We start from the raw sequence: 57,671 nt of genomic DNA, 5'->3' as shown, positions 1-57,671 counted from the left end.
CCACATCATTCCATTGTTCATGAGAAGATCAAGCGACGGTGCAACTACCTTTGAACCAAAGCGCGACAATAAGGTATTGGTGAGTGACACCATTGTGCCTTCGCGATCAACAACGCTGATATGCGTGGTGCAGCTTTCGCCACTGCTGCCATGACCAAGTGTTCTCAAACGCTCTTCAGATGCGCGGCGGATTGATCGCGCGAAGGCGAGCGCCGTTTTGCCATAAAGCGGATCATCTTTGGGTAGCGTCCGGTTCAGCTCATCAAGAACATGTTTAAGCGTTGGCCCACCAGAAAGCCCCGGCATCACATGTATTGTTGAGCGATGATAATCAACAGATAGCGGCTTTTTCCATTCAGGTTCAAACTGAGAGAGATCGGTTTTGTCGATGAGGCAACCGCCATCGCGCAAGTCTTCGATCAGCTTTTCAGCGATTTCACCTTCATAGAAATCCCGCGCGCCAGCTTTTGCCAGTCGCTCAAGCATGGCTGCTTTCTTAGGCATGGGAATAGTGCGCGGCGACCCCGTTTCAGGAACACGTGGCGCACGCCCTTGATCAAGAAACAACGCGCTTGAAGCTGGAAAGCGGTTCAAGCCTTCGCTATCAATGGCAAGACAGAGCGTGGTGAACCAGTCAATTTGTAGTCCACGTTGCGCATGTTCAATGGCGGGTTGCAGCGCATCAGCGAAGCTGATCGAACCAAAACGTTCCAACGCAGATGCGAGGCCTGCTATCGCGCCGGGCACGCAGATGGAACTATAACCGATCAGGTTTTTATCTTCGACAACTTTGGGCCAGTTGAACCAGTCGCCATCGCTGCCCGGAGCAAGTGGATAATCTTGTGGGTCGATATTGCGTGGCGACACAACATTAAAATCAAGCGCATCTACAGTACCGCTTTTGCCATCAGCGTGGAGCAAAAAGCCGCCGCCGCCTATGCCCGAAAGCCATGGTTCGACGACACTTAAGGCCAATGCGGTCGTGACGGCGGCGTCCATTGCATTGCCACCGCGGCGCAAAACAGCAGCGCCTGCTTCCGCTGCAAGCCAGTTCTGGCAAGCAACCATGCCGCCTTCACTCACGCTCTGCTTTTTCTGGATTGACCAGCTCTCAGCCATTCGTCTGTCCAAATCTGCGGTTTCCAATTGCGGCGGGTATGGTTGCATCGACAGCAAAATGTCCCACATTGGCGGATGCTTTATGGTGTGCTGCAATTTCAGCCGCTGTTGCTATCCACGCATCGCTTTGGCTGGTTATGTTGTCCAAAAGCTCTTCTAAAAGTGCGATGCGTTGTGCGCGGCCTGAAATCCAGTCATGCACTGTGAGTGTAAACAACCCACCAAAGCGGTGAAGGGTGCGCCACTCAGAAATCCAATCCTGCAAGATTGCCTGTCCAGACTGAAATGGCCACTTGTCGCGTCCACCGCCCTCAAACTTGAAGAAAATCGCATCGTCAGTTGCCCATTGCACGGGAATTTCTGTGACGCCGTCAATTTCGTAAGGGTGATCAAAGCCTGAAAGAGACGAGTCATAGGCCAAACCCAGACGCTTGATCTCGCGAAGCATATGCGGGGTCAGTTCCCATGCAGGCGAACGAAAGCCAACGGGCTTTTCGCCTGTCTGTTTGACGAACAATTCGATGCTTGCTTCAAGCGCTCCGGTAAATTCCGCGTCTGATACATCTGCGACGATCTCGTGGAAATATCCATGAAGGCCGACTTCGTGACCTGCTTCAATCAATGCTGGCAGGATTTCCGGGTTTGTTTCAGCGGTCAGTCCGGGGACATAAAAGCTGGCTTTGACGTTGTATCGTGCGAAAAGATCGATCAGCCGATACAACCCGGTACGGGGGCCGAAACTGCGGATTTCCAGCGTTGCCAAACGATCCGGCACCGCATCGCGATGTGCCCACATGAACGGAACCTGCGCATCCACATCAACAGACAACAACGTCGCGGACTGCTTGCAAGAAGGCCACTGATAGCCGGGCCATGGCGATTTGACGGCGAGCTTTTCGATCATAGCGCCTTCTTTTTCTGCTGGAAAACTGCCGACGAGCCGATGGAATTGCCACCGTCGACCGTCATTGTGGCGCCGGTCACATAGGTTGCTGCCGAAGATGTCACATAGAGCACAGCCGATGCCACATCAGGGGCCGAAGAGGCACGCCCAAGCGGGATCGATGACGTCACCGTGTTCACGTGTTCATCGGACAGGGAACTGACATCGCTTCCCGCTGCAAAGCCCGGTTCCACGGCATTAACCCGAATGCCATATTCGGCAAGTTCAAGTGCAAAGCCTTTTGTCAGACGATCTAGCGCCGTCTTTGAGGTGCAATAAGGAACGACAGTTGTGCGCATTTTGCGCGCAGCACCCGACGATATATTGACAATAGAACCGGCTGTTTTGGTATCAATCATCTGCTTTGCAAAAAGCTGTGACAGCAGGAAAGGTGCGCGCAAATTGACGCCCATGATACGGTCCCAATCATCAAGCGAAATATCGAGCAGAAAGCCAGATGGATAAATACCTGCATTGTTGATGAGAATGTCTGGTGCGCCCCAGCGTGTACCGACCGCGTTGGCAAAGCTTGAGATGGAGGCCGCGTCGGTGAGGTCGGAGCCAATGCCAAAATGGCCTTCGCCGGATAGTTCAGCAATCCGCGCATCAATCTTTGCCTGATCCTGATCGGTCAGGCAGAGCACTGCGCCTTCCTTGGCAAAAGCACTGGCGATCCAGCCGCCGATGATACCACCCGCACCGGTTACGATGACTTTTTTGCCTTTGAATTCATTTTCAAAATTCATGGATGAACTCCTATCTGCCGCGCGGGTCGAGCCAATCGCGGATATGATCGCCGATAAGATTGATGGAGAGAACAAGCAGAAATAAAGCGAGGCCCGGAAATGTCGCTATCCACCATGCGGACGCGACGTAATTTCTGCCGGTCGAAAGCATCGCCCCCCAGCTTGCTGTTGGTGGTTGCACCCCCAGCCCGAGGAAAGACAGGCCAGCTTCAAACAAGACCATCAGCCCAAATTCGAGCGTTGCTACAACAATGAGTGCGCCTGCGATATTCGGCAGAATATGTCGCCATAACAGACGCAGCCATCCTGCACCCATGAAGCGAGACAGACGCACATAAGGCATGTTGGCGACCGAAAGCGTCTGCCCATAGGCAACGCGTGCATAGCGTGGCCAGCGTGTAAGGGCGAGGACGATCACCACATTCGCAAGGCTTGGCCCCAAAATGGCTACAGTAATGATCGCGAGCAGAATGGCCGGGACGGAGAGAACCATATCGACAAGCCGCATGATGATTGTTTCAGTCCAGCCGCGATAAAAGGCAGCCAACATACCCAAAATACTGCCCAGTATGCCCGAAAGGACGACCGATGAAATCGCAACCAACAGCGAAATACGGGCACCATAGATAAGCCTGCTCAAGACATCGCGGCCAAGCTCATCGGATCCAAGATAGTAGACAACACCACGGCTTTCAAAACCTGGTGGTTTGAGACGAGCCAGCAGGTTTTGCTTGTTTGGGTCCATAGGGGCAAACAAAGGCGCAAAGATTGCGATCAGCAGAAGCAAAACCAAAATGGCAAGAAAAGGAGAAACCGAAAGGGGCAGTTTCTTAGACCATCTGGCGAAGAAGCCTGTTGATGATGTGAGAGACGTCATGCCTGACCTCCCATGCGAATGCGCGGGTCAATCAGGCTGTAAAGCACATCGGCGATCAGGTTGAGCACAATCGCAGTTACTGCGCCTAAGAGAACGACGCCCTGAACCAGCATGAAATCACGCGCAGCAATTGCCTGTACGGTCAATTGACCAAGCCCTGGCCATGCGAAAACCGTTTCGACAATCACGGCTCCCGCCAGAAGATTGGCGATTTCCAGTGCTGCAACTGTCACCACCGGAATTGATGCATTGCGCAGCAAATGGCGGATGACGATGCGCATGACCGGCACACCCTTGGCATGAGCCGTGCGCACATAATCCTTTTCGAGTTCATCAAGAACGGCGGTCCTTGCAACACGTGCGAAAGTCGCCATCGATAAAAGCCCGAGTGCAATGGATGGCATGATAAGGCTCGGCCAGTCGCGCGCGCCGGATGGTGGCAACCATCCAAGCCAGACGGCGAACACCATGATCATCAGGATTGCGCTCCAGAAAGTTGGCATTGACTGCCCTGCAAGGACAATACCCATAATGGCTTTGGATTCTGCTCGTCCGCGACGCACCGCCATAATGACACCCAATGGAATGCCCAAGCCGATGGCGACTACAAGCGCGCCTCCGGCCAGCAACAACGTATAGGGCAATCGACTTGCAATCAGCGTCCAGACGGAGACGTTCTGGACATAGGAACGCCCAAGGTCAAAGGTCAGTAGACCTCGCAGATATTCGAGGTACTGAACAGCAAGAGGCCGATCAAAGCCAAGTGCGATGCGCATTGCTTCGATATCGGCCAGTGTCGCATTTTGCGGTACGAGCAGCAGAACGGGATCGCCTGCTAAGCGTTGCAGAAAGAAGATCAGTGTCATCACGCCAAGAATGGCGATCAGAGCCTGCACAATGCGGGTCAGAAAAAAAGCTGGCACTGCGGTTATCGTTCCCTTGTTATTTTTATTTCAGGCTGGCGCATGTCTGCGCCAGTCTCTCGTGTTTGGAGTGCATCTCGGGATGCACTCTAGTCCTGCCAGCTCATGCGATTCAGGAAGAGGCTTTCATTGGCTGTTGGCTTCCACTCAAGCTGCTTTGCCGCGCCGTAAATAATTGCTGCCTGATAAAGCGGCACAAGCGGCACGTCTTCGGCAACGAAACTGCTGACGGTCTTATAGTTTTCAAGGCGGGTTTTTTCATCGAGCGTGCCGCGTGCGGCTTCCAGCGCCTTATTGATTTCAGGATTGTTGGTTGACGACCAGGAACTGGACGAGTGCAGGAGCGGGAAAAGCACACCATCGGCATCCTGACAGGCGCAAGACCAGCGCCCAAATGCAATGGCGGGCTGGCTTGCCGGCTCGCTTTGCGCACGCTTGAGATACGTTGCCATATCTGTGGTTTCGATGTTAACCGTTAGCCCCGTTTCGCCAACCATTTGGGCGACGGCCTGTACGATGCGCTGATCGAATGTAGGGGCGGTCGCGAAGCTGACAGCCTTACCAGTTGCGCCAGCATCTTTGATCAGCTGTTTTGCCTTTTCGAGGTCATAAGCATATCCCTCAATGCCTTCGACGTAACCAAAATGCGATGGCGTCACCATTTGTGCAACGGGCTTATCGACCCCACCGAGCAGACCTTCGGTAATGGCTTCCTTGTCGATTGCGCGGGCTACAGCTTCGCGAACGCGCTTATCATCAAAAGGCGGCAGGTTCGGATTGAGTTTTATATAGCCAACACGCTCGGTCAGAACGGATAAAGGTTTGGCATTGGCCGAACCTTCAATCTGAGTTGCAAGGTCGGCATCAAGGCCAACAGCGAGATCAGTGGTGCCAGATTGCAGATTGGCGATGCGGGTCGCGGCATCAGGAACGGCGCGGAATTCAGCGGTTTTGAAAGCGCCTTTTTCGCCCCAGTAATCGTCATTGCGCTCAAGCGCAACGGATACACCGCGCTGCCAGTTTACAAATTTATAAGGACCAGAACCAACAGGTGCCGCATTGAAGGCATCGTCACCTTTTGCTTCAACGACTTTTTCAGGGACGATTGACAGCTTTACAAGCTGTGCAAGCAATGCCGGATAAGCACCATCCGTTTTCACGGTCACTTCGTGATCGCCTGAAGCTTCAGCTGATACAATTTTGTTGAACTGACCGAGCTGCGGGCTGGCGAAAGCAGGATTGATGATGCGGTTGATGCTGAAGGCAACGTCTTTAGCAGTTAGTGGCGAGCCGTCATGAAACTTAACGTCGTCGCGCAATTTAAAGACGATCTCACTATCGGAATTATATTTCCATTCGGTCGCAATCTGCGGTGCAATCTCGCCATCGTCTGTGCGGGTAACCAGATTGTCAAAAATGTTACGGTAAACGTAGTAGCTGTCCGGGTTCCACTGCTTATGTGGATCAAGCGAGGATGGTTCGTTCACGAGATCAATGACCAGCTGATCCTTTGCAAAGGCTGCGGTCATGGTCAGCGGTGAACAGGCCAGAATGAGGCCTGCAATGGCGGAACGGATCGAACGGCTCGCTACTTTCATATCTATAATGCCCCTGGTTTCTCTAAGTTTGCTTCTGAACGTGTTTGTTTTTCAGTTTTGCTTTTGCCTGCATTGCGGCGGACAGGTTTCGTGCCGACCATAGCTTCGGATTCAAGGAAGCGGTCGAGCAGATAGGTTTCGAGCGCTGTGTTGGCAGTGCCGAATAATTCAAGAGCCTCGCTCTTGCGTCCCTCGATAATCGCGCTGATCAACAGTGAACGATTGGCAGGGATGAGCTTCACTCGGCCCGTCTTCTCAAAAAAATTGACCAGTCTTACCGCGCGATCCCAAAGGTCGGTCAGCCAGCCAGAAACAATCGGCATGTTGAGCCTTGCAGCCAATAACTCCAATATCTCGCGCTCGTAGCGACGGATTGTCGGAAGAATGTCGCCCCCAAGTTCATTGCGCTGCGTGAGTGCAGAATGCATTTCACCAAGCGCGGTCAGCCGTTGGATAGAAGCCTCATCGAGTACGGCCGCAAAAAGCAAAGGCTCAAGGTGCCGTCTTGCTGCGCTTAGCTCGCGAATTTCTCCCGCAGAAATTGGCGTGACAACCCAACCGCTCCGCGCCGAAGATGAAACAAGCCCGCTTGCTTTAAGGCGCGCAAGTGCTGCACGCAAAGCACCGCGTCCAAGCGCAAATTCATTTGCAAGTGCGGATTCCGACAGCCGCTCTCCCGGTGCCAGAACACAATTCACAATTGCACTTCGCAGTGCCTTTTCTGCCAGATCTCCTTTGCCTTCCAGCGATACAGGAGACGTGTAGGCATCATTATCCAACATTTATAACTGACCTCTCAGTTGCATATTTTGAAATCTCTTTAGGCCAAAGAAAAGAACGTATTTTCCGTTCCCAATCGCTGAAGTGAAGAATTTATCTCCATATCGCGCTCAAGAGGAAACAAGTGTATGTTGCCTCTACAATTATTATAAATCAACTGTTTCTCTTTCACGTGTGAAAATGAAATGACATTTTTCAATTGAGCAAAGATTTAGAATGTCCTCCAGTTGCGTCGATTTTTAGAAGGTGACACTATTCAATATTAATATTGCAAATATAGAAACTGAGATGTCAAATATCCGGCCTGATTTGCATAATGCCGCATTGAACCGAAAAGTCGGGGAACCTAATGGAGATATATTGATGCGCTTTAGAAACGCACTTTTTGCAGCAATGCTGGCAGCAACGACGCTTGCCGCTCAACCGTACAACGCTAATGCTAAAGACGTGCTGTCGGTGGATTTCATTGCTGAACCAAGCTCACTTGATCCGCATGTGCAGTGGAATACTGATAGCTTTAACGTCTACCGCAACATTTTTGATAATCTGCTGACACGCGACGATAAAGGCGAGATCTCGCCGCAAATCGCTACTGAGTGGAAATATCTCTCTGATGCAGAGATCGAGTTTAAAATCCGCGATGATGTGAAATTCCATGATGGTAAACCACTGACGGCTGAAGATGTCGCGTTCAGCATCAAACGTATTATTGATCCCGCTTTTGCCAGCCCGCAGATCGGCCAGTTTAATCAAATTACTGATGCCATTGCCAAGGATAACTCCACCGTTGTTGTTACGACAAAGGGTCCATATCCAGTGCTGCTCGCTCAACTAACCAAGCTTTCCATCGTGCCGAAGCATGTCGTTGAGGCTGTCAGTAAAGATGAGTTCAACATCAAGCCGGTGGGCTCAGGCCCATATAAGCTCGAGAGCTGGAACCGTGGCGTCGAAGTCTTACTCAATCGCAACGACGATTATTGGGGCAAAAAGGGTGAGTTTCCGAAAGTTGCATTCCGTGCCGTGCCGGATGGCTCGACGCGCATCGCCAATTTGCAGGCGGGAACAACCGACCTTGCAAGCAATCTCGACAATGATCTTGCAGCCCAGTTAGAAGCGTCGGGACAGGGTAAAGTTTTGCCGGTGCGCGGAGAGCGCATTGCATTCTTCTCGCTCAATATCAACAAAGCGCCGCTTGATGATCCGCGCATTCGTCTGGCAGTTGCTCATGCGATTGATAAGCAAGGCATCGTCGAAGGTATTTTGGGTGGTTACGATGCACCGATTGATGAACTGACGTCACCGGTATCTTTTGGCTATGTCGAAGGCATCAAAGCACCGGAATACAATCCTGAAAAGGCTAAAGAGCTGATTGCCGAAGTTGGCGACGCCGCTAAAACTGAGATCACCCTGCTTACCACGCCGACCTACGATCAGCGTGTGGTTCAGGCAATCCAGCAGATGCTCAACGATGTCGGCCTCAATGTGAAAATTGTCACAACCGATATGGGCAATTGGATGCAGCAGATGCAATCCGGCTCTGACACTATCCCGTCGGCAGCTTTCGGGCGCTGGAGTTGCGGCTGTCAGGATGCCGATGGCACGCTCTATCCACTTCTGCACTCTTCTAGTAGTTGGTCAACGATCAAGGATGATCGTCTGGACAAGGCACTTGATAAAGCGCGAACCGTCATTGACCCGGAACGTCGTCTCGAACTCTATAAGTCAGTGCATGAAATCGTCGCTGCCGAAAATTACATCATCCCGCTTTATCAGGCTTCGGTGCTTTATGGCGCGGCAAAGAATGCAGAGTTTACGCCTTTGCCAAATGAGAACCTCTTTCTCAATCGCGTTGGCTGGTCAGAAAAATAAGCCAAACCAACAAACAAAAGCCGGGCTGATAAGCAGTCCGGCTTTTGCCGTTTCCAAGTTTTCTGACAGGAAAAGACTACAGTGATTACAATCCTTGAAAATGCCAATGTTGTCGACGTTGAAAGCGGAGCTATTCACGCCGATCAAAACCTCATTCTGGAAAGCGGTTTTATCCGTGAAATTGACACCGGCAAGCTTTCGAGGGGTGAGGCGAACCGGATTGATCTCAAAGGAGCTTTTGTTATTCCGGGACTGATTGACGCCCATGTCCATGCCACAGCCTATACCGCCAATCTGGGCGAGCTACCGCGTCAGTCACCTATGTATGTTGCAGCGCGTGCGGCACAGGTGCTTGATGGAATGCTTTCGCGCGGCTTTACGACCGTACGCGATGTTGGCGGCGCGGATTTTGGCCTTGCACAGTCGGTCGAAGAAGGGCTGATTTCAGGGCCAAGGCTTCTTTATGGGGGCAAGGCGCTTTCGGCCAGTGGTGGTCATGGCGATCATCGCGCGATGGGCGTGGATCGGACCGATGAAACCTATGCGCAGGTGAGCCTTGGTCGCCGTTGCGATGGTGTTGATGAGGTTCGTCGCGCCGCGCGCGATGAGATCAGGCGCGGCGCGCACCACATCAAGATCATGGCTAATGGTGGCATTTCTTCGCCAACCGACCGCATCACATCGGATCAGTTCTCTGAAGATGAAATTGCAGCGATCGTGGATGAGGCTAATATGGCTGATCTCTATGTCGTATCGCATACTTATACTGCACGCTCAGTCGCACGGGCGGTACGCAACGGCGTCCGCTCAATTGAGCATGGCAATTTGCTCGATGAAGAGACTGTCGCGCTGATGAAACAGGCTGGGAGTTTCTTGACACCAACACTTTCATGCTTCCGCGCGCTGGCTGAAGTGGGCGCTGAAAGCGGCTTTCCCAAAGATCGGATGGACAAGATCAAGCTGGTGTTAGACTCTGGTCTTTATGCGGTGGAGCTTGCCTATCGTGCGGGTGTTTCCATGGCATATGGCACCGATCTGATCGGACCAATGCATTCTCGCCAATTGCATGAATTTGCACTGCGCGCAGATGTTGTTCCACCACTTGATCTGCTACGCGCGGCAACAAGTACGGCGGCAGAACTCGTGCGTCTTGAGAATGAAATTGGCTTCGTAAAAGAAAATTACCGCGCCGATCTCAATATCCTCTCAGCCAATCCACTTGATAAAGGCACTCTGGAAACCTTTGCTGATCACCTGCGACTTGTCATCAAGGGTGGTGAGGTCGTCAAAGACTACGCTTCATAAAGACTGAAATGCGATCTCGCATTCTTCAGCGACTTGACGGTCCCACTCACTTTTGTCGAGTGGTGCCAGCGGAAGAATGCGGGTTGCGCGCTTGGTAAACGGAAACTTGGTAGCATCCGTTGAAGCGAAACCACCGCTATCGACGACAAAGACGCCTTGCTCCGCCAATGGCGTAAATGACGTGCGGAAATGGTTGCTCGACTTAACGTGGATAATCGCCTTGCTTTCAAGGTTTATCCCAAGGCTGCGAAAAGCTTGTGTGTCATAAGCCTGGATACGCTCTGTAACGAGCACGATATGGCCATGCTCGCCAATCCGCAGGACTGCGCCCAAACCACCTTCCAATAATTCGCCATGCAAGTTGGCGCCTTCATTGCGATAACGCACTTCAGTGACGCGCTCTATGAATGCATCAACGACAAATGGTTCACCATTTTGGAGGCGACCCATAGCAACCGTACCGCGATTGCCTTCGCCAATTGCCTGCGCCGTCAAAACAGCATCACCATCAACCATGAAGCCTGCAGCAAAGGGCAGGTCCTGCGCCGAAAGGCTCGCAAAAATATCGGCGACATTAGCAACTCCGCCAGAGCCGGGGTTATCACCCGCATCGCCAATCACGACACGGCCCTTTGTGGCACGCGCATAGATCTCAGTTGCGGATTCTTCAAATGAAGGCGCTGGCTTGGTAATCGCTTCCCGGTTTTCCCATATCACTTCAGCCATGTCGCGATAGGCTTGCTTCATAGCCTCATCGCTAGTTCCTGTTATAAGGACAGAACTCCCAACCTCATCAGAGTCTACGTAAGGAAATCCCCCCATAACCACCACATCAGCAAGACCAGTGCGCTGCTCAATTTCATCTGACAGCACAACCAGGCCTTTAAACGGTTCTGCATCGCTTGTTTGTGCGCTCATGGGAGCAGCCACGGGCAGACGGAAGCGTCGGGTTTTCCAGCTCACCGGATCAAGTGCCAACTGCATCAGCTTCTTGCCGCGCGCGTGCGTATCAGCATGTGGATATAATTTGCCGCCAATAATTACATCCACCACATGAGGAAGCAGTGGCTCGACATTAGCATGAAAATCGAGTGGGACGGCTATACGAACATTTGGCCCGACGATTGCGCGAACTTTTCGTGCAAGATCGGTTTCGGGTGTAGCAACGCCATCAACCACCAAAGCACCATGCAGCAAGAGCGCCACAATATCTACTGGGCCAGCTGCAACAATATCTTTAAGTGATTGAATGATCTCTGAAACCAGCCGGTGATAGCTTTCTGTTTCCAGTGTTCCACCCGGCAGACATCCGGTGCAGATGCCATATTGGACGTCATACCCCGCTTCATCGAGTGCTTCGGTGACTCCACCAAGCCAGTTGCTCGTTGATCCAAATTCACGCCTGACGTCTTCGCCGCGAAAATATTGTGCAGACAGAAACCCTTCGTAATTTGCCCAAACCGGAGTGAACGCATTGGCTTCGTGAAAGAGCTGAATAACGGCAGCGCGAGGCATGAGGATTCCTTCGAGTGTCTGGTCTGGCTGTTTGCAACGGAAATTACGCTGCTACGGTCATTTTACGGATGCCATAAATGCGGTCTACAATGAGCAGTGTAACAATTGCCATGAAAAGTTGTAGCGTACTTAGTGCTGCAATTGTTGGATCAAACTGGTGCTCAAGATAGCTGAGCATCACAACTGGCAGGGTGTTTGTTTGTGCGCTTGCGAAAAAGTAGCTGACTGGCAGATTGTCGAACGATGTCAGGAATGAGAACAGCGACCCAGCCATCACTCCCGGGCGTATCAATGGCAGTGTCACATGCCAGAAAACCTGCAATGGATTGGCACCGAGAATAGCAGCTGCTTCTTCAAAGCGCCGTGGCAGACTACCATAAACACCGGCGACGGTTCGCACCACATAAGGCAGACAAACAACTGTGTGGGTGATGAGCAGTGCTGTAAATGAAATACCAAGTCCTAGCCAGCTCATGAAAAACAGCGAAGCGAAGCCGATGACGATCATCGGCATCGATAAAGGGGACAGCAGGAAAGTCATGATAGCATTGGCCCATCCGGCACGGGATCTTGCAAGATAGAGACATGCTGGGATGCCGATCAGGCTGGAAAGCACAGTTGCTCCCAGGCCTATTTTAAGACTTACGATTATCGCATCTACAAAAGGCTGATAGGCAAAAATATTTGCAAACCATTTCAGCGACCAGCCGGGGATTGGGAACGAAACATAGCCCGCTGACGTGAAGGACACCACGACGACAACCAGAATGGGTGCCAACATGAAAATGAAGAATGCGATCACGAAAGTGGTGAGGGCAATTCCTGCCCAATCTTTATGAAGTATCTTCAAGTTCTCAGGCTCCCCGTTGTCGCACGAGGCGAAGTTGCAGGAAGAGACAAGCAATGGCTATCACCAGCAGGATTGTACTCATTGCACTGGCCATGCCAAAATTCCGTGTCGTGTTAAACTGCTGATAGATCATCAGTGGCAAGGTTTGCAGACCGCCACCCAACATTACCAGTGTCACGAAGCTGCCATTGGCGATCATGAATACCAGAATTGCACCAGTGCCGATGCCGTCGAGGGAAAGCGGCAAGGTTATTTCCCAGAATGTACGCAGCCGACCTGCACCCAGAATTTTAGCGGATTCTTCCAGCCGGCGATCAATCCCTTGGAGCACAGTGCTGATAGATAGAACCATGAATGGGACAAGCACATGCACCAAAGCGGCTATAGTGATTTCAGGCGAATTGGTGAAACGCAGCGGTGCTGAAATGATACCAAGCTGGTCTACCAGCAAGTTGTTGATGAGGCCCCGACGAGCAAACAGAACCTGCCAGCCGAATGTCCGCATAATAATGGATGTCAGAAGCGGTGCGATCAGCAAAAATACGATGAGGCTCGCCCATCGGCCAGCTTTGCGCACCAGAAAATACGCAACAGGATAGCCAATCACCACACATATCAGCGTCACGCCGCCGGAAAGCAAAAGCGTTTCGCCAATAATGCGCAGGTAAAAAGGATCGCTTAACAGCGTGATATAACGAGCGAACGTCAGGCCACCTTCAGCATTCACAAAGCTGCGGATGCTGTTGTCAAAAAGCGGAAGTACAAAAAAGACCAGCAGAAAGACCAAAGCGGGCAGGGCAAGGAGCCAGCCCGGCAAGGCCAGCCCCTTTGCGGCAACAGTTTCTGGTGATGTAGTCTGGTTCATATTTCTACTCCGAAAACGCCAATGCAGAGGATTACTGACCGATTTCGCGGTTCCAGCGATCAACCCATTCATTGCGAACTTCAGCGATCTGCTCGTAAGGCGGGAAAGCTGTTTTCTGCCATGGCGTGATGCGCGGCTTCAGCTTTTCGCTGTAAACTACGGCAACATTGGTCACACCGTAATTCATAATGTCGGCAAACTTGGTCTGGTTTGCGGCATCAAGAACTTCGTTGATATAATCCCATGCCAGTGGGTTGGCATTTTTCGGCTTCTGCACGGCAAGCCCATTAAGCGATCCGCCTTCTGCTGGATTGATGAAGTCAATCCAAGTTGCGCCAGCATCATAATGGTTCCACGTGCGACCATCAAAGTAGATGCCAATATCGGCTTCACCGGAGGACAAGTGGTTGAAAAAGTCGTTCGGGCTTGCCCAGTAGATGAGATTATCTTTCATCTTCTCAACGGCTTTAAAGAATGGATCGACATTCTCCACACCGCCACCTAGAGCTTTTGCCATTGCCCAAATGAGCATGATAGGGGTGACTGCATAGCTGATCGATGGAATCGAAGCGACAAATTCACCGCTGGCGACACGATCAACAAATTCAGCGAATGATTTTGGCGGGTTTTTCACGCGATCTTTGTTGTATGTAATGCCTGCAACACCGTAATCGAACAGCGTCCCTTTGCTCTCAACTGAGTCAGTCAACTCCTGCGGAATCTTTGCCAGATTGGGCAGTTTTTCGAGGGTGAATTCATCGACCAAACCAGCTTTAGCAGCAGTGAGAGCGAGATCCGGTGTCATGATTAACACATCCAGCGGCGGCTTCTGCGGGGCGGCTTCGATCTGCGCCAGCCATTGTGGTGGGCCACCGAGCGCGACATTTGCCTTTGCACCTGATTTGGCTTCAAATGGCGCAACAAAACAACTGCGGATGGCCTCTTCCCATACGCCGCCAAAAGCAGTCACTGTAATTTCTTGTGCGCTCTGCGCATGGGCAAAGCGAGGCAGATTGCCGGTGGTGAGGCCCAGACCCAGCATAGCGCCGGAGCCGAGGAAGCTGCGTCTTGTCAAAATAGGCATTTCGGTTCTCCGATCAGAATATGTCAGATATTTTCGAGTAAATTTTCAACTTCTATTGCAAGCTTTGCTCGGGCAGCTGAAGTAGCGTTTTGTGTTGCATTGATGCGCGGGAACCCATCCGGCAATTGTGCAAGCACGGTCTGGAAAACTTGGGTGCGACGGCGCTGTCGCACGGTCGCCGGGAGCGCAATTAACGCGTGGTTTAGCTGATCCATCAATGATGGTTCAAAGACCTCATCCCATTGCTGCCGCTCTGGTCCGCGACCATCAATTGCCGTTGCTTTAGATAGCGTTGCACGGTGCTGAATGGTTGCAGCGTCATCCAGCTGGCCGTCCTTGATAACGATGCCATAGGAGGTGAGGGCGGCTTTATCCGAGACAAAACCGTCTTTAACATCACGCATGACAGCCACGGGCTCTCGTTCAAACGGATTTCCCCAGCCACCTGCGCCGGGCGTCAGAAATGTTACTGTGTCGCCTGTGTTAACGGTCAGGACATCAATTTTACCGAGCTTTTGTTCGTCCGGCTTTCCGCGATTAACGATCAGTTCGCCGGGTAGTCCCGCTTGCCCACCGTGAGTGCCCCATGGTCGGAACAACAGACGCTCCATTCCACGGCCGAGTACATTGCTATCATCGGTCAGGATGCGGAAAGTCAGTTCCATACCACATCCGCCGCGCCATTTTCCGGCACCACCTGAATCCGGGCGAAGCGCATAGCGCAAGATTTCAATGCCGAGTTCGGCCTCAACTGTTTCAACGGGATTATTGGCAAGGTTTGAGATGCCGCTATCGCGACCATCCACGCCGTCGTGTCCGTTGCGCGCGCCAGTGCCGCCGATCATCGGTTCAATGACCTGAACGCGACGACCGCCTTTGCCATCGGGTTCCGCCATAACCACCGGGATAACGGTGCCGGACGATGCCGCGGGCATTATGTTTGGCAGGGCCTGACCGAAAGCACCGTTGAGTGCGTCGTTGACACGAATGGCTGCTGCATGGCGAACACCTGTCGCGGCAGGTTCTTGCGGATTAACAAGCGTTCCTTCAGGTGCCGTGATGCGCACCGGATCAAGCAGCCCGACATTGAGCGGAACAGTTGCATCAAGCGTGTTGACCAGTGCGAGCACACGAAGCGTGAGCCATGCATGAGGCCTGCCGCGTGAAGGAATATTCATCGCGGTTGCGACTTGTGGATCAGTTCCCGTGAAATCGAGATGGACCTTTCCATCTTCAAAAGTAACGTGCAGCGCAATCCGAACCGGCAGCTTTCCGGTAGCATCATCGTCGAGATAGTCCGAGAAGGCATAAGTCCCGGCTGGTACTTTGCGCAGCACCGCATGTGCCTTTTCGGATGCATAGGAAACAAGGTCTGTGCTTGCGGTCGCGACCGCATCCACACCATGTTGAGCGATTGCCTGTTCAAAGCGGCGGCGACCGGCGCTCAGCGCTGCAAGCATTGCACGAATGTCACCCATATTGGCTTCTGGTGTGCGGCTGTTTGCATCAAGAAAAAGCTTAACTTCCAGTGATATTTCACCGCGCTTCATAAGCTTGACGGGCGGGATGCGCAAACCTTCCTGAAAGATTTCTGTATTGATGGGAGAGATACTCGAAGGCACACGTCCGCCGACATCTGAGCAATGCACAAAGCACCAACCATAGGCGACAATACGGCCCTCGTGGAAATAGGGTTCGATCATGTGCAGATCAGGCAAATGGGTTGCAAGACCTTCGGACCGATAAGGATCGTTGGTCAGAATGACATCACCCGGTTCCAGTGGTCCAACGGCATTGATCGTTGGCCCGCATTCAAGTCCCACAAATCCGGAAACCCCTATTGAACGCGGATAGGCAAAAAAACGCCCGTCGAGTCCTGCCAGCGCACAGGCAAAGTCAGCCGTTTCTTTAACATAGAGAGTGCGGCCAGTGCGCTGTAACGTAAGGCACATCTCTTCGCTGATGGCTGCAAGCTTATTGCCAAGAATGGCGAGTGTGACCGGATCGAGTTTCATTTGGTCAGCCTTTCAAGATGCAGATTTCCTGACGTATCGCAGCGAGCGATCCAGTCAGGCAGCAGGATGGTGGTTGTGTCATCCTGTTCAATAATGGCAGGGCCGTTTATCTGGTCTCCCGCGCCAAGCGCATTACGGTTGAAAATCGCTGCATCAAGCCATGCGCCCTTATGAAACAGTGAGCGGGAGGCTTTGGGTTTTGGGTCGCCTGTACCTGTTGCAATTTCCGGCGCGCTAAGCTCAGGCGTAATACCAATGACCGCGAGACGCACGGTGCCAAGTTCTACTTCTGCCTGCGTATCGCGGAAGCCGTAAATTCGCTCATGTTCACGGTGGAATGCCTCGGCGATTGAGTGTGGATCAGTGGAAACTGCGTTGAGTGCCACACGAAGTTCATAGGCCTGACCGACGTAACGCATATCGGCGGCTCTGTCGAAAAACCGTCCGCTACTCTGTTCGCCTTCCTCATCAAGCCATTTGCTGCCTTCGGTCTGAAGTGCAGTAAATGTTTCAGCAAGCAAAGCAGCACTTTCATTGTCGAGCGAGCGGCGCAGGCTGCGTACGAAATCACGACGCAGATCGGCCGCAGCGGCCCCAAGTGCGCAAAAGGTGCCTGCTGCAGGTGGAATGATAATGTGAGAAATGCCGACTTCTTCAGCAAGTAGATTGGCATGGGTTGGCCCCGCGCCGCCAAATGGCACCAGAGCAAAACTTGCTGGATCAAGGCCGCGCGAAGCAAGTGTTTTGTAGAGTTCAGTGGCCATGCCTGCGGTGGTTACTGCAAGCGCTCCCTCTGCGGCTTTCGCTGCGGCCTCGTCGCCATTAAAGCCGATGCTATGACCAATTTGTGCCAAGGCTTCCTGCGCGGCCTGACTATCGAGCCCCATACGACCGCCGAGGAAGCCCATTGGGTCGATGTAGCCCAGCGTTAGATAGCAATCGGTAACTGCTGGTTCGGTGCCACCGCGACCGTAAGAAACTGGCCCCGGCATGGCTCCTGCGCTACGCGGCCCGACTTTAAGGACACCATGATCATCCACCCAGACAATCGAGCCGCCGCCTGCACCAATTGCCGAAACATCGACAACCGGCAGCACGAGAGGAAGTCCGCCAATATCGGTTTTCGTTGCCAGTTGCGCGGCACCATCCTGAGCTACTGCGATGTCGGAGGAAGTGCCTCCCATATCGAACGTGATAATCGAACGGACTTTCGCAGCCTTGGCAAGCCGCGCAGCAGCCATGACGCCTGAAGCAGGTCCGGAAAGAATTGTCTCGACTGGACGCTCTTGTGCCGATCCGAGGCTAAGCGAACCGCCATTGGATGCCGTCACCAATATAGGCGCAGTCACACCGTCGCGGGCCAGACCATCTTTCAGACCATCAAAATAGTGGCCCATAAGCGGTTGAATATAGGCGTTGAGACAGGCGACGAGCGTGCGCTCATATTCGCGGATTTCTGGCCAGATTGCTGCGGCAGAGGTGACCGGAAGTCCTCCGGCTTTCTCGGAGATTTTCTCAGAAAGCTCGCGTTCGATTGCTGGATTGGTATAGCCGTTGATTAGCACCAGTGCTGCAGCTTCAACGTCAAGCGCCTTTAACCCTTTTGCGATATCACTGATAGCGGCTTCATCGGCGAATTGCGTGACGTCACCTTTAGCCGATAGTCTTGCACCAATTTCAATGATGCGATGCCGCGGCACCAACGGTTCTTCTTTGCTGGCATGAAAATCAAAGGAGGAGGGCATTCGGCTGCGCGCGATTTCCAGAATGTCACGATAGCCTTCACTGACAATCAGCGCGATTTTGGCGCCACGACGCTGAATGATTGCGTTCAGGCCAATTGTCGTGCCGTGCATCAGCGTGTCGATATCGTCAGCCTGAAGTTCGGCTTTTTGCAGTAGCGACTGCAATCCGATAATCAGCGCCCTTGACGGATCATCGGGTGTTGATGGTTCTTTGTAATGAATTAGTTTTTTTCCGTTGGGATCGAACAGAACAAAATCGGTGAATGTTCCGCCGACATCAATGCCGATACGTGCGCCGTTCTTCTGCATAGTCTGGTCTTCCAATTATTCTGGCTCTACGACGACCGCATCCTGCGGTTTCCAGCCCAGCGTAATGTCTTGATTAAGATGATAGGCCAGTTCACCGAGACTGCTTTCAGCCTGCCTGTAGATAACGATTTCCCGGCGCAAAGCCGGAATGTCGACCTGATACGCAGCATAATTCCCTCGGAAAACTGCGCCAACAACGCGGCCCTCAAGCAGTCCTTCACCCTTATTCAGCGGAACAATACGTTCAGGGCGGATTGATAGGATCAGCGACGTTCCAGCAAGCTGAGGAACGGCAAGCGGAATGCTAATTTTACTCTGACCATCTGCCAAAAGCAGCGCAGTACCATCTTGCGATGTTGTGCCTTCGAATATGTTTGAAGCACCAAGAAATTCGGCGACAAAACGGCTGCGTGGCCGGTCATAAATGTCTCCCGGCGTGCCGAGCTGGAGAATTCGACCGCTTTTCATAACTGCGACCTGATCGGCCATAGACAGCGCTTCTTCCTGATCGTGTGTGACCAGCAAAGTGGTGATGCCAAGACGCGCTTGCATCGCGCGAATTTCAAACTGCATGCTTTCGCGCAAAGATTTGTCGAGTGCGCTCAGTGGTTCATCAAGCAAAAGAACCTTTGGGTTGACAACAAGGGATCGAGCGAGCGCTACACGTTGCTGCTGACCACCAGAGAGTTGCGAAGGGTAGGTATCACCACGACCTGACAGCTGGATAAGGTCAAGCATCGATTTGATGCGCTCATCGCGTGCAGCACGAGCAAGTCCCTGCATTTTCAGACCAAAACCGATATTCTCGGCGACCGTTCGATGGGGAAACAGGCTGTAGTTTTGAAATACCATGCCGAGTTGGCGGCGATGCGGTGGGAGTGTCGTTACATCGGCATTACCTATGCGGATAGAACCTGAATCTGCACACTCAAAACCGGCTACCATACGCAAGGTGGTAGTTTTTCCGCATCCTGATGGGCCAAGCAGTGACACAAGTTTGCCCGTTTCAATCGTCAGATCAAGATTATCGACGGCGATAGCCGAGCCGTACCGTTTGGTAACAGCTTGCAGCACCAGTGCGCTGGCTCCATTGTCGGCATTATTGCTCATAAGGGCATCTCGCGATCTGCCCTCTCACCCAATCCAAAGATCATATACATTTCCAAAAACTGCAATATATTGTAGCGCTACAATCAATGTTTATGCAGTTTTGGTCAAGGATGGGTTTTCTTCTGAATTTGAATTTAAGAGTATATAAAACCTTGATAATGAAGTTTTGTGGCAATAATTTGTGCGTCAATCATGAATAACCTTGTTCGCAGCAAAATTCTTATAACGATGCAGTCGGTTGCAAAAGCCGCTGGTGTATCACCTATGACTGTATCAAATTCGTTCCGATATCCTGAGCGGGTGTTGGAAGAAACGCGACTTCGCGTTTTTCAGGTTGCAGCCGAACTTGGTTATGTCCCCAATCATTCAGCGGGTATTTTGTCGTCAGGACAAAGCCGTGTGATTGGAGCTGTTATTCCTTCTATGAAAAATTCGAGCTTTTATAAATATGTTCGCGGCATGCAGGATCGTGCAGCGGAGAGCGGTTATGAACTGATCCTGAAGCTTGCGGAAACCAAAGAAGATGAAACTGCCGCAATTCAGACTTTCATCGGCTTACGTGTCGCTGGCATTGCGCTGGTCGGGAACCAGCATTCGCAAGAGGCTATCGATCTCATCAACAAAACTCAAACACCTGTCGTCGAGAGCTGGGTGACTGAAAATCCGCTTGATATGGCAGTTGGTTATTCCATGACTGATGCAACGCGGTCGATGACACAGCTTTTAATTGAGCGAGGCTGTCAACGTATCGGGTTTGTTGGATATGGTAGCACGTCTGCGCGTCGGTATAGTGATCGCTTGCCTGCATTTACAGAAACTGTTCTGGCAGCAGGTTTAGACACTCATCGCATTTGCTTTGTCGATGAAGCGGATGGATTTGGCGCTGGCCCGAAAGCCCTGGAGGCATTGCGTCTTATTGATCCAGATATTGATGGGGTCATTTGCCCCACGGATATCGTTGCGGCGGGCGTAATTTTCGAGTGTACGCGTCTTGGCTGGAAAGTCCCTGATCGTCTGGCGGTAACAGGATGGGGGGACTATGAAATCGCTTCAGAAATCACACCAGGTCTTTCGACTATTCAACCCAATGCCCATGAGATGGGTGAGAGAAGTATGGAACTTATCATCCATCGTGTTTCGGGAGCAGGTGTAAGCAATTCCATCATCGATATCGGGTATGATGTGGTGAAAAGAGAAAGCGCCTAAACTGCTATTTAAAAATATGTGGGGGTGGGTGTTTGCGTGCATCCGCAAACACCACTACGAGACCATTAAACCCGCGCTTGTCCTTCAATCCAATAACCGATTGCATCAATTCGCTTTTTGTCAAAGCCAAGGGTGTCGCGGAAATGCTTGCGGCAATCAGATACCGCACGTGCTTCACCCGCGATATAGATATAACCTGGACCTTCCGGCAGGTGGTCGATAGTCTGAGCAATGCGTGGCAGTTCGGTATAGCCCGGACGTTCAGCTTTCGGACCATGGCAGACATGCCAGTGAATGCTGGCATTGGCCTGTGTCGTCAGTTCTTGCCTGTCTTCATCAAGCGGCACTTCTACATGCACAATCGCTTCAAAACCGTCAGGCAGTTCTTCGAGAACACGGCCAACCGCAGGCAGACCGGTAATGTCAGTCAGCATTAAAATCCAGCTGCTGCCCTTGGGAATCCATAACCGGCCTTCGGGGTTACAAATGCCAACCACATCGCCAACTTTGGCGGACATCGCCCAGCCTGCAGCAACCCCGCCCTCATGCACAACAATATCAATGGTCATCTCGCAGCGTGATACATCCCAGCGGCGGATCGTATAAGGACGGTTCGGACAATGCTGCGAGCCATCAGGTCTGCCCCATTTCCCGTCTTCCATCAGAACCGGCAGCGTAACTGGTGTGTCTGCATCAGGCCGTAGCGCAAGTCGCACCCATTCATCCGCATGTCCTGATGGGATCAGGCGCTCTCCGTCCATGATCTTTAGAACAACCCGGATGAGGGATGGCGATAAGCGTTCAACGCCTATCGCTTCGCCCAAAAAGTAGTCTTCCACATAGGGATCGTGATGATGGCCATCATCTTCATCATGGTGGTGATCGTGGTGATCATGATCGTCTGAGTGGGCCTCGTGATTATGTGTGTCGTCATGCATCATTATTGCTGCTCCGCTTTGCGTGCAGCCTCAGCCAGATGCGGCACAAATTTGGAAAACCCGTAAGGAATCGAAAGAACACTTAATGCTGATGTAGACCAGACCGAAACCGGATCTTCAAGTGGTACGTAAGAGCCCCGCTTCACAGCATTAAGCGCTGTAAACAAAGGTTGGGCTTCGGCGGCCTCTCGTGCTCCGTCCCTATACCACATGATAAGAATATCAGCGTCGATACTACCGATATTCTCAAGGCTTACAGAGGTTGAAAAATCACCTTTGTGAGTTTGACCTAGAACCTCAACACCATCTGGAATTTTCAGACCCAGTTCCGTTAGCGCCTGCACACGTGGGTCAGCAGGAAGATAAACTACGACACTGTTGCTGCCCGCAAAATAGGTGCCGAAAATAAAGCTCTTGCCTTTCAGATCGGGATGCTGTCCACCAAGTTCTCGCAGGTACTTGTTCGTTTGATCAATGAGTTGCGATGCCAATTCGGTCTGGCCGAGCGCTTCACCTGTTAATGTCGTCTGCTCTCGCCAATCGGCTTGCCACGGACCGGAGCGATAAACGACTGTCGGTGCAATTGCAGAAAGCCGCTTATATGCAACTGCGTCAATGCCGGAATAGATGCCAAGGATAAGATCAGGTTTCAATGCTGCGATGGATTCAAAGTCTAATGGTCCTGCATGGATAAAGACTGGCTTATCGTTGCTAAGCTTAATTTCATTCCAAGGGGAAACACCACTTTCAAACAGGCCATAATGCATCATCGCGATTGGTACTTTGCCCAATGCGAGTACCGCATCTTCACCACTCCAGCCGAGTGTTATAATGCGCTTTGGATCAGAAGGGATTTCAGTCGTGCCAAGCGCATGATTGACAGTGCGCGGATGATTGGTTTCTACCGCGAAGGCTGGATTAAGCGCCAGTCCGACAAGAAGCAGTAAAACACCTATAAAGCGTGAAAATGTAGTTCTCAAATTCACCACCTGTCTTGGTTTTGCAGCCAGAAGCACTGTTTCTCAGGCTGCAAAACGATATCATCATTTTCAAGTTACGCTATGCTCGCTTACACATTGTGTTAGCAGTACATTTTAGAATTTGCCACTTAGAGATACAGTAAAGCTGCGTGGTTCCCCATAAAAATTCCCCGTCGAGCTGGAGCCAACTGTCGAATAATATTTCTTATCGAAAATATTGTTGACGTTGAGTGCTATATTCAAGTCTGGCCTTATTTCGTAGTCGATACGCGTGCTCCAGACTGAGTATCCCGACTGGGTAAATTCAAACGGTACTGAGGCACCATCCCACTTGCCGCTATCCGGATTGTAGGTTACTGCACTACCACGAACGAATGTTTTGCTCTGTGCAACCACGCCACCGCCGAGGGTTAACCCCTCCAGCTTGCCTGGCAGTTTATAGGTCGACCACAGCTTAAACATGTGTTTCGGTGTAATGGTGCTGTATGAACGGTTTTGATCTTTGTCAGAATTCTGATTGTAAGTATAACCTGCGGAAAGCTGTAGTCCTGACAGAACTTCGCCAGAGATCTCGGCCTCAAATCCTTCACTAACAACTTTGCCCTGATTGAGATAGCAGCAGATAAATGCGCCATAGCTCAATGGGTAGTCTGGGTTCTCAACTGCTGCGCCAGTTTGTTCGATACGATAAAGTGCAAGGGATGTGTTTGCTAGACCACCAAGGATTTCGCCCTTGATACCCAACTCATAATTCTTGGCTTCTACGGCATCAAGTGGTGTTCCTGGCAGAGGGCCAGCACGATACATATATTGCGGTTTGTATGTTTCCGCATAGCTACCATAGGCCGTCCAGTTGTCGGTTACGTCGTAAGTCAACCCAACGTAAGGCGTGAAAACATTTTTCTCTTTGAGATGGCGTAAACCCTGCACATAGCCGGTTCCGTTAGTTTCCCAAGATTCACTCTTATATGAATAGTTCGATAGCCTGCCGCCCGCTATCAAGTGCAAACCGTCGACGATGCCGAAGCGTGCCATTCCGTAGAATGACTGTTTTTCCGTCGTGTAATAGCTATCCTTGAGTGGAGACGCTGGCAGGTTCTCATCTGGGAATACTGGATTAAATACATCCATTGGGTAGCCAAGATACCCAGTATATTGCTCAGAATCAGCTTTGCCGCGCTGATAGTCCGTACCAAACAGGAGTGTGTGCTCTTGACCAAATGCCTCGACATTGCCTTTGATATTAATATCGGCGGCGATGCGGTTCATGACATTGGTTTCAGGGAAGCTATAGAGATAGCCTCCGGCACCCGTCGCAGCATCAACGCCACCAAATACATAAGCTCCACTGTGATCACGCTTCATGCGTGAATAAAGAACATTGGCGTTCACAGCCCAGTTCTCATTAAAATTATGCTCAAGCCGTGTGTAAAGTTCGGTTGAGGTATCGTGCGTATACGACCAGTCAGGGATCAGTGATGTTTTGCGCGAGAGACCAAGATCAGCGCCATTGCTATAGCGGGGAAGGCCCGCAAAATCAGGCTTTCCATCTGTCTTCTTATAACTGCCGCCCAAGATCAGAAGTGTATCAGGCGTGAGGTCAAATTCGAGAGAACCATGAACCAGACCATTTCGCATTTTTGCGGTTTCGTAGAAATATTTTTGATCTTGATATGCGGCCCCAACACGGCCCCGGATAGTGCCATCTTCATTTAAAGCGCCGGTGGTATCTGCCTCAACGCGATAATTGTTCCAGCTACCCGCACTTGTTGAGAAGGTTGTCTGCTTTTCAGCCTTGGCGCGCTTGCGGACGAGATTAACTGTGCCACCTGGATCACCAGTGCTGGAATAGAGACCATCAATTCCACGCAGAAACTCAACATGATCATACTGCGCCATATCAATGCCGCTGATCGATCCAAATCCGTTCAGAACAGTGTCCATCGCGGCACCGCCGTCGATACGGATATTGCCGACCTGAAAACCGCGTGAATAAAAATTGGTATCGTTGCCCAGCGACGATCCCGCTGAACTGCTGGCTCGTTGCAGGGTGAGGCCATTGGTTTTGCTCAACACATCGCTCAGCGAGGTGAGGTTTTGGTCCTCAATCTGCTTGCGCGTAATGACGCTGACTGACTGCGGTGTTTCACGCAGGCTTTCGATACCTTTCAGCATCCCTGCTTCTGATGTCGTATATGAATTGCTGCCTTCTGTAAGCCCGGAAGCTCCTGCACCTGCTGCAATCGTAATGGTATCCAGCAAAAGAGTGCCATCGGCTGCGCTGGTATTAATTGCTGATCGGGCAGGATCAACCAAGGCTGCTGAGCCAGGTGCTCCAATGCGGATTGCAAGCCCGGTGCCAGCCACAAGTCGCTGTAACGCAGCCGCTGGTGTCAGCGGACCACTGACGCCTTGTGATTGTTTTCCGCGGACTAGTTCTGACGAGTAGCTGATTTGCCAGCCGGTTTGACTGATGAATTTGTTAATCGCGGATGACAGAGGCTGTGGAGCAATTTCAAAACTGCGGGATTGTTGTATGTCACCGGAAGCCTGACCTGTTTGTGCATGAGCTGGCCCCATTGCGCTCATAGAAACTAAACTGACCACTGTTGATGCCATCAGCAATGCAGTTGATAGCCGTCTTGAACCGGTTCGGTTAGAGTTTCGTGACAAACCAGAATGTTCCCGCCACATTGACATTTCAATACCCTCTTAATGCTTACAGTGGGTGTTCGCAGATCGTCGAACACCGCTCTCAAAGGGTTTGACGCAGCAGACAATGAGAACCAGAAAAAAAACTTGAGAATTTAGCGAAGAATTATAATTCCGCCTGGAATGCGGGTCATGGTGACACCTGCCGCATCAGCAAGCGTCCGCACCGCACCCTCAATATTATCAAGGCGATAGTTACCAGTTACAACCAAATGGTTGATACGGTCGTCTGCAACAAAAATCTTGCCCGAATAATAACGTTTAAGCTCGCTGAGGACGTCCGAGAGCGCGACGTCTGTAAAAATCACGCGGCCATCTCGCCATGCCAGAGCTTGCTCCGCATCAATGGGTTTGATTGCGGAGAGTGAATCTGACGTTAATGTGATTGTTTCGCCCGGTCTTAAAAGAGCCATTGCGCCTTGCTCGCAATCACAACGAACCTCAACTTGTCCTCGCTCCAATACCACATCGACGTGGTTTGTCGCTTCCTTCACGGAGAAGGCTGTGCCCTTTACTTCAACGCTGCCAAAAGCGCTCTGAACCCGAAACGGGTGCTCTGGATCGTGTTTGACATCAAAGAAAGCTTCACCTTTCAAAACAGAGACGAAGCGTTTTCCATTCTCAAAGTCAAATTTGATTGCAGAACCGGTGTTGAGTAACACCGACGATCCATCCGGTAAATTCTGTTGCTGGATCTCGCCGGTCGCAGTCATGTAGTCAGCTTCCATCCAAAGCATCATGTCTGGAAGACGCATGGCACCGACAGCCATAACTGCGGCAAGCGATGCGGCGACGGCAACATTTCTGAAGCCAAACCATGGTTGCCGCCGTTTTGATCTTACACTTGACTGCGGCAAGGTTTCGACTGCGGCCTGAAACACTTTCGAGCCCCACAGATCCTCTATATTGCGAAACTCGATAATATGATTTGGAGACATATTCAGCCATGCTTCAAAAGCATTGTGCAGCTGTTCATCCTGCGGCCTGTCTTTGAGCTTCAGAAACCAATTCAAAGCTTCGTCGACAACCGCGTCGTCATGAGCGTAAGTCTCACCTGAAGCCTTATTCTTGTCAGTATCGCGACGTTCCACTCAGGCCATCCCATAGTCAGTGCAGCAGCACTCTTTATACATTTGACGCCTGACGCTGTTGTAACCGGCAAAATGATTGGTCAAATCCAAACGATCTAAGGTTTTTCATATCGTTGTAAAATATCTCTGCAATGACCAAGCGCCAATTTCAAATCATTAAATACCGTTCGTTCCGATATACCAAGATGTTCAGCAATTTTCGCTTGAGGCCATTCATCTATTCGGCTGAGTATCAGTACCGCCTGAGCCCGCTTCGGTAAGCCAGCCAGTGCGTGCTTAAACTGATGGAATTTCTGGCGCTCAATAATCGCGTCTTCGATAGATATAACATCACTGGCAATAACATTGATGACGGATGGGTCCGTTGTCTCACTCTCTACGGAGCTGCGCGTCTTCTTGCGACGGAGATAATCCAAGGCAAGATTGCGGGCTGTCTGGTGAAGATAGCCTTCGATATGCTCTATCGGTGCGCTGTCGATTGCTCGTTTTGCACGAATATATGTCTCTTGCGCCAAGTCTTCAGCAATTTGTGCATCCCGGACAATCCGAAATACGGTGCTAAGCAAGGACTGGCGCTGCGATGCATAAACCGAATTAAGAACCAGCGACAAAGTTCACCGCCCCGAACTATCTGTCAAAACAGACGTGACGAAAAAAGACGGTGCCATCAAAAATGGAAGCAAATTCAAACTCATCATAACGCTTTCGAACTGGTCCCATAACAGCTTTACGAGAGATGCTTTGACGCAATTCAAGTTGTTATGTCGGCATATTGAACGAGATGCGCGTCGATTCTCTATCAAGCCTTTTCTTACTAAATAAATATGAGTACAAAGTGAATGTTTTTATTTTGTCTCGGCGTTTTGCGCTGGTTCTTGCTTGTTAAGCACATCGCGAGAAACGGTTATCCGGCTTGCGCCGCACGTTCCGCACGGCGCTCCCAAGCCACCAAAACCATGCTTGAAAAAACAATCAATACTGCGCCGATCAAAACGTTCTCGGTGGGGATTTCTGCCCAGAGCACATAGCCATAGATAAATGCCCAGATCAGTGCCGAGAACTCGGTTGGTGCAAGAGCGGAAGCGGGCGCATGACGGAAACCTTCATAAAGCAGATATTGCCCAACGGTTGCGACCAGCCCCAATACTAGCATTAAAAGCCAGCCAGTTGCGTCGGGGTTTTTCCAGATCCATGGAAAGGAAACAGCGCATGCAATTCCGAACAAAAGGCTTGTAGCCCACATCTGGGTCAGTGTTGTTTCAGTCCTGCTCACAAGGCGTATTAAAATCGTGCTCAAAGCCCAGCAGAAACCGGCCACAACACACATCAGTGCTGGGATAAGATTTGGAGAATGCGTTGGATTTGCCGCAATCAGAACGCCAATGAAGCCACCGATGCAAGCGATCCAGCGTCCTGTGCCGATCTTCTCTTTCAGTATAAAAATCGACAAGAACATGACCATTATGGGTGCTGAAAAATACAGTGTTGTTAGCTCTGCAAGGCCTAAATATCGAGCAGCATTATAAAAAAGCAGCCAGGCCAACAGCATTAAAGCTGCGCGAAGAACCAGTGTTCCTCGGTATTTACTTTTAAATATTGAAGGATGGCGGAAATGCCAGGCTAATCCGCCAGTTATCAGGACAATAACCAGACTTCTCATGAAAAGGATTTGCGGCACTGCGTAATCAGCGACGAGCCATTTTACAATCGCGTCCTGTAGCGCAAAGCAGGCATAGCCTGCTGAAGCTAATGCTATCCCGACAATAGGTTTGGACTCAGTGCTCATGCTGACCTCACAACGCGCGACCTCGCGACGCTATGTGAAGCGCTATAGCCTAGTGCGCATGACTTGAAAAGTAACGAAGAGGGTGCACTTGCAGCAGCATCTTGCAAAGCCTTCATGCGCGGAGTAAGCAGAATAATACTCCAACATGCAGCAGTATAGTCGGCCAAGCTCAGCAACGGATTTGTGCGCGAAGAATGCTGGTTTTTGTGGCCGGGACCACCAATTAATTATGAACAAAAAAACGGTGCTTGCCGTGGGCGGAAATGCAGTCTTGGTTGGCATCCTGTTAATGCTGCTTGGCGATTTCATGTTCGCGCTCAATGATGCCATGGGTAAATGGCTGGTCGCAAGTTTCTCTGTTGGTCAGGTCCTTCTTATCCGATCGTTTGGTGCGTTCTTTGTACTTGGTCCGATGCTTGCGCGAAAGCCAGCTGCAAGTCTGTTTCAAGTAGAAAAGCCATCCCTGCAATTCGCGCGTGTTGTGCTTGCAACAGCGGATACTGGCCTTTTTTATGCTGCGGTTACGTTCCTTCCGCTGGCAGATGTGATGACCTTTTATATGGCTGGCCCGATTTACGTTGCGGCCCTTTCACATTTTCTTTTGGGTGAACGTATCGGTTGGCGACGGTGGTTGGCCGTATTTATTGGCTTTGTCGGTGTGATCATCGCATTGCGACCATCCTCAGCCATGCTTTCCTGGCCTTCGGTTTTCGGTCTATTGGGTAGCTTGTCCTTTGCCCTGACACTGGTTCTGGGGCGCGTGCTCAGATCGACGCCCGATACAACGCTGGTCACTTGGCAAACAATAGGATGTCTCGTCGTTGGTGGTGCCTTGAGTATAGGTAATTGGACATCTTTCGACACAGGTGAGTTGCTTGCCTTGCTCTTACTTGGCATCGTTGCGTGCCTTGCGCATTTGCTTATAACGCGTGCACTGAAGCTTGCGCCTGCTTCAATTCTCGCGCCGCTGCAATATACCTTGTTGCTATGGGCTATTCTGTTTGGGTGGATGTTTTTTGATGAGTTGCCTGATGTGCAAACATTGGCAGGAGCTGCAATTATCGTTTTGGCGGGTCTGTTTATCTTCCATCGCGAGAAGGTAAAGAAAGATACGGTCCCGCTTGTCCCGACCGAAGGAAGCCACGGCTGAATATTTGCAATTCGTGGGAAAAGCATTGTTCTAAAATAGAGATCAGCGCTACGAAGGACCGCCATGGCTTGCACGAAACATTACATGCTTGCCCTAGGGTGTAGGTTATCTCTATATCGCAGGTGAAGTCTTTGTGTTTTCGACTGCTTCAAGTTTTTGCTTAATGCGTTCAGCTTTGAGAAGAAGCGTATTGATGAGATTGGTTACTGGATTGAAGGACAGGCACGAGTCTGATGAATGCGTGAAGAACAAGCAATGCATAGAAGAGCCGCAAATGGTTAGAGCGATGGCCAGTCTGGTCGGTGGCAGGTATTCGATTAGGCCCGCACAATGATTGATAATCAAAAAGACCAATCATTGAAAGTAGACAGGCCCGTTCGGTTACCCGTCACTGCTTCAGCTCCAACAATGCGGATCAGTTTCCTGTTTCTACTCTGCGGCTTTGGTCTATTGGTTGCGCTTAGTTTTGCCAGCCTTCTTGTTGGAACGCGGATGCTTTCGCCTGATGTGCTGCTTCAAGCCTTGTCAGGTCAGAACAGATCATCAGCCGAGCAAATTATCCTGCTTGATTATCGCCTGCCACGTACTTTGCTTGGACTGTTATGCGGTGCAGCCTTTGGCGTTTCAGGTGCATTGATACAGGCTGCGACCCGCAATCCTTTGGCCGATCCCGGCATCTTGGGCGTCAATGCCGGTTCTGCTTTCTTCGTCACGCTGGCCGTTGGCCTTTTGGGTTGGCAGTCGATTGATACTTATATCTGGGCGGCTTTCGCCGGTGCCATTGTCATTACGCTGATTGTCTATGCGCTGGGTGCCAGCGGAAGAGAAGGTGCAACACCCATCAGGCTTGTTCTGGCTGGCGTGGCACTCTCAGCCGTGTTGGGCGGCATTGGCTCTGCTATGACATTGCTTAACCCGCAAACCTTTGATGCGCTGCGTATGTGGTCGATTGGTTCGCTTGCTGGCCGCGACATGCATGTGGTGGCGCGCGTTGCTCCGTTTATTCTCGCAGGTCTCGTTATTGGACTATTGGCCGCGCGACCGCTCAATGCCGTGGCACTGGGTGATGATCTCGCGCGCTCATTGGGAGCCAGCATCCTGCGTGCGCGTATTCTTGTGGTGATTGCTGTCACACTGCTTGCGGGTGCTGGAACTGCTGCTTGTGGTCCGATTGGTTTCGTCGGTCTGATGGTGCCGCATATGGTGCGCTGGTTTACTGGTCCCGATCAGCGACGGATTGTTGCCTTCACGCTGATTTTCTCGCCGGTCCTGCTACTCAGTGCCGATATTGTCGGACGTCTGGTGCTTTACCCAGGAGAGCTCGAAGCGGGTATTGTGACGGCCTTCATTGGTGCGCCTGTGCTCATTGCGTTGGCACGACGCAGGAAGGTGAGTGGACTATGACAGAAACACCTTCAACGCGTGTTGGAACTGGCCATATCGCGGTCATTCGCTTCTTTGGAGGCCGCTTTTCCCTTCGCCTGCATCGACGTGGACTGCTGATTGGATTTGCTCTTATTGCATTGATTTTGCTTGTCGCAATCGCATCGCTCACCAGTGGCAGTTACCAAATTCCGATCCCTGATGCGCTGCGTGCCTTACGCGGCGAGGGTGAGGATATGGTGCGGATGATTGTTGTCGAGTGGCGGTTGCCGCGTGTTCTGCTGGCCATTTTATTGGGTGCAGCACTGGGCATGAGCGGCGCGATCTTCCAATCACTGACCCGTAATCCGCTTGGTAGCCCGGATATCATTGGCTTTGCGGCGGGGTCTTATACAGGTGCATTGATCGTCATCCTGCTTTTGTCTGGCGGCTATTATGAAGTTGCCGCGGGAGCGCTGACAGGTGGCGTGATTACAGCGCTCGCTGTCTATATGCTGGCTTGGCGCAATGGTATGCAAGGCTTCCGGCTGATCATTGTGGGTATTGGTATCTCAGCTATGTTATCCGCCTTCAATGGCTGGATGATCAAGGCTGCTGATCTCAATGTAGCGATGTCAGCGGCTATTTGGGGTGCGGGTTCGCTCAATGGTCTGGGCTTTGATCAGCTGGTGCCCGTTGCAATTGTTCTTCTCATTATCATGCCCTTGACGATGCTTCTTGCACGACCAATGCGACAACTCGAAATGGGGGATGATGCAGCGCGCGCCTCTGGTGTGAATGCCAATCGCACGAGGGCTGCGTTGATGATCCTTGGCGTTGCACTCACGGCTATTGTCACGGCTGCCGCGGGACCGATCTCGTTTATTGCACTTGCTGCCCCACAGATAGCACGTCGGATCACGCGTTCGGCAGGTGTGGCGCTTATTCCCTCAGCGCTGACAGGCAGTGTGCTTCTTGCTGCCGCTGATTATGCCGCTCAGCACGCCTTCGAAACACAGCTTCCCGTCGGCATCATGACTGTTAGCATCGGAGGCATATACTTTCTCTGGCTACTCGTAAAAGAGGGACGGAAATGAGGGAAGGGCACAGGGAAGATTTGCTATCTGTGCACTCCCGAAATTGGTCTATCTGTGTTTCCTAAGGATGTAAGTCTATTATTTCATCAAGTGGCTTTGGGCTTGCTGTAAGCGATTACGTCCATCTCTACTTTGGCATCAACCATAAGCGGCGATTGCACCGTAGACCGCGCTGGTGGATGATCGAGAAAATGTTTCTTGAAAACTGCGTTAAAGCTTGAGAAGTCGCGAGCGTCATCCAGCCAGACATTCACTTTAACCACATCGGCCAATGTGCAATCTGCAAGCGCCAAAGCTGACTTAATATTTGAGATGACTTGTTCGGTTTGCACCACAATATTACCGGCGACGACTTCGCCATCCATTGTGGGTACTTGACCTGAAACATAAACAAAATCACCGGCGCGTACGGCTTTGGCGAAAGGGCGTGGCTGGCCGCCCGCTTGATTGTCTGCAGTTTCGTACCGAGTTATCCGGTTATCAGTCATGTTATCTATACTCCTGAACTGGCTTTAGAAATTGCTTCGTCATAGGCTGTGACCGCTTCAATGGCATTCGCCGCAACTATCTTTGTGCTCTGTCCGGGCCGATAAAGACTGCTTCCCAATCCGAAAGTACGAATGCCAACGGCTATATAGTCGCGGAAGTTTTGATGGGAGACTCCACCAACAGCGCCGATCACCATATTTTTAGGAAGGACTGCGCTTAGCGCAGAAATACCGGATGGGCCGAGAACCGAGGCAGGGAAGAACTTTAATGCCGATGCTCCAAGCTGAATTGCTTTGAGCGCTTCAGTCGGACTGAAGACACCCGGCAATGTGACCATCGAGCGTGCCTGGGCTATCCGCATCACATCGGCATCGATATTGGGGCTGACCATCAGGCGCCCGCCGACATCTGCTACCCGGGCACAGTCGTCGGCTGTCAAAACCGTCCCGGCACCAATCAGGATATCCGCACCAAAGCGCTTGCTCAGGCACTCAATGGAAGAAAGGGCATTGGGCGAGTTGAGCGGTACTTCAATAGCCTCGAAACCCGAACCAATAAGCACTTCGCCGATTGCCTCAACTTCGCTGGGCCCTACACCACGTAAAATGGCAACCAAAGAGCGCTTAAACGCAGGCCATTTGACACTCGGCTGAGACATTTTATTGTTCTTTCACATTCCAGAGATTACGGGCAGCTTTAAGCAATCCCTCACGTGATGCCTCTTCTGCATCTATCATTGTGAGTTGATAGACAGAATGTTGCAGGGCTTTATCGTAAAGGGTGGCGAGGCGACCCGCGCCTATCAAGATAAGCGGTATATCTTTATGATAGTCCTTAAGAGCGTCAGCCAACTCGACACCAATCAACAGACCTGATAGCCAATGGTATCCATCCTTACGCTGTGAAAAGCCTAACAATTGGCTCGCGCGCAAACGAAACAGGTTTGTAGTTAAGTTCGTGGGGCTTTTTAGCCCAATCTCAAAGCCGGACAGAAATGCAGCATCATCGACAATATGATTGTCATCGCATTCAACAGCATGCATCAAAATACTTTGGCTCGATAGAAGGGAAAAAAGCTCCCCCGTCATATAGGTTTGAAACGACTGGATAATGCCATTGGAGATGTTGATCCATTTGCTGTGAGTGCCAGGAATACAGACGAGACCGGTAAAGCTATCATCGATTGCGCCCAGAATTTGAGTTTCTTCACCCCGCATTACATCTGGATTGTGAACATTTTTCTGCGCAACACCTGGCAGAATTTGCACGTTCATGTCGCATTCTATTCTTTGGGCACCTTGATGCAGATGATCAAGTGTTGTCGGAGTGGGTAGATAAGGTGCCTCTACCCAGCCCTGGCGTGAACCAGCCATACCACAGATTAAAACCGGCAAATCGTTTGTAGCGCCAAGCTTGCGCAGATGCCACTCCAATACTGGTGCAAAGCCGCTCTTTGCGCAATGCAACATACCCTCGCCAGATTTGCTTTGGGCAATAACCTCGCCTGAAGCGCTCATAAGCCAAGCACGAAAACTGCTGGTGCCCCAATCAATGCCAACGAAGGCTGGAATTGGTGCTTGAGCGCATTTCATGCCGCCGTGCTTTCTTGGCAGTTCTCGTCATTTATCTGCACGAAATGTCCGGCACTAACTTCACGATAGCTTTTCTTTGGGGTCACGTAATCAAGTGGTCGGAGTGGGCTTTTAATTTCCTCTCCAAGATCAGGGCGCACCAGTTTATGCGCTAGGGGATCAGGAACAGGAACGGCATCAATAAGCCGGCGCGTATAGGGGTGCTGGGGATTATTGAAAATAGATACTCTCGGACCGATCTCAACGATTTCACCCAGATACATAACCGCCACTCGATGACTGATCCGCTCAACAACCGCCATGTCGTGACTAATAAACAAATAGGCAAGGTCGTGCTTCTCCTGCAAATCCAACAGAAGGTTGGAAACCTGTGCTTTCACCGAAACATCAAGTGCTGAAACGGCCTCATCCGCGACGATGAACTTCGGGTTAAGCGCCAGTGCACGGGCAATGGAGATGCGCTGACGCTGCCCGCCTGAAAACTCATGCGGAAAGCGGGTTGCCATCGAAGCTGCAAGTCCTACCTGTTCAAGGAGTTCAGCAACTTTTTCCTTCGCTTGCTTCTTGTCCATAAGACCGTGTGACAATATTGGTTCAGCAATCGCCGCGCCAATACGAATGCGGGGATTGAGCGAAGCAAAAGGGTCTTGAAAGATCATTTGTGCATTGCGCCGCATCCTACGCAAAGATGAAGCATTTAGCTTCGTGACGTCCTGACCATCAATAATGATGTTGCCGGAAGTGGGTTCAAGCAGTCGCATAACGGCGCGTCCGGTTGTGGATTTGCCGCAGCCGGATTCGCCTACCAGTGACAGTGTTTCTCCTGGGCGCAAATCAAATGAGACATTTTCAACGGCATGAATGCGGCCATTGGGCAGGTCAAATCGCACAACAATATTGGATGCCTTAAGGATAGGCTCACGACTGGATGGAACTGGCTTGGTCACGCGGCCATCTTTGGCCTCTCCAGTTTTAGGGTCCACTTCCGGGAAGCGTTTCGGCGCGATTGTGTCGCCCATTGTGCCCAAACGTGGAATGGACGCTAAAAGCGATTTTGTATAAACAGCTTTTGGTTTTGCGAAAATGTCTTTGGTAGCACCGGTTTCTACCATATCACCACGCAACATGACGACAGTGCGGTCTGCAACTTCAGCAACCACCCCCATATCGTGGGTGATAAAAAGTACTGCCATATTCTCTTCCTGCTGTAGCTCTCGAATGAGATGCAGGATTTCGGCCTGAATAGTTACGTCCAGCGCGGTTGTTGGTTCATCTGCGATCAGGAGCTTTGGCCTGCAAGCAAGCGCCATTGCTATCATGACGCGCTGGCGCATTCCGCCGGAAAATTTGTGCGGATACTCATTCAATCGTGTCCGAGCCGCTGGAATGCGCACGCGCTCCATAAGTCGTATCGCTTCGGCTTCAGCCTGCTTCCAGCTAAGATTTCGGTGCAATACCAGCGCTTCGGCCAACTGATTTCCGATTGTGAAAACCGGATTGAGGGACGTCATCGGTTCCTGAAAAATCATGCCAATCGAACCGCCGCGCACTGAGCGCATTTCGGCTTCTGACAGTTGCAACAGGTCGCGACCTTCGAGCAGAATACGTCCTTCGATGCGCGATTTGTCTTTTTGTAACAATCGCATAGCCGAAAGCGCTGTTACGCTTTTGCCCGAGCCACTTTCGCCGACGATGGCAACGGTTTCACCAGCATCCACGTGAAAATTTATATCACGTATGACTGCGCGCCAACCATCTGCGGCCTTGAATGAAGTGGTCAGATTTTCAACGCTCAGAACTGACTTCTGGTTATGATTGATGTTGGTCATGGTCAGTTCTCTTTCGCAAGACGGGGATCAACCATGTCGCGTAACCCGTCACCAACAAGTTGCAGTGAAAGTACAGAAAGGATGATCGCCAAACCCGGAAACAGCATCAACCATGGCGCATTGTTCATATATTCGCGTCCAGCGGCCAGCATTGTTCCCCAAGTCGGCATGTCTGATGAAACGCCGATACCAAGGAAGGATAGGCTCGCTTCTGCAAGCATAGCGGATGCAAACACGAAAGTTGCCTGAACGAGGATAGGGGACGCGAGATTGAGCAGAACGTGGCGCAGAAGAACCTGCCAGGTTGGTAGTCCCAGCGAAATCGCGGCCTCGATATAAGGCATCTCACGGATAACAAGAGTAGAGCCGCGCACAATACGTGCGAGCCGCGGGGCATAAGTAATGCCAAGTGCAATGATAACGGTTGTGAGCGATGGTCCCAAAGCCGCCACCAAAGCGATTGCAAGCAGGATATCGGGAAATGACATCATGGCATCCAGCAGACGTGAGATTGGCGCGTCGAGCCTGCGGAAATATCCAGCGGCCACACCAAGGAAAATGCCCAGAATGGTCGATATTGCGACGACACCGAGACTTACAAGTAATGAGACTCGTCCCGCGTAAATGGCACGAGAGAAAATATCGCGTCCAAACTCATCTGTACCGAAAAAATGAGACCATGAGGGGCCTTGCAACTTGTTGACTATAGAGAGTTTGTTGGGTGCATATGGAGCGACCCATGGTGCTAAAAGTGCGGCAAGGATGACGGCCAGAAGAATGACTACACCCAGCGCAATGGCGCGGTTGCCGAAAAGACGGCGCAGATTATCGATAAATGGCATTGAGAAGGAAGCGAGCGTCAAAGTTTTACCCTCGGATCAACCAGAATATAGAGAAGGTCCACGGCGAAATTGATCAGGACGTAGATCGCAGCCACGACAAGCAAAGTTCCCTGAATCACCGGATAATCGCGGCGGAGAACTGCTGAGACGACCAGATTGCCAATGCCCGGAAGACCAAAAACTGTTTCTGTCACCACAGCACCTGCCACCAACATGGCGATTGAAAGTCCGATAACGGTGATGATTGGAACAAGCGCGTTTTTAAATGCGTGTTTGAGGATCACTCTGCGTTCACGAGCCCCCTTAGCGCGAGCGGTTCGCACATAGTCGTCGCTGAGTACATCAAGCATTGCCGCACGTGTGAAGCGGGTTATCAGTGCTGAGTTTACGATCCCAAGCGCCAGTGCTGGCAATACCAAATGCTGCAACCTGTTGAAAAAACTCGCATCCGGTCCGCCATAACCCGAAGCAGGGAACCACCCCATGCCCACGGCAAGAGTCTGGATCAGGATAAGGCCGAGCCAGAAACTGGGAATGCTCGCTGCAACCATGGTCATTGTAACGACTGACTGATCGAAAATCGTACCGCGTTTTACGGCCGACAAAATGCCAACGGGCAGAGCGATGACGACTGCTATCAGAATTGAGAATAAGGTGAGGAAGAATGTGGGTTCGGCGCGTGATGCCAATGCTGTCGTAACAGGCTGATTGAGGAAGATAGATTGCCCGAGATCACCCTGAAATATGCCCATGATGAAATGGGCATATTGTATTAAAATGGGTGCATCGAGCCCCATTCTGGCACGCAGATCGGCTATGTCTTGTGGGGTGGCATCTGACCCCAACATGACTGCAGCCGGATCGCCTGGTGTTACACGAACAATGATGAAGACTACTGTTACGACGAGAGCCAGCACGATTAACATGCCAACTAATCGGTTCAACAATGCCCAGGCGATCCGTTCCATTTTCAATGTCTCACTGCTTAGGAGTTACATTCCAGAAATGGGGCCAATAGGTTGGGGTATAACCTTCGACTCCGTTTGCAACGCCTGAGAGAGCATTAAAATTGCCAACCTTGTAGAGAGGAGCATCGTCATAAATGACGGTTTGTATTCCCTCCCATGCTTTGAGTTTTTCGTCGTCTGTGGTGGCATTCATATAGTTTTTGACGGCTGCTGTTTTCTGGTCAGAAACGTACCAGCCTGGATAAGAATCCGTAATGGTGTTGATTGTTGTCGGATCTCCAGGGAAGTTGGAATGGGTGATGAAAATATCCCATTGTGTTGGATCCGCACGACGGGTCGTTAGGGTAGCCCAGTCGACGACCTGTAAGTCCACTTTGAAGCCAGCGGCCTCAAGATAGGCTTTGGCAACTTCTCCGATTTTATAGTGGAATTCATACTGACGGCTTGTCAGTAAGCGGATAGGGGCGCCTGTATAACCAGCATCTTTGAGCAGTTTGGCGGCCGTCTCTGGATCACTTTCTCCATAACGAACTACACCTGCGTCCGTATTCCAGTAAAAGCCTTTTGGGAAAATAGAGCCGTCAACGCTGTAAAAGCGATCATCCGAGAACGCTGCAAGCATCATGTCAGAGGCATTGAGTGAAGCTTGCACGGCCTGCCGCAGTTCCTTATTTGCAAGAACGCCTTCTTTCATATTCATATTGAGAGAAGCCCAGCCGGAATTCTCAAAAATGACGGGCTTTGCTTTGTCGCTGGTCTCCACACGTTGATAGGCGCTTACAGGCAGTGAATCGGCAAAATCGAATTGCCCTGAAATCAGACCTTCGACGCGGGTGTTTGCATCGGGCACGGGCACGAAGCGAAGCTCTTTAGCGATTGCTTCACGTTTGCCTGCATAGTTGCTTGGCTCTCCTTCTGGAGACTTGTAATCATCAAAGCGCACGAGTTGCGTATATTGATCAGGCTTGCGCTCTTTAAGGGCATATGGGCCAGTACCGATAAACTTGGTAAGTGTATCTTCTACCGTTTCGGACGGAATGATAACCGAGGCTTGTGAAAGTGTAGCGAGAAGTGGAGCATAGCGCGATTTGAGTTTGATGATGACCGCATGGTCTCCATCTTCAGTCACACTTTCGACGACTTCTGCAACTTGTTTGCCTTTAGAGTTAATCTCCATCCAGCGTTTAAGAGACGCAACAACGTCTTTGGAATCCAGGTCGCTACCATCATGGAATTTTACGCCCTCACGCAATGCGATGCGGTAGGTGAGGCCATCCTCTGAAATCTCCGGCATTGCAGCAGCGAGTAGTGGAACAGATTTCCACTGATCATCATAAGTAAAAAGCGTTTCAAAAATATGCTGATCTATCGTCAGGACGATGTCTGTTGGCGTTTGCATGACGTCGAGGCTAGGTGGTTCACCTATGGTAGCAATTGTGAGAATGCCATCAGATGCCTGTGCTATCGCTATGCTACTGGTACATGCAAGGGCCGCCGCTGCGGCGACAAATAGCAAAGTTTTTTTCATGATTTACTCCCCTTTTTTTGAACCGGCGTGCCGGTTATTTTCGCTATAATTAGTCAAGTCCCAATGGGTCATCGATACGCGGCCAGAGCTCTAGGCTGGCTTTGCGGTATGGTGTTGTTGCCGGATCTGTTGGGTAGGATGTTGGGGCCGCAATATAAACGATCTCTGAAGTGATCGGTTGAAAGCCCGCTTGAAAATGATTGGTGGATTTAACCAGAAGGAAATTCTTCGATTTGTAATCAATTCCAAGATTGGTGAAGATGTCGGGCTCATAGGTTTGCGAGCGGCTGGTAATCAGAATAATGTCAATTTCAGTTCCTAAAGGGCGGATAACAGCAACGCGCCCCAAATTGACGCGGCTTTTGCGGAAACTCTGCCATCCAGCGTTCATGACTTTTATTATTGTAACCCGCAGATCAAGAGGTTCACCGCCTTGCCAGGACGACTTTCCTCCGATGCGAATATTGAGTTCCGCACCTTCGCCGGCTGCATGACAGAAAGAAACGGCGACGGGGTCCCATAATGTTGCAACGCCAAAGTTATCGAGACCACGTTCCAGCATACGGCGAATAATATGGGTTGCATCGCCCGCGACACCGCCACCGGGATTATCCCATATGTCGGATATGACAACGGGCAGAGTAGGATTTGCGTTGCGCACGGAGATAGCGTGATCAAGGCCTGCTTCTGTATCAAACATTGGCATAGCCGTAGTTTTGCGCATTGCGTAAAGCTCGTGTCCGAGCTGGCGCGCAAGAACATCACCTTTTGTCTTCGCATTGTCCGTTACAACAACAATACGCGTGCCCATGTCTGGCACATCGCCTGCCATAAACCCATGAATTACAGAGATAGAAAGAACGCTGTCCTTGCCTTCCAAAGCCACCAAACGATCAACAAACGAGCGCATAGGCTCGCGATTTGTTGGATAGATGGATATCATCCGGCAATCGAAAGTGGATATGACCGGCTCAATTTCACCTTTAAGCGTTCTCAAAGCGAGATCGACAACATGCTCACCCCGTTCCTCGAAATCGGTGTGCGGAAATTCGAGGAATGTTGCCATGATGTTAAGGTTGGCAATACGCTTTGTCGTTAAATGACTGTGCGGGTCGAACTCGGCTGCGATCAGAACATTCGGTCCGACAATTTCACGAATACATGCCAGAAAATCACCTTCCGGATCGTCGTAGCCCTGTGCGACCATAGCGCCATGGAGGCCCAAAATCACACCATCTACAGGTAATGCGGCACGCAATTCATCCAAAATAGTATCGCGCAGGGTCTCATAGGTTTTGCGCTGAATAAGCCCGGCGGGTTCGGCCCAGCAGGAGGTGCCTTCAATGACACTAAAACCTTCAATTTTCCCGCGGCGTCGGAGGATTGGCACAACAGATGAGCAAAGTGTAGGCGTGTCTGGATGTTCGCCCGGGCCAGCATAGAAAGCGGTTTTGAACGCATCCATATCAGTTGGAACAGGTGAAAAAGTATTCGTTTCTGTCGCCAAAGAGGCTGTAAAAATACGCATGTGATGCCCATACTCAGGAACCCGAACCCCACATTATCTGCACAAGCGCTAAGCTTGATGTTCAGACAATTATCAAAGGGTCTGGATTTCGTTTATTATGTTCCGCCGCTTTTTTGTAATTTATTTTCTTAATAATGCGTCAAGCGTCACATAAGTCAATCGATTTTGGCCGATTAATCTAAAAAATCTAGGAGCTATGAAAATAGTATGAAATTGATTTTCACGTTTTCATAGAGTTCGTCCCCGGTAGATGTGTGGATTTATTGAAATGAACAATTAAAATAATGGTTTAGTAACGGGCCGATTTTGGAGATATTTGAGTGAAGTACGAAAGGCTCAGTTATATTATGAAAAAAAAGGGCGTTTAGCGGCCCCTTTTTTCATACTCGTGTTTGACGTGACTTTATGGCTACCAAACTGTTCCGCGCGCTGAAACAGGTTCGACACGTGTGACGATGCCGTTTCGATGGAAAACCATTTGGTCAAATAGATTGCTGACAACGCAGGTGTGGTTAGGAACAACGCGGACTACAGAGCCGATCGCAGGGAAGCCATCCTGGCAATCGGTGAGGTCGACTATGGCATGTTCTTCTGACAAAGAGATGATGCGTGCAGATTCAAAACCATCAATAATACCAAAATCACTAAAGCCAAGAAGGTCGGATGTGAGTGCTTTTGAGCCACAATCAAGAACCGCGCGGTTGCTTGCTGGGCGCGAGACGACGGTTGCTAAAATGTGCATTGCCAGATCATCTGTTGTGCAATGACCGGCGCGAACCATGCTGCGATCATTATAAACATAGGTGCCAGCACGGTGTTCTGTTGCTGATGGTACCAAATGCGCGGAATATAAATCGGGAGAACCGCCGCTGGATCTAATTGGACAATCTAAGCCGCCTACCTCAAGAAGCTTGATAGTTTCAACGATGAAGCTTTCAACTTCTTTTGCGCCGCCAGTGGCGGGGTAGGTCAGGATTCCTGCAAACTGTAGTCCCGGTTGAGTGTTGATTAATTGTGCCAATGCTGCAGCTTCTTCAGGCGTTTGTACGCCACAGCGCTTGCCGCCTGTATCGCACTCAACTAACACTGATAATGGCCTAGCAGCCACGAAAGCGTCAGCAAGTCCTTTGATAGTGGTTTCATTATCTGCTGTTACTTTGAGCGCACCGATTTTTTTATTTAACGCCTTGAGACGACTAATTTTCGTAGCGCCAAGAATATTGTAGGTAATCAGGATGTCATCAAAACCCGCATCTGCAAATATTTCGGCTTCTGTTACCTTCTGGCAATTAATGCCCTGGGCGCCAGCCTCTATTTGCTGACGGGCAACAGCTGGGATCTTATGCGTCTTGATATGTGGTCGGAAAGTTTTTCCACTCTGTTCGATATAGATCTGGGCCCGTGTGATGTTGGCCGTTAGCCGATCTTCATCAATGATTGGTAAAGGGGTGGGTAGCTCTTCGATCCGCGTGCCAGCTACGGGCCAGGGAAACGTCATCCGATAACCTTTCATGCGCTTTATATGTGGTGATGTATATAATTTTCCTGAATAGCAGGAAAATGCTGATCTTATTGACACTATGGCAGATATTTTACATAAAAGTGAAATTATTTTTCATTGGTAGCCGACAACAAAGGTTTGTGTTTTCACATGGATATTATTCATGCATTGAGTGATGATGAGAACAAACTGTCAGGCTCCGAGAAGAAGCTCGCTGCTTTTGTGCTTGATAATGTCGATTTTGTTGTCACGTCATCCATTAGTGAGCTCGCTGAAAAAGCACAGGTTTCTGCTCCGACAGTCACCCGATTTTGCCGCCATTTAGGCTGTCAGGGCTATTCTGATTTTAAGGTGCAGCTGGCCAAAATTTCTTATGTTGGTTTGAGGTATTTGACCCCGGAAACCCAAACAAACAGCGTTGAAGAAGTTGCCGAGGATATTGTTACCAAAGCTCAGAATGCGTTGTTTCAGCTACATCGGCAGCTTGATCTGAATGCGATTGATAGGGCTGCTCATTTATTGCGTAATGCCAACTTCATTCACGCTTTTGGTGCGAGCGGAAACTCTGCGATGATTGCAAACGAGCTGCATAATCGCCTTTTTAGGCTTGGCTGCCATATTCATTCTTCAAATGATCACAGTATGAATATTATGCTTTCATCCGTAGTTTTACCTGGGACTGTTGTTATTGGCTCCTCAATTACCGGCCGCGATCCGGATCTCTTGCATTGTATAAATCTTTTGCGTGAGAGATCCATTCCAACAATCGCAATTACGCAGAGCCACTCTCCTTTAGCAAAAGCCTGCGATGTGCTGATCGCTGTTGATCTTCAGGAGGGGAATAATATTTTTAGGCCAACATCGACGCGTTATGCATATCTCGCGGCTATCGATATTCTAGCAAATATGGTGGCCTACGCGGATCGTAATCGTGCTGTTCGCATTCTTCGGCAGATTAAGGAAGAACTCGTTCGTTCTCGTGATGGCGATGACCGGCAGCTTTTGGGGGACTAGCTCGTTTTGCGAACAAACTTGGCCGTCACTTCATCGCGGACTAGAAGAACCTGCGGCAGATTCGCATAAACGCGTATTGTAAATGCAGCATTAGCGCGTTTTGTGTAAGTTTCAGCGCCTAAATATGCAATCAATGTCTTAGCTGCGAAATGCAAACCAATGGGCAGTAATCCAGTTCAGTAGCTTCACTTGGGTAGAATAGATAGCGCTTGGAACGAGTTCATACCTCTGCTGTTTGTGCCTGTAATGGGAGTTAAACGCCCAAATCAGACAAGCCGTGATATGGCTAGTCACCTTCACTGCGATGTTTTTGAAGCCAGATGCTGGAACAGGTTGAGTGCCATTGGAGATAGCTTTTCTTCGTTGCGAACACAGACTAAGAGTCGCCGCGTCGCCCAATCTTCCTGCAGTTCCAAGATGCGGATACGGTTTGCTGGTCGAAACCGCCGCGCTGCAGTTTCAGGTACTATGCCCAAACCAACTCCTTCACCCGCCATACGGCAAATCCCCTCGAAGTTGCGCAGAGCGACACGCTTTTTGAGCTTCGTACCAAGCCTGTTGGCCTGGTCATCAATGTGTGTTTGTAGCGCACCTTCCGCCAGACAGATGAAATGCTGGCCCAACAAGTCGGCGAAGTGCACGCGTTGAGATTCAAAGAGAGGATTATCGCGCGCAACGACGACCACTAAACGGTCAATCGCAAAAGGCCTTACGAGAAGATCGCCGGTGTCGATGCTGTCGGACAAAATACCTATCTCTGCAAATCCCGAAGCAATACTCTTCGCAATCTCCATGCTCTGGCGCTCCCTAAGTTCGACATCGGCTTGTGAGTGTGCCGCAAGCCAGGGAGCCAGACGGGAAGGTAATATTTCTGAAATCGCGGCGGTGTTTGCAAATACGCGCACGCTGGAACGAAGTCCTTTTGCATACAGTCCGATTTCATTACGCATTTGCAGTAGGTTTCGGCCAATAGTGCGAGCGTGATGCGCTAAGGCCTCGCCAGCTTCGGTGGGCACCACGCCTCGTCTTCCGCGCTCAAGCAATTTGACTTCGCCCTCGATCTCCATATTTCGGAGCCGTTCGCTTGCGGCTGGAAGAGACAGGCCAACGGCGGAAGCACCATGAGTAATGTTGCCGGCATCAACTACAGCGAGGAATAGTCGGAGATCAGTTAAATCGAAGCGCATGACATACCCTAATCTCAAAAGTGCCTTCGGTCTAGCCGAAGGCAGAACTCGGAACTTCAGAATTCAGAAATTGGCGAAGGCTGCTATCATAGCTGGATGTCAGATTTAACTTTTCCTACCATTGCAGCTATTGCGACGACATTTTTCTTTGCTGGCCTTGTAAAAGGGGTAACTGGCATGGGGCTCCCTACGGTGGCAATGGGTGTCCTTGGTTCTCTAATATCTCCGCTTACTGCGGCAGCCTTGTTAATTGTCCCATCGTTTATAACGAATGTGTGGCAGCTGTTCGCTGGGCCAAATTTCACCTCTATCCTGCGGCGGTTATGGCCGATGATGCTTACGATCATTGCTGGTACTATTCTCGGATCATCATTTATCACGGGTGATAATACGGTGCTTACGACGACCGCTTTAGGAATCGCGCTGGCTATTTATGCGATTTACACGCTGTTCGCGCGGCAGTTCCGTGTTCCCCCATTTCTGGAAAAATGGATGTCACCAATCGTTGGAGCGTTAACTGGCATTATCACTGGCGGCACAGGTGTTTTCGTTGTACCAGCGGTGCCCTATCTGCAAGCGCTCGGACTGTCTAAGGACGATCTCGTTCAAGCACTCGGATTGTCTTTCACAGTCTCGACCATTGCTTTGGCTGTTGGTATCGGTGCGCAGGGCGCTTTTGACTTCGAAAAGTTGGTGGTTTCGGCCATGGCCGTAATCCCTGCTTTGGCGGGCATGTGGTTAGGTCAGGTCATTCGAGATCGAATTAGTCCAGCTACCTTTCGAAAGGGTTTTCTTATCTTTTTATTCACACTGGGTGCAGAGATGGCCTTGAGGCCGTTTTTCTAGTCAAGCCTGAGAGTGTATCGAAACAACACGATAAAGAACTGCGAAGATATGAGGCAGCACATGATGCGAGGCACGGAAAGTTCGAAAGCCGATAAAGCTTTAGATTATAACTCAGAGGTACAAATTATCTTATGAAGATAAATGGCTGGGGAACCTGGATTCGAACCAGGACTAACGGAGTCAGAGTCCGTGGGTCTACCGTTAACCTATTCCCCAGCAGGGTCGCGTTTCAGTTCAGTTTAACTGAGTGCGATTTCGACAGAAGCTAGATGCTTCATTTGTCGGTGGCCACCATCTAGCGAACTCAAACGGGTAGCGCAAGCCCTTCTTTTAAAAAAATATGGCAAATTCAGTTATTTCTTCATTGCTGTTCAGAAGCCCCGGATTTGCAGCACAACTTGACGGGTACGTATAAAAAAAAGCCCGGCAGCAGAGGTGCGGCCGGGCAAAAGGGCAGGCTGGCCGAGAGGGTACCCGGCTGTGAAGGTGGCGCCCGCCAGATGTTCGTTCAGCAGATGTGACGTGTGGCCTCTACGCGTGCGCGTGCATCTGCAAGTGCGGCCAGGACGCGGGTCGGATCGTCCGTCGTACGCGTATGGATCGCGGTATAAATATCGCCACCATGAACTCCGATGTCCTTAAGCAGGTAACTATCGAGCTGATTGAGGTGGACGACATGGCGCCGGTTTCGGAAAAGCGTCCAGCGACGCATAACCGACGCAAACACGAAATTCACCATTTGGCGCAGCACGGAGGTTGAGGTGCTGGTTTCGGGTAAATGTGTCATGGTGGTCTTGCTAATCGCTGTCATTGCCGCTCTCCTTTAAGCGCGCTTGTTCAAAATGTTTCTATCGTCAGGTCATTCGCTTTCGCGTCTCCATTCTCTGCGACGCCAGCTTTATCCAATAATAGAATTGATTGTTCCAACGAATGTTTTTAATGTAATAGTTCAATAATTATGATGGATCGTTTCGATGAGCGCGCCTTTAGATCTAGACCAGTTGCAAACCTTCATTGCTATTGCGGATACGGGTAGTTTCACCAAAGCGGCCGATGCTGTTTTCAAAACGCAATCAGCAGTTTCCATGCAGATGCGTCGCCTTGAAGAGCGCATTGGAAAGCCACTTTTTGAGCGGGATGGGCGCATTAATCGCCTGACCGAAGATGGCGAGCGGCTGCTGCTCTATGCGCGCCGCATGCTTATGCTAAATGGTGAAACCATAGCGGCCTTTGATGATACGCAACTCGAAGGTCATGTGCGCATTGGTACGCCGGATGATTATGCGGATCGGTTTTTGCCGGAAATCATGGCGCGATTTGCGCGCTCAAACCCACGTGTTGAGCTGTCTGTGGTTTGCGAGCCTACGGTTAATCTGGATGATATGATCCGTCGCGGAACGCTCGATATCGCGCTGGTTACGCAATGCGATGATAAGCGCCGGTCTGAAGTGGTGCGAACGGAGCCGCTTTTGTGGGTGACGTCGGCCACGCATGCAGTGCATGAAGAGGCGATGTTGCCGCTGGCGGTGGGGCGGCCCACATGCATCTGGCGCCATGCCGCGATTGATGTGCTTGAACAGGCAAACCGTGATTATCGCATTATCATCACGAGCTGGTCGGCGACCGTTCTGGCGGCGGCGGTTCTTTCGGGTTTGGCGGTTTCTGTTTTGCCCGAATGTGCGCTGCGTCCCGGTATGCGCGTGCTGGGCGAGGCTGATGGCTTTGGCGCTTTGCCGGAATTTGGCATCGGCATCATGCGCGGACACACCAAGCAGAACGCAATTGTGGATGCATTGGCGCAGCATATTATTGAAAGTCTTGATAATATTTCTTCACCCGCACCAGTAGCTCTTGCCTCTGCGGAAGTTGCATCGTTCCCATCCGTCCGAACGCGTCGCGTGCGCAGCAACGAGTTGTTACCGGGCTGGTGAGCGTTGAACGTGCATAAGCTTAAAGAGTGGCGTCTTGTCCCGTTGACCACTGATCCTCGACTGATACCTATTGCAGGATGAGCATGGGTTTCGATTCTGATCCTAAGGGCACCGCTTCTAATGTAGCGGAATACAGCGTTTCTGAGATTTCCGGCGCTCTGAAGCGTACGGTCGAAGATACGTTTGCGTATGTGCGCGTGCGCGGCGAAATTTCCGGCTATCGTGGTCCGCATTCGTCGGGACACGCTTATTTTGCATTAAAAGATGACCGCTCGCGGCTTGAGGCCGTGATATGGCGCGGCTCGATGGGGCGTTTGCGCTTCCGCCCTGAAGAGGGCATGGAGGTTATCGCCACTGGCAAACTGACCACCTATCCCGGTTCATCCAAATATCAGATCGTGATTGAGCAGATGGAACCTGCGGGTGCCGGTGCTCTGATGGCCCTGCTTGAAGAGCGCAAGCGCAGGCTTGGTGCTGAAGGTCTGTTCGATCCGGCTGCAAAGCAGCTTCTACCGTTCATGCCGCGGGTGATTGGGGTTGTTACGTCACCAACGGGCGCTGTTATCCGCGACATCATTCATCGTATTGCGGACCGTTATCCGTTGCACGTGGTTGTCTGGCCCGTGCGTGTGCAGGGCGAGACGAGCGGTGCTGAAGTGGCTGCTGCGGTTGACGGTTTTAACGCGCTGCCCGAAAATGGAACAATAGCGCGGCCTGACGTGCTGATTGTCGCGCGCGGCGGTGGCAGTCTTGAAGACCTGTGGGGCTTTAACGACGAGATCGTTGTGCGGGCAGTTGCGGCTTCACATATTCCGGTTATTTCGGCTGTCGGCCATGAGACAGACTGGACACTGATCGATCTTGCGGCCGATGTACGCGCACCAACGCCGACAGGTGCAGCCGAAATGGCGGTGCCTGTGAAGGCTGATCTGGTGGCAACGCTTGCTGCGCAATCTGCGCGCTTGTCTGCGGCCATGTCGCGTTTTATTGATCAGAAACGCCAATCCTACCGCGCTGCTGGTCGTGCGCTGCCATCGGCCGATCAGCTGCTTGCCCTGCCGCGTCGTCGTTTTGATGAGGCTGCGTCGCGCCTAACGCGTGGACTGTTTGTGAATACACAAAAGAAGCGCGTACAGTTTGAAGGCCGTGCGCGGCAGTTGTCGCCACGTTTACTGCAACGTGGCTTTGACGAACAAAAGCGTCATATGAAGCTGCTCGATCAGCGTTTGCCGCGCGCGCTGGAAGCATTTTTGCGCGAGCGCCGCATAGTTTTTGCAAGGCGTGCTGATCGGCTGACGCCAGAACCTTTGCTGCGGCGGACAATGCTTGCGAAAAATGCCATGGATCAACTTGATCGCCGCCGCGATCAGGCGATTAATATATTGATTGAGCGCACCAAACGACGCGGGCAGGAACTGGAACGACTGATGCGAACGCTTTCATATGAAAGTGTTCTGGATCGCGGTTTTGCGGTTGTCTTCGATGCGGAAGGCAAGCCGGTTAAGCAAGCGGCAAGCGTTGGCAATGGTGATGCTTTGTCGATTCGATTCCGCGATGGTGATGTTGCCGCTGTGGCAGGGACTGCTTCAGGGCGCCCTTCAAAGGGTAAAGCGGGCAGAACGGGAACGCCGAGTTCCGATGAACAAAACTCGTTATTTTAGCAATTGATCTTGAGCCATTTTATATAAACTGCTGTTTTCCGTACACTCTTAAGGCTGGCTTAAGTTTGGTTTTCTCTTTCGTTATCCCAGCGAGTCACGTGGCTCACAAAGATGCAGTTGAAAGAGTTTTTGAATGTCGGTTAAGTTTTCTCAAGGCCATGGGCTAACCAGTCGCCGTGCCTTCCTGATTGGAGCGAGTGCTGTAGCGCTTTCCGGCTGTGTTTCGACAGCACAGCAGCCGGAGCCGGCTAAAGTTGCCAAGGCTCCTGCTCCGGTTCGTGCCGTGCCGCCGATGTATGAAGCGATGCCGTATGAGCAGTTCCCTCTGCCTGCAGTGAATGTGGCCAAGGTCGATCCGAAATTCTGGCGGCAGGAAGTCGATTACCCAACCAGTGAAAAAGTTGGCACCGTGATTGTCGATACGCCCAACAAATATCTCTATCATATCCGTGGCAACGGTCGCGCCATGCGCTATGGTATTGGTGTGGGCCGCGATGGCTTTTCGTGGGCGGGCCGCGCGATCATCGCCTATAAGCGTGAGTGGCCGCGCTGGACACCACCGGATGAAATGGTCGCTCGTCAACCAGCGCTTCAACCCTATAGCATTGCCAATGGTGGTATGCCTCCGGGCCTGAAGAACCCGCTCGGATCGCGTGCGCTTTATATTCACAAGGATGGCCGCGACACGATCTATCGTATTCATGGTTCTCCTGAAGAATGGAGCATCGGTAAGGCAGTGTCGTCTGGTTGTATTCGCCTGCTCAATCAGGATGTGATCGATCTTTATAACAATGTGCGCGATGGCAGCACAATTGTGGTGATCCCTGATCCAAGCAAAGGAACGCAGGTTTCAGCTTAACCAACAACAAAAGGCGCGGGTCTCCGCGCCTTTTGTTTATTCATTGCCTGTTGCCGTAGCGATAGTTTCGGCACTTCGCCAGAGCGACGGTCCCTGCATGACGACAACGCCCACAGCTACCAACAGAACACCAGCTATGCGCGATGGCGTGATTTCTCTTGAGACAAACCCCATAATGCCAAAATAGTCGATCAGCACCGCAGCGATTAGCTGCCCGGCAATGACTGCCGTCATAAAGCCTGCGGCACCGAGTTTTGGTGCAAACAGAATGGCTGCGGTGATGTAAACCACACCGGCAACGCCACCAACCCATATCCACTTCGGCTGCCCTGCAAGACCAGTCAATGTGGGCAACGAGGTTTTCATCGCCAGCAAAACCGGCAGCACGCAAATGATGCTGACGATCAGCGAAACGACAGTCGCCCATAATGGATGACCTAGTGCGCGGCCCAATGCGGCATTCGCCCCTGCCTGAAATGGCACAACAGCACCCGCGATAAGGGCGGCGATTAAGAATGTAAGTGATCCCTGAGCCTGCATGTGAGTGGCCTTTCCTGTGTTGTTTCGGCTCAAATCTAGTTATAGATGAAATGAATGTGAAATTCAGATTGTTGGATCAATTATGCAGCAGATGAATAATTTACGGAATGTCGATCTCAATCTGTTGGTCATTCTGGATGTGCTTCTGACAGAGCGCCATGTCTCGCGCGCAGCCGTTCGCCTCAATATGAGCCAGCCCGCAGTCAGTCATGCCTTAGCACGTCTGCGTGAGTTACTGGATGATCCACTTCTCATCCGGGAAGGCGCTGGTCTCGTGCCATCCATTAAGGCCATGGAAATTGCAAAGCCGCTGACGGAAGCACTATCAGGCGTGCGCGCTGTGCTGGGGCCGCAAGGTTTTGATCCGGCGACTACGCAGCATCGCTTTCATCTGTCGATGTCGGACTATGGCGGCGGCATTGTGTTGCCGGGGTTGGTGCGTGAATTGCGAAAAGACGCACCGGGGATTGATCTTGCGATCAGCCAGTTCAGCCGCGAAGGCATGATTGCGCGTGTTCTGGATGGCGAGATTGATTTGGGTTTTGGTGTGTTTCCGCATCTGCCAGCGCAGATTGCCGCCGATATCATCATGCAGGACGAATATGTCTGTCTTCTTGATAAACGCAGCCTTGAAGGGCGGGCATTTGATGCGGAAATCTATTTCTCGCGCCCGCACGCGCTTGTGGCAGTGCGGGGCGATGCGACGACCGAGATTGAGGAGAGCTTGAAACTTGAAGGCCAGACGCGGCACATCGCAGTGGTCGTGCCGCATTGGGGTGTCGCGCCGCACCTGATTGCAGGCACTGACCTGATTTTGACGATCGCGCGCGGTGGTTTGAAAAATCTGCCGCCGGATGACAATCTCATCGTGATGCCAGTGCCGGTGAAACTGCCGCCGATACCTTTTGTGCAGATATGGCATAAGCGCCGGGAAAGTGACCCGGCGCATCGCTGGTTACGGTCGAAAATAAGCTCGACCGATTTTAACGCTTAGTAGGCATATTCGAGGAAGATCGGCTCAATCGAACCGGCCCAGACGCTGTTGTAAGCTTTGAGCATGCGTTCGGCATCCGTTATTCCTGCGGCAACGATCTCTTCAAGCGGTGCCAGGAAATGCGTTTCGTCAAAGCCGTCGCTGTTCAACTGTTTGCGGTTGAGAAGGCCAAGACGCGAAATTTCCAGTGTCTTGCGTGCAATTTGTGCCACTGGCTTGCCGCGGAACGTAGCATTGAGCGCCTTTGCAGGCACGTCATTGCGCAGCGCCAGAACCTCTTCATAGGTCCAGTCTTTCGTCAGGTCTTCTGCTGCATCGAGCGCTTCAGCATCATAAAGCAGACCAACCCAATAAGCAGGCAGGGCGCAGATTCGACGCCATGGGCCACCATCGGCACCACGCATTTCGAGGAAGCGCTTAAGACGAACTTCCGGGAACAGAGTGGAAAGATGATTGGTCCAGTCGCCCATATTCGGCACCGGATCGCTCACTTCACCCTTCAAAGCGCCATTCATAAACTGGCGGAAGGTGACATGCGTGCAATCGTGATAGCGACCGTCACGCAGGATGAAATACATCGGAACGTCGAGCGCCCATTCGACATAATCAATGAAGCCGAAGTTTTCCGAGAAAACAAATGGCAGCACGCCTGAACGTTGGTTGTCGGTGTCGCGCCAGATGTCCGAACGCCATGATTGAAGGCCGTTTGGCTTGCCTTCGGTGAAAGGTGAGCTTGCAAACAGTGCTGTCGCAATTGACTGCAACTTCATCGAAACCTGCATCTTGCGGCGCATGTCGGTTTCGGAGCTGAAGTCGAGATTAACCTGAACGGTTGATGTGCGGTACATCATGTCGAGACCTTCATGCCCGACTTTCGGCATGTAGTTGCTCATGATCTTATAACGCGACTTTGGCATAACCGGCGTTTCTGCCAGCGTCCATTTCGGGCTGCCGCCAAGGCCGAGGAAGCGAATGCCGAGTGGTTCGGCAATCTCTCGAACCTGCGAAAGATGTGCATTCACTTCGCGGCATGTCTGATGAATGGACGAAAGCGGTGCGCCGGAGAGTTCAAACTGACCACCCGGTTCGAGCGAAATCGCACCCTGTCCGGTTGGTTCAACGAGGCCGATAATATTGCCTTCATCGATAATCGGCTCCCAGCCAAGCTTGGCTTTCATGCCTTCGAGAATGGCTTTGATACCGCGCGGTCCATCATAGGGAACAGGGCTGTTATCCGCGACATAGAACGGAAATTTTTCATGCTCGGTGCCGATGCGCCAAGCATCTTTTGGCTTGCTACCTTCGGCGAGATAGGCTGCGAGTTCTTCAACACCAGTCAGTGCTGTTTCATCAGTCGTGTCGCGCGCCATATAGTTTGTCCCTAGTCGAATTTGTCTTTGTCAGCGTGATTGGACAAATTTGTCAAATCGCGCAAGTCAATTTCATTGATGATTGAATTTTCTTGAATTCATGCTGGTGCTTTCCAGTCGCCCAACACGGCTTGAACAAGCGTCAGTGCAGCAACCGCTGCGGTATCAGCGCGCAGAATGCGTGGTCCAAGCGGAATGGCGGTCACAAAAGGCAGGCTGCGCAATTGCTGGCGCTCGCTTTCCGAAAAGCCGCCTTCTGGCCCAATGAGCACAGCATAAGGGCCGGGTTTCAGGTTGCTCAGAACAGTCAGTGGATCATCGGTCTCATGGCCTTCATCGCAGAAGATAAGGCGACGCGACTGGTCCCATTGTTCCAGAAAGCGGTCAAAGCGCAAAGCATCGCGACATTCTGGGATTGCCAGCACGCCGCATTGTTCCGCGGCTTCAATCGCATTTGCTTTAATGCGGTCCGTTCCAAGCTTGGGCACTTGTGTATGCTGGGTGACCACGGGTTGCAGCACGCCTGCACCCATTTCAACGGCCTTCTGCACCATATAATCAAGTCGGCCTTGTTTGAGCGGAGCAAAGCAATAGATCAGATCACAAGCTTCTGGCTGCGGGCGAGTTTGTTCAATTGCTTCGAGAAAAAGCCGCTTCTTGCCTTCTGGCCGAAGCCTTGCTTTCCATTCGCCGTCCTGCCCGTTAAAGACCAGAACTTCGTCGCCTTCCTTCAATCGCATCACATGCGTCAGATAATGGGCGGCCTGGGTTGGAGCTTCGACGCTTGCCCCCGTAGCAAGGTCGGCTTCAATATGAATTCGTTGCATTTTATAATTTGCGCGCATTCCGCATCGATGACAGAGGGCGGGGCCAATGGTCAAGCCTTTTGGTCGCGACTGGTGCATCAGGGGTGACGTTACACGTTTAATTGATACCAATAAAAACCAGTTGAAATAAACTAAATTGTATCCATATAGATATGAACCTATCTATTTGAATGGAACTTAAATCATGAAACAGGCCTGGGTCGAATTTGCACCACTGCTCTCAGCCAATTCGCGTGGATGGCGTAAAGCTTTTGACGCGGCAATGGCAGAGCACAGTCTTTCGGATGCAAAAGCCATTCCGCTCATGACCCTTCTACGGCATGGCGACTGCATTCCGCAGGGTGTGCTGGCTGAACGAGTTGGCATTGAAGGCGCAACGATTGTTCGCGTGGTGGATGATCTGGAAAAAGAAAACCTGATCCGCCGCATCGCAGACGACTCAGACCGCCGGGTGAAGCTCATTCAGCTCACCGATGAGGGCCGCGCACTTGCGCAGAAAGTCGAAAAGACTGCGGCGCGATTGCGCACAGCCTTTCTGGGTGATCTCGATCCGGAAGCCGTCGATATCGCGATGGATGTGCTGCGCAAACTTCATGAAAAGTTTCAGAACCAGCCTTCCTGAGCAGAACACGCTTCAACAACTGTAGCCGTAAAGAAAATGATTAAGCCCGCTGAAACATTGCCACGATTTTGGGACGTGGTCTTCTCGCTGAAGACCTTTGCGGCCGCTATGCTTGCATTGTGGATCGCCCTGATAGCAGATTTGCCCAATCCTTATTGGTCGGTGGCTGCTGTTTACATCGTGGCGCATCCGCTTTCGGGTGCGACAACGTCAAAGGGTTTTTACCGACTGATCGGCACGATCATTGGTGGTGCGGTCACGATCCTGTTTGTGCCGCATCTGGTCAATTCGCCTGAGATTTTGACACTGGCCATAGGCTTGTGGATGGGGCTTTGTCTGGCAATCAGTTTGCTGGATGGCACGCCCCGCAGCTATCTCTTCATGCTGGCTGGCTATACGGTTGCGATTGCAAGTTTTGCTGTCGTTTCAGCGCCTGAAACAACATTCAATTATGCGCTGGGACGCGTTGAGGAAATCGCTATCGGCATCATCTGTGCTGCGGTGGTCAATCGTCTGGTCTTTCCACGCCATAGCGGCCCGGTTCTCGTGGCGCGCATTGATAATTGGCTGCGTGATGGTTCCAAGCTTGCGGTTGCCACATTGCGTGGAGAGGGCGACAGTCCTGAATTTCTGCGTGACCGTCAGCGGCTTGCAGCCGATGCGCTCGAACTGCGCAATCTCACAACGCATGTTGCTTACGATACATCGTCTATCCGCAATGTGGGAACGCTCCTGCATGTCATGCAGCAGCGCATGGTTGCCCTTTTGCCCATCGTCTCGAGCTTGCATGATGTGCTCGTGCTTAAACCCGGCGAAGGTCAAAAGCCTTGGCATCCTGCAGTTCAGAAGCTTCTGGACGAGGCTTGTGATTGGCTTGAAAGTGGAGAAAACCTGACCGAACAGCGCCGTGCAGTCCTGCTTGGCTATGTCGAAGAAATTGAACAGCATGGCAAAAACGCTGATAGCTGGGACGAATTGCTGCCGTTCAATCTGGCAGCCCGTGTTCGTGATCTTGTGCAGATCTGGAGCGACTGTATCACCTTGCGTCAGGATATTGTTTCTGGCTCACGGCATTCGCTGCGCTGGCGTCGTTATGATGCTCATCTTAAAGGTCGCCCGCAGCACAGAGATTATGGCATGGCTTTCCTGTCAGGCTTTTCGGCACTGCTCGCAACTTGTATCGCAACCGCTTTCTGGATTGCGACAGGCTGGTCGCAGGGCAGTGCGGCAGCCATGATGGCTGGCATCTTCTGCTGTATTTTTGCAGCGATGGATGATCCGGTTCCGGTTATGCGCAAGTTTAGCTGGCTGCTTCTGATCGTGATTGTTGCAGCCTTCATTTTTGAATTTGCGCTGTTGCCGCTGGTCGATGGATTCTTGCCGCTCGTGCTGGTGCTGGGCCTGTTTTTGATCCCTGCTGGCCTGCTTTTGGCAATTCCATCACAGTTTCTGCTGGGCATGGTTCTTTGTGTGAACTTGCCGAACATGCTGATGTTGCAGGGGCATCTCACCCATGACTTTGTCAGTTTTGCCAATGCCAATCTGGCAACGGTTCTTGGGATTGTGATTGCCGCTGTCGTGACCTCGATAGTTCGTTCGGTGGGTGCCGAATGGAGTGTACGTCGTCTGGTCAGAACGGGCTGGAACGATATTGTGCTGGCAACAGAACGTCAGCCCGGACGTCATCGTCGTCAGCGGATGAACCGTCTGCTGCTGAAAATGATCGATCGTATTGGCATGATGACACCTCGCCTTGCACTGATACCAGCCGCAGACATTGCCAAGGTCGATTTGCTGCGTGATCTGCGAAACGGCATGAACACCATCGACTTGCAGCAGTATCGCGCAAAGATGCCAGAACCGCTGCGTGAGGCAGTGGATCGTGTGCTTGATGGTGTTGGTGCGCATTATAAAGCGCTGTCGCGTGAAGCAGGCGAAAGTGTGCGTCAGGAAATCGATGCGCGGCTGCTTGTGGCCATTGATGATGCGATCAGCGCAATTATTGAGAATGGATCGCCAGCCATATCGAAAAGACCGCGCATAGCGCTGGTTGGCTTGCGTTTTAACCTGTTTCCGAAGGCGCCGCCTTTTGAGTTGCCACCACAATCGCAACTCGAACTGCCGCAGGCCGCCTGAGACGAACTGGACGAATGGAATAAGAGTTATGAGACCAGAATTCGATATCTATGGAATTTATCTGCCGAGCCTCGCGGTTCTGGCATTGGGCGCCTATTTCGCAAACTCGCTGATGCAGCGCCTGCTCGCGCGTGTGCGCTTTTATCGTTTTGTGTGGCACAGGCCTTTGTTTGATGCCGCCATGTATTTTTGCATTCTCGGCGTAAGCGCCGTTATCTTGAACGGAATACCACTATGAAGAAGCTTTTTGCACATTCCGGCCGGGTCTTCCTAACCCTCGTCATGGTCACAATGGCAGGGCTTCTCGGCTGGCATCTCTGGGATTATTATATGAATGCGCCATGGACGCGTGACGGTAAAATCCGCGCTGACGTGGTGCGTCTTGCGCCTGATGTGTCGGGGCTCGTTACCGAGGTTCTGGTGCATGACAATCAGGACGTCAAAAAGGGCGATGTGATTTTCCGTATTGATCAGGCACGTTACAAGCTGGCTCTTCAGCAGGCAGATGCAAAACTCGCCAGCAGCAAGGCAGCGCTTGATATGGCCAATCGTGACCTCACACGCTATCGCAAGCTCAATGATACGACTGTTACCCAGCAGAAGATGGAGCAGATAGAAACCACGACAATGCAGGCCGAAGCCACATATCGTCAGGCTGAACTCGACCGCGATCTGGCATCACTCAATCTGGATCGTTCTTCTGTGAAAGCGCCGGTGAATGGTGTCATCACCAACTTCTCGCTCCAGCCCGGCGACTACGTAACTGCCGGTTCCGCGGTGACGGCGCTGGTCGATACGGACTCATTTTATGTCTCCGGCTATTTTGAGGAAAACAAGCTTGAACGCATCAAGATTGGCGACCCAGTCATCATCGATGTGATGGGCAGCAAGGTACAGCTCAAAGGCAAGGTTGAAGGTATTGCTGGTGGCATCGAGGATCGTGAACGCACCGATTCTACAAGCCTGCTTGCCAATGTTTCACCGACCTTCAACTGGGTGCGTTTGGCGCAGCGCGTTCCGGTGCGTGTGAAACTGGAAGATATCCCAGCAGGCGTGCATCTTGTAGCTGGCCGCACGGTCAGCGTGTCTGTCGTTGAATAAAAGTGCGTCAATTGAAAACAAAGCCCGGCTATTGTCCGGGCTTTTTTCATGTTAGCGATTGTTCATGAAAAATGGGGGCTTGAGCCATGCGTGTGTTGGTCATCCAAAATTATCCGGACTCAGGTCTTGGCCAGATTGAGCCAATCCTGATTGAAGCGGGATACGCAATCGATCTCATACACGCCTATAACGGCCAAACGCTCCCTGAAGACGATAGCAATCACAAGGCTCTTATCGTGCTGGGTGGCGACCAGAACGCACTTGCTGATGATGAGTTTCCATACTTTCCAAATTTGCTTAATCTGATCCGAGAATTTGGCGACCACGATAA

The 57,671-nt window shown here is 51.3% G+C and carries 51 protein-coding genes and 1 tRNA gene (2 of these 52 running past the window's edge); 17 read left to right on the top strand and 35 right to left on the bottom strand.

What is annotated here, in order from left to right; genetic code table 11:
* The 7 genes from J2782_RS21005 to J2782_RS20975 all read right to left on the bottom strand — a co-directional run.
* Positions 1-1,119, bottom strand: partial view of a gamma-glutamyltransferase family protein gene (locus J2782_RS21005; RefSeq protein ID WP_310015993.1) — the 5' portion only. Its footprint begins 426 nt before the window's first position; only the first 1,119 of its 1,545 coding nucleotides appear in the window; its start codon is at positions 1,117-1,119; its stop codon lies beyond the left edge, outside the window.
* Positions 1,112-2,023: a polysaccharide deacetylase family protein gene (locus tag J2782_RS21000; RefSeq protein WP_310015992.1), complete on the bottom strand. Its 912-nt coding sequence runs from the start codon at positions 2,021-2,023 to the stop codon at positions 1,112-1,114. Before J2782_RS21000 ends, J2782_RS21005 begins: the two co-directional genes overlap by 8 nt.
* Complete coding sequence (locus tag J2782_RS20995) at positions 2,020-2,808, bottom strand: SDR family NAD(P)-dependent oxidoreductase (RefSeq protein ID WP_310015991.1); 789 nt, start codon at positions 2,806-2,808, stop codon at positions 2,020-2,022. The genes J2782_RS21000 and J2782_RS20995 overlap by 4 nt, the downstream gene beginning before the upstream one ends.
* Positions 2,809-2,818: 10 nt before the next feature.
* Positions 2,819-3,685: an ABC transporter permease gene (locus J2782_RS20990; RefSeq protein ID WP_310015990.1), complete on the bottom strand. Its 867-nt coding sequence runs from the start codon at positions 3,683-3,685 to the stop codon at positions 2,819-2,821.
* Positions 3,682-4,608: an ABC transporter permease gene (locus tag J2782_RS20985; RefSeq protein ID WP_310015989.1), complete on the bottom strand. Its 927-nt coding sequence runs from the start codon at positions 4,606-4,608 to the stop codon at positions 3,682-3,684. Before J2782_RS20985 ends, J2782_RS20990 begins: the two co-directional genes overlap by 4 nt.
* An 89-nt stretch (positions 4,609-4,697) precedes the next feature.
* Positions 4,698-6,206 (bottom strand): ABC transporter substrate-binding protein, encoded by a 1,509-nt coding sequence (locus tag J2782_RS20980; protein WP_310015988.1) that lies wholly within the window; start codon positions 6,204-6,206, stop codon positions 4,698-4,700.
* Between the two features lie 2 nt (positions 6,207-6,208).
* On the bottom strand, positions 6,209-6,988 hold the full coding sequence (locus J2782_RS20975) for a GntR family transcriptional regulator (RefSeq protein WP_310015987.1): 780 nt from the start codon (positions 6,986-6,988) through the stop codon (positions 6,209-6,211).
* 361 nt (positions 6,989-7,349) lie between these two features.
* Between J2782_RS20975 and J2782_RS20970 the strand changes: the two genes are divergently transcribed.
* Positions 7,350-8,855 (top strand): ABC transporter substrate-binding protein, encoded by a 1,506-nt coding sequence (locus J2782_RS20970; protein WP_310015986.1) that lies wholly within the window; start codon positions 7,350-7,352, stop codon positions 8,853-8,855.
* Positions 8,856-8,936: 81 nt separating this feature from the next.
* Entirely contained in the window at positions 8,937-10,160 is a 1,224-nt protein-coding gene (locus J2782_RS20965; protein WP_310015985.1) for a metal-dependent hydrolase family protein, read from the top strand.
* On the opposite strand, the gene J2782_RS20960 is transcribed toward J2782_RS20965, so the two are convergent.
* The 7 genes from J2782_RS20960 to J2782_RS20930 are packed head-to-tail and all read right to left on the bottom strand — an operon-like array spanning position 10,155 to position 19,653.
* On the bottom strand, positions 10,155-11,675 hold the full coding sequence (locus tag J2782_RS20960) for a M81 family metallopeptidase (protein WP_310015984.1): 1,521 nt from the start codon (positions 11,673-11,675) through the stop codon (positions 10,155-10,157). The two genes, J2782_RS20965 and J2782_RS20960, sit on opposite strands and share 6 nt — an antisense overlap.
* A 43-nt stretch (positions 11,676-11,718) precedes the next feature.
* Positions 11,719-12,525 (bottom strand): ABC transporter permease, encoded by an 807-nt coding sequence (locus J2782_RS20955; RefSeq protein WP_310015983.1) that lies wholly within the window; start codon positions 12,523-12,525, stop codon positions 11,719-11,721.
* 4 nt (positions 12,526-12,529) lie between these two features.
* Positions 12,530-13,390, bottom strand: a complete 861-nt coding sequence (locus J2782_RS20950) for an ABC transporter permease (RefSeq protein WP_310015982.1) — start codon at positions 13,388-13,390, stop codon at positions 12,530-12,532.
* A gap of 31 nt (positions 13,391-13,421) precedes the next feature.
* Positions 13,422-14,474, bottom strand: coding sequence for an extracellular solute-binding protein (locus J2782_RS20945; protein ID WP_310015981.1), 1,053 nt, complete (start codon positions 14,472-14,474; stop codon positions 13,422-13,424).
* A gap of 23 nt (positions 14,475-14,497) precedes the next feature.
* Entirely contained in the window at positions 14,498-16,489 is a 1,992-nt protein-coding gene (locus J2782_RS20940) for a hydantoinase B/oxoprolinase family protein (RefSeq protein ID WP_310015980.1), read from the bottom strand.
* Positions 16,486-18,543: a hydantoinase/oxoprolinase family protein gene (locus tag J2782_RS20935; protein WP_310015979.1), complete on the bottom strand. Its 2,058-nt coding sequence runs from the start codon at positions 18,541-18,543 to the stop codon at positions 16,486-16,488. Before J2782_RS20935 ends, J2782_RS20940 begins: the two co-directional genes overlap by 4 nt.
* 15 nt (positions 18,544-18,558) lie before the next feature.
* Entirely contained in the window at positions 18,559-19,653 is a 1,095-nt protein-coding gene (locus J2782_RS20930; RefSeq protein ID WP_310015978.1) for an ABC transporter ATP-binding protein, read from the bottom strand.
* A gap of 192 nt (positions 19,654-19,845) precedes the next feature.
* On the opposite strand from J2782_RS20930, the gene J2782_RS20925 reads away from it, so the two are divergent.
* The gene (locus tag J2782_RS20925; RefSeq protein ID WP_310015977.1) at positions 19,846-20,859 is read left to right on the top strand and encodes a LacI family DNA-binding transcriptional regulator; all 1,014 of its coding nucleotides are present in this window, start codon (positions 19,846-19,848) and stop codon (positions 20,857-20,859) included.
* 65 nt (positions 20,860-20,924) lie between these two features.
* Here the strand turns inward: J2782_RS20925 and J2782_RS20920 are convergent, their stop codons facing one another.
* The 6 genes from J2782_RS20920 to J2782_RS20895 form a co-directional block, all read right to left on the bottom strand.
* Positions 20,925-21,800, bottom strand: coding sequence for a siderophore-interacting protein (locus J2782_RS20920; protein WP_310015976.1), 876 nt, complete (start codon positions 21,798-21,800; stop codon positions 20,925-20,927).
* On the bottom strand, positions 21,800-22,777 hold the full coding sequence (locus J2782_RS20915) for an iron-siderophore ABC transporter substrate-binding protein (protein WP_310015975.1): 978 nt from the start codon (positions 22,775-22,777) through the stop codon (positions 21,800-21,802). The genes J2782_RS20920 and J2782_RS20915 overlap by 1 nt, the downstream gene beginning before the upstream one ends.
* 114 nt (positions 22,778-22,891) lie before the next feature.
* Positions 22,892-25,357 (bottom strand): TonB-dependent siderophore receptor, encoded by a 2,466-nt coding sequence (locus J2782_RS20910; RefSeq protein ID WP_310015974.1) that lies wholly within the window; start codon positions 25,355-25,357, stop codon positions 22,892-22,894.
* 227 nt (positions 25,358-25,584) lie between these two features.
* Entirely contained in the window at positions 25,585-26,580 is a 996-nt protein-coding gene (locus tag J2782_RS20905; RefSeq protein WP_310015973.1) for a FecR family protein, read from the bottom strand.
* A gap of 95 nt (positions 26,581-26,675) precedes the next feature.
* Positions 26,676-27,191 (bottom strand): RNA polymerase sigma factor, encoded by a 516-nt coding sequence (locus J2782_RS20900; RefSeq protein ID WP_310015972.1) that lies wholly within the window; start codon positions 27,189-27,191, stop codon positions 26,676-26,678.
* A gap of 293 nt (positions 27,192-27,484) precedes the next feature.
* Positions 27,485-28,366, bottom strand: a complete 882-nt coding sequence (locus J2782_RS20895; RefSeq protein ID WP_310015971.1) for a DMT family transporter — start codon at positions 28,364-28,366, stop codon at positions 27,485-27,487.
* 229 nt (positions 28,367-28,595) lie between these two features.
* Here J2782_RS20895 and J2782_RS20890 point away from each other — a divergent pair, with 229 nt between their 5' ends.
* From J2782_RS20890 to J2782_RS20880, 3 genes are all read left to right on the top strand, one after another.
* Positions 28,596-29,516, top strand: coding sequence for a DMT family transporter (locus J2782_RS20890; RefSeq protein WP_310015970.1), 921 nt, complete (start codon positions 28,596-28,598; stop codon positions 29,514-29,516).
* Between the two features lie 330 nt (positions 29,517-29,846).
* Positions 29,847-30,920, top strand: a complete 1,074-nt coding sequence (locus J2782_RS20885; protein ID WP_310015969.1) for a FecCD family ABC transporter permease — start codon at positions 29,847-29,849, stop codon at positions 30,918-30,920.
* Positions 30,917-31,975 (top strand): FecCD family ABC transporter permease, encoded by a 1,059-nt coding sequence (locus tag J2782_RS20880; protein ID WP_310015968.1) that lies wholly within the window; start codon positions 30,917-30,919, stop codon positions 31,973-31,975. The genes J2782_RS20885 and J2782_RS20880 overlap by 4 nt, the downstream gene beginning before the upstream one ends.
* A gap of 86 nt (positions 31,976-32,061) precedes the next feature.
* Here the strand turns inward: J2782_RS20880 and J2782_RS20875 are convergent, their stop codons facing one another.
* The 9 genes from J2782_RS20875 to J2782_RS20835 all read right to left on the bottom strand — a co-directional run bounded on the left by J2782_RS20875 (position 32,062) and on the right by J2782_RS20835 (position 42,249).
* Positions 32,062-32,463 (bottom strand): RidA family protein, encoded by a 402-nt coding sequence (locus J2782_RS20875; protein WP_310015967.1) that lies wholly within the window; start codon positions 32,461-32,463, stop codon positions 32,062-32,064.
* Between the two features lie 5 nt (positions 32,464-32,468).
* Positions 32,469-33,122: a 2-dehydro-3-deoxy-6-phosphogalactonate aldolase gene (locus J2782_RS20870; RefSeq protein WP_310015966.1), complete on the bottom strand. Its 654-nt coding sequence runs from the start codon at positions 33,120-33,122 to the stop codon at positions 32,469-32,471.
* A 1-nt stretch (position 33,123) separates the two neighbouring features.
* The gene (locus J2782_RS20865) at positions 33,124-34,056 is read right to left on the bottom strand and encodes a 2-dehydro-3-deoxygalactonokinase (protein ID WP_310015965.1); all 933 of its coding nucleotides are present in this window, start codon (positions 34,054-34,056) and stop codon (positions 33,124-33,126) included.
* Positions 34,053-35,885, bottom strand: coding sequence for an ABC transporter ATP-binding protein (locus J2782_RS20860; RefSeq protein WP_310015964.1), 1,833 nt, complete (start codon positions 35,883-35,885; stop codon positions 34,053-34,055). Before J2782_RS20860 ends, J2782_RS20865 begins: the two co-directional genes overlap by 4 nt.
* A gap of 2 nt (positions 35,886-35,887) precedes the next feature.
* Entirely contained in the window at positions 35,888-36,727 is an 840-nt protein-coding gene (locus J2782_RS20855; RefSeq protein WP_310016000.1) for an ABC transporter permease, read from the bottom strand.
* Between the two features lie 17 nt (positions 36,728-36,744).
* A complete protein-coding gene (locus J2782_RS20850) occupies positions 36,745-37,695 on the bottom strand; it encodes an ABC transporter permease (protein WP_404989695.1) in 951 nt (316 codons plus the stop codon).
* 10 nt (positions 37,696-37,705) lie between these two features.
* Entirely contained in the window at positions 37,706-39,223 is a 1,518-nt protein-coding gene (locus J2782_RS20845; protein ID WP_310015963.1) for an ABC transporter substrate-binding protein, read from the bottom strand.
* 49 nt (positions 39,224-39,272) lie between these two features.
* Entirely contained in the window at positions 39,273-40,751 is a 1,479-nt protein-coding gene (locus J2782_RS20840) for a M81 family metallopeptidase (RefSeq protein ID WP_310015962.1), read from the bottom strand.
* 409 nt (positions 40,752-41,160) lie between these two features.
* A complete protein-coding gene (locus tag J2782_RS20835) occupies positions 41,161-42,249 on the bottom strand; it encodes a D-TA family PLP-dependent enzyme (protein ID WP_310015961.1) in 1,089 nt (362 codons plus the stop codon).
* Positions 42,250-42,402: 153 nt separating this feature from the next.
* On the opposite strand from J2782_RS20835, the gene J2782_RS20830 reads away from it, so the two are divergent.
* Positions 42,403-43,266 (top strand): MurR/RpiR family transcriptional regulator, encoded by an 864-nt coding sequence (locus J2782_RS20830; RefSeq protein WP_310015960.1) that lies wholly within the window; start codon positions 42,403-42,405, stop codon positions 43,264-43,266.
* 296 nt (positions 43,267-43,562) lie between these two features.
* Here J2782_RS20830 and J2782_RS20825 read toward each other — a convergent pair whose 3' ends face one another.
* A complete protein-coding gene (locus J2782_RS20825; protein WP_310015959.1) occupies positions 43,563-44,453 on the bottom strand; it encodes a LysR family transcriptional regulator in 891 nt (296 codons plus the stop codon).
* Between the two features lie 96 nt (positions 44,454-44,549).
* On the opposite strand from J2782_RS20825, the gene J2782_RS20820 reads away from it, so the two are divergent.
* Entirely contained in the window at positions 44,550-45,299 is a 750-nt protein-coding gene (locus J2782_RS20820; RefSeq protein WP_310015958.1) for a sulfite exporter TauE/SafE family protein, read from the top strand.
* Between the two features lie 142 nt (positions 45,300-45,441).
* On the opposite strand, the gene J2782_RS20815 is transcribed toward J2782_RS20820, so the two are convergent.
* Together J2782_RS20815 and J2782_RS20810 are read right to left on the bottom strand one after the other, a co-directional pair.
* Positions 45,442-45,515, bottom strand: a tRNA-Gln gene (locus tag J2782_RS20815).
* Positions 45,516-45,807: 292 nt separating this feature from the next.
* On the bottom strand, positions 45,808-46,110 hold the full coding sequence (locus J2782_RS20810) for a DUF1127 domain-containing protein (RefSeq protein ID WP_310015957.1): 303 nt from the start codon (positions 46,108-46,110) through the stop codon (positions 45,808-45,810).
* A 163-nt stretch (positions 46,111-46,273) separates the two neighbouring features.
* On the opposite strand from J2782_RS20810, the gene J2782_RS20805 reads away from it, so the two are divergent.
* The 3 genes from J2782_RS20805 to J2782_RS20795 all read left to right on the top strand — a co-directional run bounded on the left by J2782_RS20805 (position 46,274) and on the right by J2782_RS20795 (position 49,750).
* A complete protein-coding gene (locus J2782_RS20805) occupies positions 46,274-47,230 on the top strand; it encodes a LysR substrate-binding domain-containing protein (protein ID WP_310015954.1) in 957 nt (318 codons plus the stop codon).
* 77 nt (positions 47,231-47,307) lie between these two features.
* Positions 47,308-48,891, top strand: a complete 1,584-nt coding sequence (xseA, locus tag J2782_RS20800; protein WP_404989694.1) for an exodeoxyribonuclease VII large subunit — start codon at positions 47,308-47,310, stop codon at positions 48,889-48,891.
* Positions 48,892-49,024: 133 nt separating this feature from the next.
* On the top strand, positions 49,025-49,750 hold the full coding sequence (locus tag J2782_RS20795) for a L,D-transpeptidase (RefSeq protein WP_310015950.1): 726 nt from the start codon (positions 49,025-49,027) through the stop codon (positions 49,748-49,750).
* Positions 49,751-49,786: 36 nt separating this feature from the next.
* Here J2782_RS20795 and J2782_RS20790 read toward each other — a convergent pair whose 3' ends face one another.
* A complete protein-coding gene (locus J2782_RS20790) occupies positions 49,787-50,290 on the bottom strand; it encodes a DMT family transporter (protein ID WP_310015948.1) in 504 nt (167 codons plus the stop codon).
* Between the two features lie 82 nt (positions 50,291-50,372).
* Between J2782_RS20790 and J2782_RS20785 the strand changes: the two genes are divergently transcribed.
* Complete coding sequence (locus tag J2782_RS20785; RefSeq protein WP_310015947.1) at positions 50,373-51,284, top strand: LysR family transcriptional regulator; 912 nt, start codon at positions 50,373-50,375, stop codon at positions 51,282-51,284.
* On the opposite strand, the gene J2782_RS20780 is transcribed toward J2782_RS20785, so the two are convergent.
* Positions 51,281-52,654: a glutamate--cysteine ligase gene (locus J2782_RS20780; protein WP_310015945.1), complete on the bottom strand. Its 1,374-nt coding sequence runs from the start codon at positions 52,652-52,654 to the stop codon at positions 51,281-51,283. The genes J2782_RS20785 and J2782_RS20780 overlap by 4 nt on opposite strands.
* Positions 52,655-52,752: 98 nt before the next feature.
* Entirely contained in the window at positions 52,753-53,499 is a 747-nt protein-coding gene (locus J2782_RS20775; protein ID WP_404989693.1) for a 16S rRNA (uracil(1498)-N(3))-methyltransferase, read from the bottom strand.
* A 166-nt stretch (positions 53,500-53,665) separates the two neighbouring features.
* Between J2782_RS20775 and J2782_RS20770 the strand changes: the two genes are divergently transcribed.
* The 5 genes from J2782_RS20770 to J2782_RS20750 all read left to right on the top strand — a co-directional run.
* Positions 53,666-54,103 carry a MarR family winged helix-turn-helix transcriptional regulator gene (locus tag J2782_RS20770; protein ID WP_310015941.1) on the top strand — a complete coding sequence of 146 codons (438 nt, stop codon included), beginning with the start codon at positions 53,666-53,668 and terminating at the stop codon, positions 54,101-54,103.
* 36 nt (positions 54,104-54,139) lie between these two features.
* Positions 54,140-56,239, top strand: a complete 2,100-nt coding sequence (locus J2782_RS20765) for an FUSC family protein (RefSeq protein WP_310015939.1) — start codon at positions 54,140-54,142, stop codon at positions 56,237-56,239.
* A 28-nt stretch (positions 56,240-56,267) separates the two neighbouring features.
* Positions 56,268-56,477: a DUF1656 domain-containing protein gene (locus J2782_RS20760; protein WP_250043196.1), complete on the top strand. Its 210-nt coding sequence runs from the start codon at positions 56,268-56,270 to the stop codon at positions 56,475-56,477.
* On the top strand, positions 56,474-57,340 hold the full coding sequence (locus J2782_RS20755) for an HlyD family secretion protein (protein ID WP_310015936.1): 867 nt from the start codon (positions 56,474-56,476) through the stop codon (positions 57,338-57,340). Before J2782_RS20760 ends, J2782_RS20755 begins: the two co-directional genes overlap by 4 nt.
* An 86-nt stretch (positions 57,341-57,426) precedes the next feature.
* On the top strand, positions 57,427-57,671 hold the 5' portion of the coding sequence (locus J2782_RS20750; protein WP_310015934.1) for a type 1 glutamine amidotransferase. The gene runs 454 nt beyond the window's last position; 245 of the gene's 699 nt are visible here — the first part of the coding sequence; it begins with the start codon at positions 57,427-57,429; the stop codon falls past the right edge of the window.

Origin of the sequence: Brucella pseudogrignonensis (genome assembly GCF_031454375.1) — a bacterium.
GTDB classification, from domain to species: Bacteria; Pseudomonadota; Alphaproteobacteria; order Rhizobiales; family Rhizobiaceae; genus Brucella; species Brucella pseudogrignonensis_A.
This window is presented reverse-complemented; position numbering and strand designations above follow the sequence as displayed.

Excerpts from the sequence above, each read along its gene's own strand:
- J2782_RS20810 (WP_310015957.1), bottom strand. The coding sequence starts at position 46,110 with ATGACAGCGATTAGCAAGACCACCATGACACATTTACCCGAAACCAGC.
- J2782_RS20950 (WP_310015982.1), bottom strand. The coding sequence starts at position 13,390 with ATGAACCAGACTACATCACCAGAAACTGTTGCCGCAAAGGGGCTGGCC.
- J2782_RS20850 (WP_404989695.1), bottom strand. The coding sequence starts at position 37,695 with ATGGAACGGATCGCCTGGGCATTGTTGAACCGATTAGTTGGCATGTTA.
- J2782_RS20880 (WP_310015968.1), top strand. The coding sequence starts at position 30,917 with ATGACAGAAACACCTTCAACGCGTGTTGGAACTGGCCATATCGCGGTC.
- J2782_RS20935 (WP_310015979.1), bottom strand. The coding sequence starts at position 18,543 with ATGCAGAAGAACGGCGCACGTATCGGCATTGATGTCGGCGGAACATTC.
- J2782_RS20805 (WP_310015954.1), top strand. The coding sequence starts at position 46,274 with ATGAGCGCGCCTTTAGATCTAGACCAGTTGCAAACCTTCATTGCTATT.
- J2782_RS20845 (WP_310015963.1), bottom strand. The coding sequence starts at position 39,223 with ATGAAAAAAACTTTGCTATTTGTCGCCGCAGCGGCGGCCCTTGCATGT.
- J2782_RS20980 (WP_310015988.1), bottom strand. The coding sequence starts at position 6,206 with ATGAAAGTAGCGAGCCGTTCGATCCGTTCCGCCATTGCAGGCCTCATT.
- J2782_RS20830 (WP_310015960.1), top strand. The coding sequence starts at position 42,403 with ATGGATATTATTCATGCATTGAGTGATGATGAGAACAAACTGTCAGGC.
- J2782_RS20930 (WP_310015978.1), bottom strand. The coding sequence starts at position 19,653 with ATGAGCAATAATGCCGACAATGGAGCCAGCGCACTGGTGCTGCAAGCT.
- J2782_RS20895 (WP_310015971.1), bottom strand. The coding sequence starts at position 28,366 with ATGAGCACTGAGTCCAAACCTATTGTCGGGATAGCATTAGCTTCAGCA.
- J2782_RS20990 (WP_310015990.1), bottom strand. The coding sequence starts at position 3,685 with ATGACGTCTCTCACATCATCAACAGGCTTCTTCGCCAGATGGTCTAAG.
- J2782_RS20790 (WP_310015948.1), bottom strand. The coding sequence starts at position 50,290 with ATGCAGGCTCAGGGATCACTTACATTCTTAATCGCCGCCCTTATCGCG.
- xseA (WP_404989694.1), top strand. The coding sequence starts at position 47,308 with ATGAGCATGGGTTTCGATTCTGATCCTAAGGGCACCGCTTCTAATGTA.
- J2782_RS20760 (WP_250043196.1), top strand. The coding sequence starts at position 56,268 with ATGAGACCAGAATTCGATATCTATGGAATTTATCTGCCGAGCCTCGCG.
- J2782_RS20795 (WP_310015950.1), top strand. The coding sequence starts at position 49,025 with ATGTCGGTTAAGTTTTCTCAAGGCCATGGGCTAACCAGTCGCCGTGCC.
- J2782_RS20945 (WP_310015981.1), bottom strand. The coding sequence starts at position 14,474 with ATGCCTATTTTGACAAGACGCAGCTTCCTCGGCTCCGGCGCTATGCTG.
- J2782_RS20825 (WP_310015959.1), bottom strand. The coding sequence starts at position 44,453 with ATGCGCTTCGATTTAACTGATCTCCGACTATTCCTCGCTGTAGTTGAT.
- J2782_RS20755 (WP_310015936.1), top strand. The coding sequence starts at position 56,474 with ATGAAGAAGCTTTTTGCACATTCCGGCCGGGTCTTCCTAACCCTCGTC.
- J2782_RS20835 (WP_310015961.1), bottom strand. The coding sequence starts at position 42,249 with ATGACGTTTCCCTGGCCCGTAGCTGGCACGCGGATCGAAGAGCTACCC.
- J2782_RS20925 (WP_310015977.1), top strand. The coding sequence starts at position 19,846 with ATGAATAACCTTGTTCGCAGCAAAATTCTTATAACGATGCAGTCGGTT.
- J2782_RS20885 (WP_310015969.1), top strand. The coding sequence starts at position 29,847 with ATGATTGATAATCAAAAAGACCAATCATTGAAAGTAGACAGGCCCGTT.
- J2782_RS20970 (WP_310015986.1), top strand. The coding sequence starts at position 7,350 with ATGCGCTTTAGAAACGCACTTTTTGCAGCAATGCTGGCAGCAACGACG.
- J2782_RS20860 (WP_310015964.1), bottom strand. The coding sequence starts at position 35,885 with ATGACCAACATCAATCATAACCAGAAGTCAGTTCTGAGCGTTGAAAAT.
- J2782_RS20910 (WP_310015974.1), bottom strand. The coding sequence starts at position 25,357 with ATGGGGCCAGCTCATGCACAAACAGGTCAGGCTTCCGGTGACATACAA.
- J2782_RS21000 (WP_310015992.1), bottom strand. The coding sequence starts at position 2,023 with ATGATCGAAAAGCTCGCCGTCAAATCGCCATGGCCCGGCTATCAGTGG.
- J2782_RS20890 (WP_310015970.1), top strand. The coding sequence starts at position 28,596 with ATGAACAAAAAAACGGTGCTTGCCGTGGGCGGAAATGCAGTCTTGGTT.
- J2782_RS20865 (WP_310015965.1), bottom strand. The coding sequence starts at position 34,056 with ATGAAATGCGCTCAAGCACCAATTCCAGCCTTCGTTGGCATTGATTGG.
- J2782_RS20995 (WP_310015991.1), bottom strand. The coding sequence starts at position 2,808 with ATGAATTTTGAAAATGAATTCAAAGGCAAAAAAGTCATCGTAACCGGT.
- J2782_RS20765 (WP_310015939.1), top strand. The coding sequence starts at position 54,140 with ATGATTAAGCCCGCTGAAACATTGCCACGATTTTGGGACGTGGTCTTC.
- J2782_RS20940 (WP_310015980.1), bottom strand. The coding sequence starts at position 16,489 with ATGAAACTCGATCCGGTCACACTCGCCATTCTTGGCAATAAGCTTGCA.
- J2782_RS20770 (WP_310015941.1), top strand. The coding sequence starts at position 53,666 with ATGAAACAGGCCTGGGTCGAATTTGCACCACTGCTCTCAGCCAATTCG.
- J2782_RS20820 (WP_310015958.1), top strand. The coding sequence starts at position 44,550 with ATGTCAGATTTAACTTTTCCTACCATTGCAGCTATTGCGACGACATTT.
- J2782_RS20960 (WP_310015984.1), bottom strand. The coding sequence starts at position 11,675 with ATGCCTCGCGCTGCCGTTATTCAGCTCTTTCACGAAGCCAATGCGTTC.
- J2782_RS20855 (WP_310016000.1), bottom strand. The coding sequence starts at position 36,727 with ATGCCATTTATCGATAATCTGCGCCGTCTTTTCGGCAACCGCGCCATT.
- J2782_RS20780 (WP_310015945.1), bottom strand. The coding sequence starts at position 52,654 with ATGGCGCGCGACACGACTGATGAAACAGCACTGACTGGTGTTGAAGAA.
- J2782_RS20785 (WP_310015947.1), top strand. The coding sequence starts at position 50,373 with ATGCAGCAGATGAATAATTTACGGAATGTCGATCTCAATCTGTTGGTC.
- J2782_RS20920 (WP_310015976.1), bottom strand. The coding sequence starts at position 21,800 with ATGATGCATGACGACACACATAATCACGAGGCCCACTCAGACGATCAT.
- J2782_RS20975 (WP_310015987.1), bottom strand. The coding sequence starts at position 6,988 with ATGTTGGATAATGATGCCTACACGTCTCCTGTATCGCTGGAAGGCAAA.
- J2782_RS20870 (WP_310015966.1), bottom strand. The coding sequence starts at position 33,122 with ATGTCTCAGCCGAGTGTCAAATGGCCTGCGTTTAAGCGCTCTTTGGTT.
- J2782_RS20840 (WP_310015962.1), bottom strand. The coding sequence starts at position 40,751 with ATGCGTATTTTTACAGCCTCTTTGGCGACAGAAACGAATACTTTTTCA.
- J2782_RS20875 (WP_310015967.1), bottom strand. The coding sequence starts at position 32,463 with ATGACTGATAACCGGATAACTCGGTACGAAACTGCAGACAATCAAGCG.
- J2782_RS20775 (WP_404989693.1), bottom strand. The coding sequence starts at position 53,499 with ATGCGCGCAAATTATAAAATGCAACGAATTCATATTGAAGCCGACCTT.